The organism is Acinetobacter rongchengensis, assembly GCF_003611475.1.
Classification (GTDB): Bacteria; Pseudomonadota; Gammaproteobacteria; order Pseudomonadales; family Moraxellaceae; genus Acinetobacter; species Acinetobacter rongchengensis.
The window spans coordinates 1-52,131 of sequence record NZ_RAXT01000021.1; the positions used below are offsets into that span (position 1 = coordinate 1).

The window sequence follows — 52,131 nt, forward strand, 5'->3', positions numbered from 1 at the left end:
ATAAAAGATGAATCACCTAAAATGATGTATCCACCATGATCAGTTGTACAACCAACAGTTATTAATGCTTTCATTTTGTTTTTACTTTTTATTTAAGGGTCTTGTATTAAAGCATAAACAATAAGGATAGGTGAAATATTGTAATTTTATTATAATCACATAAAATTTATATTAATTTTAACTTAGGTATAATAGAGTGGGTGACTTGCTTTGATTATAAAATTTAAAGCTAAAGTAAAGAATATGATCTTAAATATTAAGAGTAAAACAGTAAACTTGAGTTGTTGGAAATAAAAATCAAGCATTAAATTGATAAAATTTAATGCTTGATTTATGATCTAAATACTCAAAAAATTAGGTTAAATGTTTTTGAATTACTATTTTATTTAAAATAAATATGTTTTTATATGTTACAAATACATGCTTTTGAATCGATATCTTAATTGCAAAGCTAATACAGTTTTTGAAATAAGCATCATTTGAAAACACGTATTTAAACTTCAATGTAAATGAAATAATAAGTTTGATTATTCAAAACTTGTTTTCAAGTTTTACAGTTAGTTATTTTCTTGTTGTAAATAATTCCCCGCCACCTTCACATAATGTCTCGCTGAATAGGGTAAAAACTCTTTTTCTTTATCCGTTAAAGGACGAACTTTTTGAACAGGGCTACCCACATATAAAAAACCACTTTCTAGACGCTTACGTGGTGGAACTAAAGAACCTGCACCAATCATCACATCATCTTCAATAATGGCATCGTCCAAGACAATACTATTGATTCCAACTAAAACACGATTACCAATTGTACAGCCATGTAAAGTCACGTGATGGCCAATTGTGACATCTTCACCAATCACTAAAGGTGAGCCATTGGGTTTAGCGTCGTTCTTATGACTGACATGTAACATACAATGGTCTTGAACATTAGAATTACGACCAATCTTAATGCTATTTACATCCCCACGAATCACAGCAAAAGGCCAAACAGAAACATTTTCAGCTAAAGATACTTCGCCAACGATCACTGACAACTCATCGACATAACAAGTAGAATCAACCTTTGGGTGATGTTCTAAATATGTACGTATATTCTTTTTCATTGGCGAAATCCTTGTTCTATCAATATCAATTTTGACACCTGCAAAGCATTATAAATAAAAAAGCATCCATATAGAGAATATGAATGCTTTGGTCTAAGACAAAACTCAGTGTTAAATCTTGGAATTAAAACAAGTTGCTAAAGAACATTTTAATATGATCGATTAAGCGAGAGAAGAAACCAGCTTCTTCAACTGCTTTTAACGCAACCAAAGGTTTTTCTGCAATCACTTTACCATCTAAAGTTGCAGTCAATTTACCAACCACTTGACCTTGTTTTAATGGTGCATTTAAGTTCGGCTGAACGTTGATTTGTGTTTTGATCGCATTGGCCTGACCTTTAGGCATAGTCACATTGAAGTTTTCTGCTAAACCAATTTGGACATCATTTTCTTGACCGAAGTAAACTTTTGATTTCGCAAGAGCTTTGTTGGCAGGCTGTACACTTACAGTTTCAAAGTTTGAATAACCCCAAGCAAGTAATGAACGAGTTTGGCTTGCACGCTCATTCATCGACGGTGCGCCAAAGATCACTGAAATCAAACGCATTGGTCCACGCTTAGAAGATGTTGTTAAACAATAACCTGCTTCTTCAGTATGACCAGTTTTTAAACCATCTACACTTGGATCTGTGTAAAGCAGGGCATTACGGTTGCCTTGCTTAATACCATTGAAGGTAAATTCTTTTTCAGAATAAATTGGATAATATTTTGAGCTGTCGTGAATAATGTGTTGCGCTAGAACAGCCATATCTTTAGCAGTTGAATAATGACCTTCAGCAGGCATACCTGTTGCGTTGATGAAATGAGTATTTACCATACCAACGCGTTTTGCTTCTTGGTTCATGGCATAGGCAAAAGAACCTTCATTACCCGAAATATGTTCAGCCATTGCTTTAGAAGCATCATTACCAGACTGAATAATAATACCGCGTAACATTTCTAAAACAGTTGCAGTACCGTTGAGTGGCACGTACATACACGATTCAGTACTACTACCACGACACCATGCTGACTCGTTCATACGAACTTTTTCATCTTCAGTCAGTTCGCCTTTAAGTAGCTTTTGCTCAATGATGTAACTGGTCATCATTTTAGTCATTGATGCGGGTGCTAATTTTTCATTTTCATTTTTTGATGCAAGAATCTGCCCAGTTTCGTAGTCCATTAAGACATACGATTTATTATTTAATTCTGGCGGTGTAGATAAGACGGTTGCTGCATAAGAAAATGAGGGTAAGAGTAATAATGCAGCAATGGCGCTTTTTCTGGTCATTCTAGGTCGTTCCAATCGTTATATGGGCACAAAAACAGCCTAGTATTCTAGGATAAAGCAAAGCCGACTTCTACACGAAAAGTCGGCTTATTTCCTACTTATTGTAACTATTTTACTTTAATAGTTGTAATCAACGACTTCTTGACACATTTCTTTATTTTCTTTGTCTCCAAAGCGTTTTGATTCAGTTTGGATCTGCTTTAAAGAACTTTTGAAATCTTTTTGTTTGCTAAGCTGTTTGATCGCTTCTTGAGGATTCGCCTCATTTGGTAGCACTTTTTTTAACTCGATAGCATAATTTTGATTAAATTTTTTACTGTCTTTGTCATCTATCAGAGATGGACACATTAAAGATAAATTGTAAACAGTTGCAATTTCATTAAGAGAAATCTGTTCTTGAGTTACATCAATATTTTCCTCACTTGCTGCTTTATTAGGGGCAGCAAAAGATTGTGTCATTAGGAAACTACTTGCTGAAATAAGACTTATTGAAAGCATTTTTAAAGTCATACGCATGATTAAACTCATTAACTTAAGAATGGGCATAGAGTAAACTTAAAAACAGTGAAAAATATAGAGATAATGTATCGATGTTGTAGATTTATATGAATTTATAATAAGAAAATACATGCAGAAACACAGAATGATATCCGCTTAATTCATGAGGTTCTGCATGATAGAAATGTTTTGCTAATGCTTAAGATTCAAGGGCTATGACGTCATTACAAACGGCTTTATGTTCTTCAGAATCTGCTTCTTTAACACTGATTTGGGCTTCTTTAAATGCTGTTTGGTATTCAGCATCTTGTTGTAATTGTTCAAATGTTGTTGGTTTAGAAAGTTCTTTTAACGAACTTTGTGTTAACCCATCAATTTTACTTTTTAAAATAGGATTATTTCCAATCAAAGCAGGGCATACTTCAGCCAATACTTGAGTTGCAGCAATATCTTCTTTAATGATGAGGTCTGCTTCTTGTTTGGTTAATGTTTCAGAAAATGCCGACTGAGTGCAAAATGTGATGAAAGCTATAGAAAATGTGCGAATAAGAGAACGTGTAATCATCTTTTTAAACTACAAATTGATTTAGAATTGAATGCATAACTATATATAATTGCTGAATAAATTTAAATCGATTTATTCAATAGAAATTGAATAAAAGACGACTGAAGAGTAGACCAAAGTGAATATTTTAATAGCAAACGATGATGGTGTATTTGCACCAGGTATTCAAGCACTTGCAAAAGCATTACGACCATTGGGCCGAGTAGTGATTGTCGCACCTGAAAGTGAACGAAGTGGTTTTTCAAGTGCGCTTACATTAGATCGTCCACTGAGACCAATCCAAATCGCTCCAGATATGTGGGCGGTTAATGGGACACCAGCAGACTGTGTTTATTTATCAATGAATGGTTTATTTGATTTTGAATTTGACTTGGTTGTGAGTGGTATCAATAGTGGCGCTAATTTGGGCGATGACGTATTGTACTCTGGAACGGTTGGTGCAGCCTTTGAAGGACGTTTAATGAAACAAGCTGCGATAGCCGTTTCTTTAGCAGGAAGCAATGTTCGTGCTTATGATAGCCCAAATGATTATGCGCAAGCTGCGCAGTGGGTCTATCAATTCATTGCCAATGGATTACCGCAACTTCCAGAACGACATATCTTTAATATTAATATTCCAGATGTTGCTAAAATAAAAGGGACACAAATCACTTACCAAGGAAGAAGAATTCAATCCAAACCGATCACCAGCCATGTAGATCCACGTGGGCGACAAGTCTACTGGATTGGTTTAGCAGGCGAGGCGGTAACAGACCCAGAGAAAAATCTAAACAATATTCAATCCGACTTTTTTGCAATTGCTAATGGTTTTGTCAGCATTACGCCAATTCAGATGGATGCAACCAATTATGATGTATTGGAAACGTTGCAAATGCAATTATCACATAGTCATTTTGATGTATGAATGTTATAAGTTTGTGAAAAAGCACTGTCAAACGGTGAAAGTTAATTGTTTTTTGCTAATCTTAGCAAAATATTTCAAAATTTAAGATGTAGAGAGGGAAATCAATGCTTTTGGCTACACAGCTCCAAATTCAAATGCCTAAGCTATGGATAAAGACGATTTTTTTAGCAGTCGCAGTCACTTCTACATTGCTTGTTACTGGTTGTGCATCTAAGCCACAAATTAATAATCCAACACGTTATGCGGTTGCACCTGATTATTATACTGTTCGCTCTGGTGATACCTTAAGTGGTATCTCAATGCGTTATGGTTTAAGTTATATCAGTGTTGCAGAAATGAATGATATTGTGCCACCTTATCGAATCTATGTTGGACAATCTATTCGATTGAAAAAATCGGGCAATAATGTCAATCGTCCTACCACACAAGCACTGAACACTGCACCTCAGATTCAACGTCAAACGATTAATTTACCAACCCAACAGCCTGTAGTGCCTCCAGTTAAACAAACAGCACCTACAACGACAGCTGCGCCTATCGTAACAACGCAGGTGCCTGCTACTCCTGTGAATAGCTCTAGTTTAAGATGGGTAAAACCATCAAATGGACCAGTGATTGCCAACTTTAATGTAACAAATAATATCAAAGGTTTAAGATTTGGCGGTAATCAAGGCGATCCAGTATTTGCAGCAGCCGATGGGCAAGTGGTATATGCTGCAGATGGTTTGAAAGAATATGGTAATCTTGTACTAATAAAACATATCGATGGTTACATAACTGCATACGCTCATAACAGTAAAATGTTAGTGAAAAGTGGTCAAAATGTTAATGCCGGGCAAAAAATTGCAGAAATGGGTTCTTCGGGCGCAAATAGTGTCATGTTAGAGTTCCAAGTACGATTAGATGGTAAACCTATCAATCCTGCAAATATTTTACCGCTAAGTTAATAATTTTGATGCAAAGTGTAATTTTCTTCGTATAATACAATGAGTTGTTTTGAATGGAAAAATGTGAAGCAACTCATAATTTCAGAGGGAAATTTATGTTAGATCAACTTCGAGCAATGGGTGTATTTGCTTGTGTTGTTGAAAAAAGCTCTTTTAGTGGTGCCGCGCGTGATCTCGGTATTACGACAAGTGCAGTTAGTCAGCAAATTCGATCTTTAGAACATGAAATGGAAGTGACTCTTCTACATCGTTCTACACGGAAACTGAGTTTAACTGAGGCTGGTCAAGCTTTTTTCCACAGCTGTCAAGAAATGCTTGCTGCGGCAGAGCGTGGAAAAATCCGTATTAATGAGTTGAGAGACGATTTAGTTGGTGATTTACGCATTGCGACTACCCCGGAAATAGGTGCAACACATGTTGTGCCCGCATTATCACACTGGATGTCTGCACATCGTGGTTTGATGGTTCATTTTGAAGCAGATAACCAATATATCGACTTGATTCAAGAGCGTATCGATATTGCTATTCGTATGTCTTCTAAAATGGAAGATTCGAATAACTTAAGCTGTACGCCTTTGGCACGAGTGGATCAGATCTTAGTTGCATCGCCAAGTTATTTAAATCAAACTTCACCTATTTCACGTCCTGAAAATTTACAGAATCATGATCTGATTCCAATAAATATTTTGAAAAATTATCAACATTTTTCATTTCAGCACGGTACAACAGGCGAAGTTGTTAATTTAGAGATGAAGCACCGTCTTCAAACAAATAATGTATTTATTGCAAAATCTCTGTGCCAAAATGGACATGGGATTGCACGCATTCTTTATTTAGATGTGCAAAAAGAATTGATGAATGGGACATTGGTAGAAGTATTGCCAGAGTGGAAGTTACCAACGTTCACTTTGAGTGCTGTAACTTTAAAACGTGAACAACAGCCGATGAAGATTCATCGTTGTTTAGATGCTTTAAAACAATACTTTGGTCAATTACCTGGCGGAAGAATCTTTCAAGAAGCTTCTTGAAAGTTCGAGTCTAAATAAAAAAGCCGCTTTATAGCGGCTTTTTTATGCATAAAAATTTTGAAGGACTTAGACCTAAATCTTTAAAAATGGTGAATGAAGCCGTTTAAGCTCCATTCACCATTTTTAGTCTTAAGCTAAAAACTTTTTAATCGCAGGAACAAGACGCTTTAATAGATCATCCGCTTGTTGGTGATTCATATTTAAAGCAGGAAGCAAACGCACAACATTACCAGAGGTAACATTGATAATAAGATGATGTTCATCACGTGCAATATTTACAAGTTCAGCACATGCCTTAGGTAATTCAATGCCAATCATCATACCGAAACCACGGACAATCACATCTTGATCTGCAAGTTGAGTGCGGAATTGTTCAACAAGATAAGTACCAATTTTAGCTGCATTCGCAACAATATTTTCTTTCTCAATCAGATCAATGACGGTGTAAACAATGCGTGAACCTAGGTGTGTTCCGCTGTAAGTTGAACCATGATTGCCTGGAGTGAGCACACCAACAGCGCGACCTTGTGTCATTACAGCGCCAATAGGGAAACCATTGCCCAAACCTTTAGCAGTGGTTAGAACATCGGGAACGATATTGGTATGTTGATAAGCAAAATATTTGCCCGTACGTCCATTACCTGTTTGTACTTCGTCAAGCATCATTAACCAATTGTGTTGATTGCAAATATGACGAATTTCTTCAAGGTAGCTAAAACCTTGTGGAGCTGTATTTACACCACCTTCTCCTTGAATTGGTTCAACTAGAATCGCCACAATATCAGGATGTTGGATCGCTGCTTCTTCAATCGCTTCGATGTCGCCAAATGGAACACGGATGAAACCTTCAACCAAAGGTGCAAAACCTTCTTGAACTTTTTTATTGCCTGTTGCAGACAATGTTGCAAGGGTACGACCATGAAAAGATTGATCAGCAACAATGATTTTAGGGGTACTAATGCCTTGTAAATGAGCAAATTTACGTGCAATTTTAATTGCACCTTCATTTGATTCCGCGCCACTATTTGAAAAGAAAATTTCTTCCATACCTGAAACTTCGGCAAGTTTCTGAGCTGCGGCAGTTTGCCAAGGCACTTCGTAAATATTACTGGTATGGATTAAAGTCGCTGCTTGCTCTGCAATCGCTTCTGCAATAACAGGATGCGCGTGACCTAAACCACACACAGCGATTCCTGTAAGTGCATCAAAATATTCAGTATTATCTTCTGTATAAAGATAAGAACCTCGTCCTCGAACAAAACTGATCGGTTGACGGCTAAATACAGACATCAAGTGAGATGGTTGATCAGGTTGTATTGGAGCGAGGGTGATGTTGTTCATGACTAACTCTTATCTGTTAGGAATAAAAAGAAAGAATCATCTAACCAAAGATTGACAAAGATTTAAAGCCTAAATACAAATAAAATTGGAAATAATCGTCAAGACATACTCTTTATTGTGGATTTAGGTATAATGCAGGCAGATGAGTTGAGGATTTATCAATGACTGAACAAGCGCGTGATACAGAAGCGTTAATTCGCGATCAAATTGCTAAACATGCAGTACTTCTTTATATGAAAGGTACTCCACAGTTTCCACAGTGTGGTTTCTCTGCTCGTGCAGTTGAAGCTCTTAGTCAAATTGGTCGTCCATTTGCTTATGTAAATATTTTGGAAAATCCTGATATTCGTGCAATCTTGCCACAAATTGCAAATTGGCCGACATTCCCACAATTGTGGATCAACGGTGAGTTGATTGGCGGTAGCGATATTATGCTCGAAATGTTCCAAAATGGTGAGTTAAAACCATTGGTTGAGCAGTATAGCCCTGCGTCTGAAGCTCAATAAGCTGAAGATATTAAAAAAGCACCGAAAGGTGCTTTTTTATTGTCAAAATTTATCTTACAGTTTTTGATTTTTTTGATGAAAAATCAATATTTTGCATCATCAAAATTTGATTTAACAGCATGAGTTTGAAAGGTTTTGTCATTACAAAGACATTGCACTTCAACGCTTAAAGTACAATGTCTTGTTGCCTCAGCATTTAAAATCAATCTATATTTATTCCGATTGATTTTGCTTATCAATGACTTCGACCGAACTCGCCTCAACAATAGCCGTTGCTTCGGTTTCAATCTTTTGGTCTTTTTTTGTCTTCTTCTTTTTTTTCTTTTTCTTTGGTTTTTCCTCGATTTCAATTCCGTCTTCAAGCGCTTGCCAGTATTCAAGTTGCGCCATGACAGCAGCATAGATTGAACCTTTGGTGTAACGTCCCTTTTTATCTAATGTTCCTACAGGACGGGCCATCAGTATTTCTAACGCTTGGTCGATGGTGTCGATTGCATGAATATGGAATTGACCAGCTTCAACGGCTTCAATCACATCCTGACGTAACATTAAATGTTGCATGTTTTGACGAGGAATAATGACGCCTTGTTTATGTGTTAAGCCTTGTAACTTACATGCATCAAAGAAACCTTCGATTTTGGCATTGACACCACCAATCGGTTGTACTTGCCCCAATTGGTTCATAGATCCTGTAATTGCCCAAGATTGATCAATCGGTAATTGGCAGATCGCTGAAATTAATGCAGATAATTCAGCAACTGTGGCGCTGTCGCCGTCCACTTGTCCATAACTTTGTTCAAAAGCAAGTGCAGCAGAGAAGTGTAAAATCTGTTCACGACCGAAATGTGCTTTTAAGAAGCTCGACATCAGTAACACGCCTTTGGCATGCAATGAGCCACCTAATTCGACGCTGCGTTCGATATCTAAAATATCCCCGCCACCTTGATACACAGAAGCAGTTAAACGAGAAGGTAAGCCAAACTCAACATCTGCGTAGTGAATGACGGATAGCGCGTTGATTTGTCCTAAACGATGGCCACGTGTTTCAATCAATTGTGTACCACGCGATAAATCTTGCCAATATAGCTCTCTTAAATAGCCTAAGCGATATTGACGGTGTTTGAGTGCAGTATTGATGTGATGAGATGTGACTAGCTTTTCACCTGATTGCACAGCATGATGATGCGATTCACGAATCAAATCACCTAAAGTTAAAGCGTGTAATGACAATGAACTTTGGTCTTCAGCTTGACGGCTTGAATCTGTGAGTAAAGCTGCAAGTGCAGAACGATCAAAAGGCAATAATTTATCTTGTTGAACATAATCAGCAATCAACTGCATATAGGCTTGTTCATTGTCATCATTACGTTGCAAAGTATCGGTAAAATCGGCACGGATTTTAAAAACACTGCCCAGTTCAGGCTCTAGTTCTAAAATTTCATAGTAAATTTCAGGTTCTGCAAGTAAAACGACTTTTAAATTCAGTGGGATAGGTGCGGGTTCAATGGAGATGCTTCCTGTTAAGGTCAGCATGTGTTCTAAAGATGAAAGCTTTAATTGTCCAGACTTTAAGGCACGTTTTAACCCTTGCCATGCATAAGGTTGTTCTAAAAGTTGTTCAGCTTCTAAAATTAAAAAACCACCATTGGCTTGATGCAAAGAACCTGGTCGAATTAAAGTAAAATCTGTGGTAATCGTGCCATTTTGGGTTAATTGTTCAACATGACCCAATAAGTTGTAATGTGTTGGGAAGTCTTCAAAAATAACAGGCGCACCTGAATTTGGTTTATTACTGACAACAACATTGGCTTGGTAGCGTGAAGGAACGCGGTTAAACAGCGCAGGAGAAAATTCTTCACCTTCTTGGTCTAAAATGGTTTCGACATTTTCAATAATATCGGCAGCATATAGTTTTAGGTATTGTTCAAGTCCTTGCACAGATTCAAACTTATTGAGAATGACTTCCATGCGAGGAATTACGACTTGTTTGGCAATATCACGATTGAGCTCAGAAACCTTATCTCGTGCTTCATCTTCAAGATCGCCCAGTTGCAGACCCAAACGTTCTAATTTTTTATCCATATAACGGATATTAGAATGAATTTCAGCACGCTGTTTGCTGTTTAACGCATTTATGTCTTCTTGTGACATTTCCAAAATTTCATCATTTTTGACATGAATCGGGACAAAAATATGCTCATCATGTCGATTAATCAGTTTTAGATCTAAATCTTCACCTTCTTTGGTCAATTCAACCAAGGCCAATTGTTGTTCATTGCCAGTCACTTGGCGGATTCGTTCGATATGATTGTGATAGGTTTCTGCACTAAAACGGCGTTCAAGCTGTTTGAGAATGGTTTGCCAAGTTTGATGGATTAAACTTTGAAATTTACTGCCTTGGCTTGCAGGGAAGCGTAGTGCAATCGGTTGTCTTGCATTCTTAAAATTATAAACATAAACCCAATCATCAGGCGTTTGCATACTTTTTGCGTGTTGCTGAAGTAAACGCTTAATCATGGTGCGTTTACCCAAACCCGCTGTTCCAACGGCAAAAATATTATAGCCAGAATAAGGTAAGGCGATACCTGCTTCTACGGAAGCTTTGGCACGATCTTGACCCAAAAAGTTATTTAAGGGTTTGATTCTTCGTGTAGACGAAGGAATCGTTGTAAAATTAGGAATATGCGTAAGTTGCTCAGCTTTAAGCGCAGTTAAAGCCAATGTATTTTGAATTTCTGTTTGATCAAAAGCAGTTGCTAAGTTGTTTTCAATTTTTTGTAATGCGGTTGTGGTTGTCATATTAGAAACAGTGGTTGAACTTAATTGATCGTGTCTTTGCGTCACAGGTTGAATCCAAAACAAATGAAGGTTTAAAAGCTAAAGGTATACAGGATTGGGGGGAAAGATCAAGCGCCAAAAGTGGAAATATCTGTAAATGCGTACAACTGTTGCATAAAAATGATTGAAACTCTGAGCATTAAGCGGTTGAATAGCACTATTTCATTTTTCAGAAAATAATAACGCAATGACAACACCGTCTACAGGTTGGAAATCTGCCTTTACCGCATTTCTTGACCGCCGTGCAGCGATTATGCTGTTTTTGGGTTTTTCAGCAGGTATCCCAATCCTTCTGATCTTCTCTAGCTTATCTTTATGGTTAGGTGAAGCTGGAATCGAAAAAAGTGCAGTGACTTTTTTTAGTTGGGCTGCTTTAGGGTATTCCTTTAAATTTGTGTGGGCACCGCTTATTGATGAATTGCCTGTGCCATTTTTAAGCAAATGTTTAGGCCGAAGACGTGCTTGGTTGCTGGTTGCTCAGATACTGATTATTTGCGCAATTTGTATCATGGCGTTTTCAGATCCTGCGCTTGGGCAGAGCTATATTTATCAAATGGCGGTTGGTGCCGTGTTGCTCGGCTTTTCTGCTGCTACACAAGACATTGTCATCGATGCCTATCGTATCGAACTTGCTGAAACTGAAATGCAAACCGTGCTTGCGTCGACTTATAATGCGGGATATCGCATAGGGATGATTGTTGCAGGTGCAGGTGCGCTGTTTCTTGCTGCATCATTAGGTACCGCCAAAGGTAACTATATTTACGAAGCTTGGAAGTATACCTATTTAACCATGGCTGCTGTGATGGTGGTTGGTATTATTACGACCTTAATCATCCGTGAACCGATGGTTAATCGTATAGATAAACATTATAAAAACATTGATTATTATCGCTTAGTGCTGGTTTTTATTGTCGCTGTTGCAAGTTTTGTTTGTTTTTATATTTATTCAGATGATGTTGTCCAGTATTTACAGGCACAGTGGGAAATCAAAGACAGTTTCTTGAAATTCTTAATGGAAGCTGTGCGATTCTTAGGTTCGGGTGCAGGGGCTATTTTTGTCGCGACATTACTCATCCGTATGGGTGTTGTAAATAAGCAAATGGCTTATGAAACTTGGGTCAATCCAATTGCAGATTTCTTTAAACGCTATGGGGTTAAACTGGCTTTAGTCTTATTATTGTTAATTGGTTTTTATCGAATTTCTGACATTATTGCAGGGGTAATCTCTAATGTGTTTTATCAAGATTTAAACTTTAGTAAAGAACAAATCGCAGAAGCTGTGAAAATTTATGGTGTAATTTTCAGCTTGGTTGGTGGTTTCTTGGGTGGTTTACTGGCACAGCGTATGAACATCATGAAATTGATGTTTATTGGTGCGATTTTAGCAAGCTCGACCAATTTAATTTTTATTGGTTTGGTGAAATCCGGTGCGCCTATGCAACCTGTTATGTTACAAGTGGGTGAAAAACAATACCAAGCTCAACCTGATGAAGTGGGCTATTGGAAAGTCCTCGTTCCAAATCAAGAGCTAATTAAGGCAAAGCAGATTCAAGTCAATGTTGCACTTGCAGATCAATCTGAAAAAGCTGAATATTTTGTTCCATATTTAACAGACAATGGTACAGCACAAATCCAAATCTTACCTGTGACCAGTGATAATCAATTATCGGCGGATGAGTTAAAGCAAAACGTTGTAATTAAAGGACAACTTGTAGGTGTGCAAGCCACTGAATTGAATGCAGAGCAACCGATCACTTTAAAGTTGGAAGGAAAAGAATATTCTGCAAAATTAGATAAAGAGGGCATGTTTACGGGGACAATTGATGGTAAAGATTTACAAAGTTCTGCTTCAAAAAATATTATTGCGATTGCTAACTTTAATCAGGCTCATACGGCTTTAAATACACAGCAAAATTATCAAATGAGCGATAACAAGACGGCTTTAGATGTTGATATTCAACCGATTTCAGCGATAAATGCCCAGTCTACAGAAAACATTGAAATTAAAGGTAAGGTAATCGAGCAATACAGCTCAGCTTGGCTTTATTTTGCAATTATTGTCGATAATCTTGCTTCAGGCTTAGCAGGTGCAGCATTTATTGCATTTCTTTCTAGCTTGACCAGTGTTTCATTTACAGCTGTTCAATATGCTATTTTTAGCTCACTGATGACCTTAACACCTAAAATTCTTGGGGGGTATTCTGGAACGATTGTGACCAATATTGGTTATCCGAAATTCTTTTTAATGACCACTTTAATTGGTATTCCGATCCTCATTCTTGTGGTCTGGGTGGCTAAATTGTTGAGAGAACATTCAAATCGTCAAATTTAAAAAAATGAACAATTAAACGGTGAGCGTGAAGACCTCGCGTTCTTCGTTTGCTCAAACCTATTTCATTTGACCAGTGAAATAGGTTTTTTAATTTAGAGTGTGATTTATGTTTGAAAATAAGTATTTAAAGTGATCAATTTAGTTTTAATATCCATATATTGATTTACAATTTTTGTTAATTTGTGAAGATTGGATTTTCTATTGGGGAATAGGATGAATAAGCAACTTTTTGCTTTAAATTTAGCCATAGTATTGGCATTGTCGGGGTGTGGCGGTGGTGGGGGTTCTGAACAAGGAATAAATAATTCAGGTAGTGCTAATGAAACTACGCCAAAACCACCAACTGAAAATAATAATGAACAATTTGTTTTATTAAAACAACTACGTACTGTTGATGCTGCATCAGAGTTAAATCCACACACTTTTGGTTTAGATGAGTGGAACCCTCGAGCGATTGCCAGAGATGGTGATGTATTGTATATCGCCAATAGCAATGAAAAATCTCAAATTTTACGCTATGACTTAAAAACTAAAACAGTACTTACAGCAATCGACCCTGAGAAAATCACGGGTATTTTAAAAGTATGGAATACTTTAAATGATATCAGTATTTATAAAGGGCGTTTATATGTCTCTTCATTTCCATCGAGCCGTGTCGATGTTTTAGATATCAGTACAGGAACACCTCAATTTATCATGGCTTTAGGCACAGGACAGTGGTGGGGGGATACTGTAAATAGCGCAATAGTGCATACACATGCTGTAACTGCTAATGACAATTACGTTTTTTCAGCAGATATGGAAAACCGTATTAATGTTTGGTCACAAAGTCAGGTTGTTGCTGGAAATAGTTTAAAAGCTCGAAAATTCGCGCGTTTGGCATTGCCAAAATGTGAGCGAAGCTGTGTGGTGCGTTTAGAAGCTGTTGGCAATTTACTTTATGCCAATTTAAGCAACGGAAATAGCTTTGTTTATGATGTGAGTGATTTGCAACAAGGCGCAGTTGATGTGGCTGCAACACGTCAGCAGGCCAATATTGCTTCTGTCAGCCATCTTGCTGATGATGGTTTGTTATATGCATTACGTAGCACAGGAACCGTAGAAACTTATCCAGCTAATCAATTAGCAACGATCAGTGAGGTATTACCCAATGCTGTAGATCGTTTCGGATCCTATCGTATACACGGTCAAGATCAAACTCAAAGTTTGGCAAAAACAACGGATCTTGCAGTATATGAAAATAATCTGATAAGTCTGGTCAATAACAAAGTGATTATGATGCCTCTACGTGCTTTGCAGCAACGGAAAACTACGAATGTGGTGAATCCATTGCAATTACAGCAAGCAGAAAAAGTCAGTAGTTATAAGATGTTGCAGGATGGTGAAAGTTGGGAGACGCTTACGAATCCGAATCTACGTCATGTGATTATGAATGAGATTCTCTCTGCAACCTTGAACAGCGATACGATTCAATTACAAAGTTATAGTGCTATCCCAGTTTCAGATTTAGAAATTCAAGCAAGAGTGAAAGGGACAGAGCAATGGGTGGTCTTGGCTAAAGTGGATCAACTCGATGCATTTTCAAATGTGTCATTAAAATTGAAAATTAATGATGATTCACGATTTAATTTGGTCGATGGTTCTGGTTCGATTCAATTGTCAGGTTTGACTCAGTTCAACCAACTTCCAAGTGATTTGTTTGATTTAAAAATCGCTTCTAAAACCGATACGCATGTTCAAAAATTGTCGAAAATCAAAGCCAAATGGAATATTTACTTTGGTACGTATAATCCTGAAGCAGACTCAAAGTGGTTGAGAATTACACCATTATATGCGCGTGAATGGGTCATTATGATGACTAATTTTGCCTACACATTAAGTAGTCCAGAATTCGAACATCTTTGGTTTAATCATCAAAAAGTTATGGGATATGAATTCTTTGGTAATGCTGGCATGGTTGATGGAGAAAATGGTTACTTTAAAGCAACGGATTATACGCGTGTTTATCAAGAAATCTTTGATCGCGGTGGTATCTCGCTAGGGATTACCAATATGGGTGGTGGACTTGGTGGAGGGGCAGTGTTAGGTGTTGATCCTTGGATTTATTATGGTCATTACCGTTGGTCAGGTTTAGGTATTGTTGCACATGAGTTTGGACACCATTGGGGCAATCATAGTAGCGCATGGGCAAATGGTAATTATGGTTTCCAGCCGATGATTGGTGATCTTCATTTTTACTTGCAACATCAAAATGATTTGCCGTATTTAGATCCGAATGCAAATAAACTTCATTTGGCAAATCCAACTGATTTATACGGCAGTATTTCAGCAAATATTGTTAATAAAGCACCAAACAGTTCGCCGTGGAATAAGATTGATCAGTATTTTGCAGATTACCCATTGAAAAAATAAAGATCAAACGAAGTAAAAGCAACCAAGTCATGGCTGCTTTTACTTTGAGTAAATTGAAATCTTGAATGGTATTGCCTATATTGACAGGCTATATTTTATAAAATAGGAAAATCAATCATGCGCATGCTGCATACCATGTTACGTGTCGGCAATTTAGAACAATCTTTAGCGTTCTATACTGAAGTACTCGGTATGACTTTACTTCGCAAACGTGATTATGAAGAAGGTCGTTTTACTTTGGCTTTTGTTGGTTATGGTGATGAAGAACATAATACCGTACTTGAACTTACCCATAATTGGGACACATCAAGTTATGAGTTAGGAAATGCTTATGGTCATATCGCGATTGCTGTAGATGATGCTTATCAAGCCTGTGAAGAGATTAAAGCACGTGGTGGCAATGTGGTTCGTGAAGCTGGGCCGATGAAGGGTGGTGTGACGGTAATTGCTTTTGTTGAAGACCCAGATGGTTATAAAATTGAGCTGATTCAACAAGATCAAGATGCTCGTAATAATTAATTCAATAACATGATCTGTAAATTGTAATCAAACACTTAAGTGAAAGCTTAAGTGTTTAAACGAAATACTGAACATTTTGTATAAGCGCTAGCTTAATTTATTCAGCTCAGTAAGATGAATATTTTACCTATGGGTAAAGTTTTTGATTACTGGGCTTTTTTATAAGCTGTTAATTTCATTTAAAAGATAGGATGCTTAAGTGAAAATGTTAAAAATATTGGCTTTGGATCGGTTCACTTGTCTTTTGGTGCTCATGGTCATTTTAGCTACATTTGTACCTGTGCATGGGCAAGCTGCGTTGGTTTTTGGCAAAGTGACGACGATTGCTATCGCCATTTTATTTTTCTTACATGGCGCAAAACTTTCTCGTGAGGCTGTTGTCGAAGGTATTTTACATTGGAAACTTCACGCGCTGGTCTTTACATTTACATTTGCATTATTTCCCATCATTGGATTGTTGGCTAAACCTATTTTGATTCCATTATTGGGACAGCAGTTGTACTGGGGATTCTTGTTCATGTGTTTTTTACCCTCAACAGTACAATCTTCCATCGCTTTCACTTCAATGGCTAAGGGAAATGTAGCTGCAGCTGTATGCAGTGCTTCATTTTCAAATTTAATTGGCATGTTTATTACCCCAATTTTAGTGAGTTTGTTTATTTTTGGGCAGTCTAAACATGATTATGATCCAACTTCATCCATTATTGAAATTACTTTACTGTTGTTAGTGCCATTTATCGCAGGACAATTATTGCGACCATATGTTTTTCCAATCATGCAGAAAAAGCCAAGTATTGTAAAAACTTTTGATCAAGGTTCTATTTTGATGGTGGTCTATGGTGCTTTTAGTGGGGCAGTCGTTGCGGGGCTTTGGCAACAGGTGAGCTGGACGACACTGATTTATTTGATTTTAGCATGTTCAGTTTTTTTAACGATCATCATGTTATTGGCATTCTTTATTCCTAAGTGGCTTGGTTTTAATCAGCAAGATCAGATTGCTATTTTTTTCTGTAGTTCTAAAAAAACGCTTGCCAGTGGCGTACCTATGGCGCAAATTCTGTTTATTGGTCAACCACTTGGTATGATTGTTTTGCCGATTATGATTTTTCACCAAATCCAGTTGATGGTCTGCGGTGTGATCGCCAATTATTGGTCGAAGCAAAAAAGTACTGAAATGCAAATTAATCAAGATTCTGTGTTGGATTAGTCGCATTTGGCTAAAAACTTCAGTATAATACGCTCCACTTGTTGTGCTTAGCTCTGACACTTATAGTCTCGGTGGGCCAAAAGAAATGGTCTGTTATGGTGTTAACCTGTTGATTTTTTTAATCAACTTTCCTCAATTTATTGAGAGTGGTTAATTGCGATGACAGCAAAACCTTTCTTAACTTAGGAGAATCGACCATGCGCGCCGATATTCACCCAAAATACGAAAAATTAGTTGCTACTTGTTCATGTGGTAACGTTATCGAAACTCGTTCTGCTTTAGGTAAAGAAACAATTTACCTTGACGTATGTTCAGCTTGCCACCCATTCTATACTGGTAAACAGAAGAATGTTGATACTGGCGGTCGTATCGATAAATTCAAACAACGTTTTGCTGGTATGTCACGTTCTGTTAAACGTTAATATCGCGAAACGAAAAAACGGGCTTAAGCCCGTTTTTTTGTGCCTAAACTTTATGTTTAGAATGGATATAGTGAAGTGACCTATTTTTTAAAAAGTTTAAACGGGCTACTGAACTTTAATAAACAAAGTTCAGTAGCATAGAATAAATAATTTAAGTGCTATTACGATTAATGATCCTGAACATCCGTCAAATGGTCTAATTTCTTCTGGAAGTACTCGCCTTGTAAAAAGCGAACTTCAACATTCCATGCATTTGCAAATGAATTCATATCATTTAAATTTTTCAAAACCATGTCGATTGGTTTAATCTCATGGTATTTCTCTAATAAATGTTGGAAGTCAGATAATGCCTTATCATTATTCAATTTTTCAGTAAACTTCTCATCAAGCGTGAGTAAGCCAACATCAATTTGTTTTAAGATGGCTTCACTGGAAATGGTTGAACCAAAACGACGAATTGAAATTTCAGCACCATTTTCTCTTAAAACTGCAAATTGCTTCTGAGATTCAATGATATTTTTGGCGATGTCTTCTTCATCAAATTGCAAAATCAATGGATGTGAGAGGCGACTCCCCACGATTGTCAGTAATTTTGAAATGAGTTCAGGGAACTGCTTGTCATTAAATAAAACATGACGATTTAAATTTACAATCAATTTAGCTTCAGGGTATTGCGTAATAAAGTTGTGTAATTGTTTACATGCTTCCACCAAGATCCAACGGTCTAATTTAATTGAAAGCTCAATATCATCATCAAGTTCTATTAAATTACTGACTTTTTTCCACTGGTTGTTAAAGATAAAGCCACAAGTCACTTCGTAAATATTTAAAACGCTGTCTTGTTTGTCGTAGAGCTGTTGGTATTTAAGTTGAATTTCACCTTTTTCAAGCGAGCGCACAATTTGGGTCAGAATAGCTGATTCTTGGAAAGTCGGATTTGCAGCAGGTTCGATCACGGGTTTAGCTGGTGCGACTTCAAATTGAATTGGTTCGATTGCTTCAAGTTCTAGTTTAGGTTTCTCAACGGTTAACTCAATTTTTGTTTCTTGCAATGTTGCAGACAATTGTAAGTCTGATACTGAATCTTTTTTCACTAAACGGTGATCATAAGCTTGTTCTAAAATATGACTGAAGTTTTGTTCAGTAAAGTGATTTGGATCTATGTGGGTATAACCAATTTTTAGATTAAGTGGATAGGTTTTAGAATTAATGACAAGTAATTGCGGTTTCTCTAAAGCCTGTAAACCATGAATACGTGATTCTAAAATAGTTTCAGATTCAGCTTGTAAGAGAATACCATATAGAATGTTATCGATTTGATAGACTGTATCATTGGTTTGTTCTTTAACAAATTGCTGAAAATGTTCCAAGTATTGAAGAGCTGTATTCCAAGTAGAATTAAAGACTTCTTTAGGGCAGTCTGAAAGACTAAATAAAACCAATGCATTGGCTTTAGCAGGTTGATTAATGAGTGAATATTGGATTTGTTGAAAACTATTTGCAACAAAAGAAATTCTTTTTTTAGATAGGTCTGATGACGTTGTTGAATGGGTTGAATAGCTATTGGTTTCGATCGTAATTTGAATCGCATCTTCTACATCGGAAGGTAGAAATTCAATCTTCAAAGGATTCTCAGATTTTGCTTTGCTATTCAACGTATCAATTTCAAAACGAGCAAGATCGAACTGACCTTGTGAAATTTTCTTAAAACGTTGTTTGAAATCATTGATATTTTTGGGTTGTAAAATATCGAGTAGTGGTAAACCAATAATATCTGCAACATCATTTAAACCGAAGAGTTTTAGATATTCTTCATTGGCTTCGGTGTGAATACCTTCTTGGATGAGTGCTACAGCTTTATGTTGCTCGTCTACTAAAGCTTGGGCTTGATGTTTAGCATTTTCAAGATCGTCCAATAAATGCTTTTGAGCTTGTAGTGTGCGGCTATAGGATAATGCGCGAACCAAGCTTACATAAAAACGTTCAGTATTTTCTAAATTGATGACGTCATAGATCCCTTTTTGAATGTAGGATAAATATTGGTCATTTTGATAATCTTCAGGTTTTAAGAGTAAAACAGGAATATCAGCGTCAGCAGATGCTTGAATCAGTGTAATGGTTTGTTCGATTTTGATATCGTAAGCACGTCCAAAAATAACCAAATCCCATGATGTATTCAGTTGTTTCTCAAAACTCTTTAATTCATCCAGTAGGATGGCATGAACCAAATGTTTTTTGCTTTGAAATAAGTCAACAATTTCATTATAACGAATTTGGTTGTCATCAATAATGAGTAATCGAGTTTCAGAGAGTTTTAACTTCTTCGATAATAACAAATTTCTCACTTCAAGGCTTCCCATACATCTTGATTATTCAAATTGGTAGATTGTTGCTCAATAAACTGATCAACAACAATGCTTTCTTCATCATTAATCAGTTCAAACTCATACTGGGCAAAACTTTGGGTAATTAACACCGTTTTAGTTAAATACACTTTAATTTCCTCAGTACCTAAACGCAAATAGATGGCCTGATGCTCTTTAAAGAAAGGTAGATTAGGCACAATAATGGAGATATTTGATTCATTAAGATTTGGAACTTTGACCATCAAACAAGGATGATAGTTAAAAGCAGAGCGATCTGCAGGAACTTTAACTGCACATGGATAAATATCCTGTGCCAAAACTTCTAATCCCACTTCAAAAGTCTTATTTGTGGATTGTTTAATCCAGCGAATAATAGCCCCTCTCCATTTATTTTGAAGATTTTCATTCAACAAAATAAATTCGCCAGTTTTTAAATTGCGAGGGGTCTCATTGGCCCAACGAACTCGATAACCATTGATACTGATATCAAGAACTTGAGCTTGGTAGATTTGCTTAGATTCACGATCTAAATTTTTAATCTGGGTTGTATTCGATGCAGAATTCGAACCTGTAGCAATAGCTGAATGTTTGTTTGACTCAGATTGAAACGCAAAATTATTGTGAATATTTAAAGTTTCATAGAAGTTTTTGGCTTTAGATAGATAAAAATGCGCAGACTGTAAACTGAAACAAATCTCCAATTGTGCCGTATATTCATAACGCTCTTGCTGACGTTCAGAATTGGTGCCAAGTACATTTTGTACATGAAACTTCAAAGCAGCAGACAGATAAATTTTCTCATTCTTAGACATGTATTCAGCGTCTTTATGAATGGTTAAATTGATATGTTCAAGCAGATTTTGTGTTGAAACGTATAAACTGGTACGAAAGTTAGGATGTTGTTTACGATTATAAATAGGGGGAATATCTTTTGATCCATCAACCACATAACGTGCCAGTGCTGTTTCTCTAGGTAAAATTTGAACTAATTTTACCCAGTCAAAAGTACATTGATACAATGCTTGGGTTTCTGACGGACGTATTTGATGTGTATTGAAAATATCTAACAATAATACTTGCGCATAGGCTTGTTGAATATTCTGAATAGTAAAATGCGTACCTTGTAATTGGTTTACATTGATATTAAATTCTTGGTTTTTAACGGATAATTCATAAAGGTAATGCGTTGTTAGCCATTGTTTAGACAGTGGTCCACTATAAAGCATTTGTTGTTGTACAAGTAATAAACCTAACTGTTCCAAAGCGTAAAATGTTGCAAGGATTCTGGCAGTTTTCAGATTACGTTTTTGCTTAAATTTAAAAAAAGAAAGTTTATTTTGAGAAAGTGCTTGATCACTTCTTTGCACAATATTGATATAAATATTGGTGAAATAAGTTCGAATTCTTGTGATTAAATCAATGATGTGTTCAATACGGTCAGATTGGGAAAGACCTTGATTTAAAATATTTTTTTCTAAGCTCGAAAGTAAACTTTCGGTAATAGGGTGTAATACTTGAATTAAGTCAAAACGTAGCGTTTCACTGCAATTGAGCTCACTAATTTCATGAATTGCTTTTAAAACAGATTCGGCTGTATCGCCCAACTGCATAATTGACAATGTTGTGGTCCAAGCGGTTACAGATTCAACAGTTTTGTCTGCAAAACTTAAATTTTCACGCTGTAATGACGTGGAACTATGAAAAATTTCAGAAATCTCTTTATTTATCATGTTTGTGTTCAACTCTTAGAAGGTTGTAACTCCAAAAAGCGGTGTCTTATTGTTTTCTCCCGCAATCTCTCGAACTAGTTTTGGCACTAGATAACCCGGTAAACTGGCTAATACTTCTGTATAAATCTCATTAATTTTTTCCGTCCCTAAATCAAAATGATGTGCACCTTTTACTTTATCTAATACATGTAAATAGTAAGGTAAAATTTGTGCCTCAAAAAGTCGATGACTTAATTCAACTAAAATTTGTGCCGAATCATTTACACCTTTAAGTAAAACTGCTTGATTCAACACAAGAATATTATGTTTTGCCAATTGAGAGAGTTTTGAACAAGTCAAATCATCCAATTCAGCTGGATGATTTGAGTGTACCACTAGAATGACACGTAGCCTACTGTTTTTCAATAAAGAAACAAGTTCTTCGTCAATTCTTTCGGGAATAACGATAGGAACTCGTGAATGAATTCTCAAGATTTTGATTTGATTGAGCGTTGTTAGTCGTTCTATCCAAAGGGCTAATTTTCTATTAGATAAAGTTAAGGGATCTCCACCACTCAAGATAACTTCATTAATTTCAGGATGTGCCTCTAAATAATCTTTAATCTTTAGCCAATCTTCACTTTTAGGTAAGTTTTCCTGATAAGGGAAATGTCTCCGAAAACAATATCGGCAATGAACTGCACACGCTCCAGTTAAAGTTAGCAAAAAACGTGACTTATATTTATGTAACACGCCGGGTAATTGATTGGCCTGTTCTTCACCAAGCGGGTCAGTTATAAAGCCCTGATGTTCTTCTAATTCAAGATGATGTGGAAGGATTTGTAATAATAGTGGATCAAAAGCATTGCCAACTTGCATTTTTCTGACAAAAGCACGCGGTACACGTAACTTGAACTGTTCAGAAGCAAGTAATGCGCCTGACAGTAAATCATCTACTGAAAGTTCTAAGATGTTCAGTAACTCAGCAGGAGAGGTGATTAAATCACTCATCTGTGATTGCCAGTTTTGCTCTTGATATAAATAAGTCATGAAAAATAGAAAAAAGTCGTCGAGTTAAATACAGTTTGCATGGCAATCATGTATTTTGAGAGATTTGAAAATGGACTAGGCCAAACAAGTATTTTAGAGCCAAGTTTAGCCGTTAATTTTAACACTTTGTCTGTCTAGAAGCATACTTTAAAGCCTAAAATTGGGTTGTATTTAGCGAATATCTGAACATTACTGAAAATTTTTACATTGCTTCAAAGTGTCTAGGTCATTTAGAATAGAGTCGAATGAAAATATGGCATTGCGAATTGAGAAAGATTCGCAATAGTATTTTATACATGCTATATGATTTTAAGCATGAATAGATTAAAGATTTAAGTTTGGAGTGTGCCTTTCATGGCCTATTATTCTACAAATGATTTTAAAGCAGGCCTTAAGGTTATGCTTGATGGTAACCCATGTTCAATCATGGAAAATGAATATGTAAAACCAGGTAAAGGTCAAGCATTTAACCGTGTAAAACTACGTAACCTTAAATCTGGAAAAGTATTAGAAAAAACTTTCAAATCAGGTGACTCTCTAGAAGCTGCTGATATTGTAGAAGTTGAAATGGATTACTTATACAACGACGGTGAGCTATGGAACTTCATGGATCCTGTATCTTTCGAGCAAATTGCAGCAGATAAAGTTGCAATGGGTGATGCTGCGAAATGGTTAAAAGACGATTCAAACGAAAAATGTACAATCATGTTGTTCAATGGCGTTCCATTAACAGTGAGCCCACCTAATTTCGTGGTTTTAAAAATCGTTGAAACTGATCCAGGTGTGCGTGGTGATACTTCTGGCGGTGGCGGTAAACCAGCCAAGCTAGAAACTGGCGCAGTTGTACGTGTTCCATTATTTGTACAGCAAGAAGAAAGCGTTCGTGTAGACACTCGTACAGGTGATTACCTAGAGCGTGCATAATCTCCACAGGTTATGTTTTATGTGGGAAAACATATTCAGCGTTTGATCACTGATGTTTTCCCATATTATTGTTGGTGCTGAGTGCTTAGAAGTAGTTTAGCAATCAACCTCAAACTCTCGCCCCTTATATATGATTCAGAATAATCACAAATAAAAATTCTTAACTACTAAATCCTGACAATCTTTCAATCCCAACAATCTTAAAAGTCATCTGTTGAAATTCATTCTCCTGTATTTTTACTCTTTCATGCTTTATTTGCTGTTATTTCTTCGAATATGACTGAAACCAGACATGTTGAATGTTGACTTGTCATAGGGTGAAGCGAGATTTGATATGAGGAATGAGGAGTTCATAAGTTCAAACTGTTGAACATATTCTTGTTGGAATATGACTTAAGTGTATTAAAAAACTTTATGCAGCTTTGGTCATTTAAGGATTTCAAAACTAAAGAAGCTTTTTTGAAACAAAAGAGTAGAAAACTATTCAAGTATTGATTGAAAAATAAACGATGAAAAACTGATAAAAATGAAGGTGAATTACGACCAAAGTATTAGATCGGGATTAAAAAATAAATAGTAGAGTCAAAAGGTCGGAATACAATTTAATTATAAAAATAACAGTGTAAATATTTAAGTCATGCAATTGTCATGCTAAATGTACATATTCAAATCAATTTTTATTCCAAAGTCTTAGATGAAAACAACAATATGAGGAGTAGAGTTGCCAAGGAAAGAGTCACATGGAAATGAGTTTAGGTAAATAAGAACAAAGGAACTGCTTTTGTTATCAAGATGAGAGGTATTTATGGAAAGTATTGAAACGAAATTATCACCCCTCTCAAAGCTTATATGGGTGATTGTGGCTATCATCGGCGCAGTATCATTTGGGATACTGGCTGTAAGCAGGGGGGAGCATGTGAATGCTGTGTGGTTAGTCCTTGCAGCAGTTTGTGTATATAGCATTGCTTATCGCTTCTATAGTTTATTTATTGCCAACAAAGTATTTGAATTAAACGCAAGACGATTAACCCCAGCACATCGTTTAAACGACGGATTGGACTATGTGCCGACCAATAAATATGTGCTTTTTGGACACCATTTTGCTGCAATTGCAGGTGCTGGACCATTGGTCGGGCCTATTCTTGCTGCACAGATGGGTTATTTACCTGGTACGATTTGGTTACTTGTCGGGGTGGTACTCGCGGGAGCCGTTCAAGACTTTCTCGTATTATTCATATCCACACGACGTGATGGACGTTCATTGGGCGAAATGGCCAAGCAAGAGCTAGGTTCATTTGCAGGTGTTGTGGTCATGCTAGGTGCTTTGGGGGTAATGATTATTATCCTTGCAGTATTGGCATTGGTTGTCGTGAAAGCATTAGCACATAGCCCATGGGGAGTATTCTCTATTGCAGCGACGATACCGATCGCGTTGTTCATGGGTATCTACATGCGTTACTTGCGTCCAGGGAAAATTGCTGAAGTTTCGATCATTGGTTTTGTATTGATGATGGCGGCAATTGTCTATGGGGGTAATGTTGCTGCTGATCCATATTGGGGGCCATTTTTCACATTAACAGGTACGCAACTGACTTGGGCTTTGATCATCTATGGTTTTGTCGCATCAGTTTTACCTGTTTGGTTGTTATTAGCACCACGTGATTATTTATCTACTTTCTTGAAAATTGGGGTAATCGCAGGGCTTGCAGTCGGTATTATGGTTGCAATGCCAATGTTGAAAATGCCGTCAGTGACACATTTTGTTGATGGTACGGGTCCTGTTTTTGCTGGTTCAATGTTCCCATTCCTCTTCATTACCATTGCTTGTGGTGCGATTTCTGGTTTCCACGCCTTAGTATCTTCTGGTACAACACCTAAATTGGTCGATAACGAAGTGAATATTCGTGTCATCGGTTATGGTGGCATGTTAATGGAATCATTTGTTGCCATTATGGCAATGATTTGTGCGACTGTACTTGAGCCAGGTGTGTACTTTGCCATTAACTCGCCAGCTGCGGTGCTTGGTACAACTGTAGAAAGTGCGGCTGAAGCTGTGCGTACATTGGGCTTTGTCGTAACCCCTGAAACATTGGCTTTATTGGCAAAAGACGTCGGTGAAACGACGATTCTTTCACGTACTGGTGGTGCACCTACGTTTGCTATTGGTATGGCACATATCATCACGGAAATTTTCAATAACCGTTCAATGATGGCGTTCTGGTATCACTTCGCAATTCTTTTCGAAGCTTTATTTATTTTAACTGCAGTTGATGCAGGGACACGTGCTTGTCGTTTTATGGTTCAAGATACTGTAGGTATCGTTGTTCCAGCACTTAAAAATTCGCACAATTTTGTCGGTAATATGATTGGTACCGCAGTTGCTGTCGCAGGATGGGGCTTCTTCGTTTATCAAGGTGTTGTGGATCCTCTCGGTGGTATTAACAGTCTATGGCCATTGTTTGGTATTGGTAACCAAATGCTTGCTGCTATGGCGTTGATCTTAGGTACAGTAATTTTATTCAAGATGAAAAAAGAGAAATATGTTTGGGTGACGATTGTCCCAACTATTTTCTTAATCATCACCTGTATGACTGCGGGTTGGCAAAAAATCTTCCATGAAAATCCAAAAATTGGTTTCTTGGCTCAAGCAGATAAGTTCTCTGCTGCTATTGCTAAAGGTGAGATTTTAAAACCAGCTAAAACACTTGAAGAAATGCAAACAATTGTATTATCAAATCAAATTAATGCTGCGCTTTGTGCATTCTTTATGATTGTGGCAATTGTGATGGTTTTCGCTGCGATTGGTGTCATTCGTCGTGCATTGGCGAGCCCAGTTCCAACGGTAAATGAAGCACCAGCAGTATATGCAGATCCTGAAGAAGTTTCTGTTTCTAAGTCACATTAATATTTTGCGAATTTATTTTTGCAAGAAATAAACGCTATTATGTAGCAGTTGCACAAAGATATAATAATCAATTACATAATAAAAAAAGAAGCTAGGTTTTCCCTAGCTCCTTTTAAAAACAACTAGATTATTAGCGATTACCTTTACTTCTATTATGAGTAATACAAAGCATTTCACAGTTTTGGATATTAGTTGCACCGCCTTTACTCCAAGCCTGTACATGGTCTGCATCCATTTCTTTAAGTGAGTAAATCTTGGTCTTATTCGCATTATTGCCATTGACACATAATGGACAATTTGAAACACCTTTCTCGGAAGCATCTTTAGTTTGTGATGCGTAGGCTTTACGTTTAATTGCATCATCAAAAACACGAACATCCAATAAACGACTATCAGTTTTACCGCCTAATATGTACTCAAAAATACCTTTTCTGTTTTTAACATAAGGGTCAGCGTAGAGCGTTTTAACATCATCAGAAATCTTAGATGGATTATAAGCATTGGTCTTATAACTTTCATACAAGTTACCCCAATCCAAACCTTTCATTTCTTTTTCAATATTAAGAAAAATGGTACTCGCCCAATCTATAACAGTGTTGAAATAAGTAGTTAGCTCGTTTATATGATTGTCGTGGCGGTGCTGCCCCATGTAATCACTAACATTGCCTTTACTCACCCAATTTAGGGCTGTAGCTAAGAAATCCTGACGAATAGCACTACCACTAACAAAGCTACTCCATTTTTGAATTAAAGCGTTTTGAGAGTTGCTAAACTGTGCTTTAGCAAGCGTTACAAATGAGCCTGAATAAACTGCATTTAGTAATTCTTGTTCATTAAGTGGCACACCTGAAATATTAATAGTTTTAAACCATTCCTTTATTTCGCTTTCAGTACCATTGCATTCGTAAACTAAGATCGTTGTATCTAGTATTTTCTGCTTTTGGTCTTTAGGTAAACTATGGAAATATTGTGGGGTTTTGCTACCTTCAAAAAATATAGCGAACTTTCCTGTTAAAAACCGTCCAATACTTGTGATTCTTTGCTGACCATCTAACACCTCAAAAGTATCATCACCTGTCTGATTAAAGTAAATTAATCCTAATGGATAGCCCTTTAAAATGGATTGAATAACAGCTACGTCTTTTTTACCATCTGCGTATATATAATTCCGTTGATATTCAGGCTGAATAGTCAATTTACCCGACAAGCCAAATAAACCTTTTCCCTCAAGTTCGTTATAAATAAAGCCTTCGCATAGGTCTTTGATCGTGATTTTGGTATTTAAATTTGTTTGCATTTATTTCCCCTGACTTGCTTCTGTTGTTATCACATTCAGCATCATTTGCATGATTGCGATACAATCTAGTCCATTCCTTACTTTAATTTTCTTAAATTCAGCATTTTGATTGATGTTAAAGTTTGATGAAGTCATTGAACCTAGATATGCAATGCTTTCATCCAACATCATTGCGTTTGTCGCACCGCCAATGAAAAAAATCACAAGCTCTCTTTTTAAGTTTAAGTCATTATCAAAGTAACATTCCTTTAGTGTTTTAGTTGTAGTTTTACCATAATGAATTTTTCCATTTTCTTTCACGTAATAATCAGACTTATAATCTAAGGCAAACAAGAATCTAAGGTAAAAATCTTTTTCAATTTCTCCTTTTTTAATATCATTCTTGTACCCACCAAGTATGTCAAAATCTTGGGAAACAACTTTTTCAATTGATTTAAATGGAAAAGATGACCGTATCTCTACTGTCTTAGTAAGAGATTTATAATCATCCGAACCATGCTGTAGCCATTTCTTATGAATTTTCAAATCTATTTGATCAATAGAGTTATTACCACTATCCAATTCAATTACAACATTGGGATTTTTGTTGTAGTGAGTAAGCATAGAAAAACATAGTTGTTCTATTATCAATCCACAAAATGATTTTAATTTAATCTCAATTTCATCCCTAGCAACTCCTGATGAACTAGCTGAATTAAATTGTATAGAACTCAACCTAGATTTAGCAGTCTGAATAATATTTTTGCTACGTTCATTGTTAGGACTTAAAGTGATTTTTTGTATTCTAAATGGAATATTTGAAAATGAGTGACAAAGAAAATTATTATCGGATGTTTTCAGAAGTGTATTATTCACACAATCAACATAGTAAATATCCATGCTTAAATTCTCTTATGACAAATTAAAACTCTTGAATACAAGCGTTTTCCATTGAGATATGCACGATCTAATTTTCCACGCCATTCTGCTAAAGCAATATTTTCTAATAGATCATCTTTTACATAAAAATCCATGCCTAAAATTTCAAATTGTTCAGGGTTGTATTTATCTAAAAAACTAATTGGTACGCCCATAACACCATCATAATCACTAGGAATAGCATTGGTAAAAGGCACTTCAATAGCATTGTAATTATCGTATAACTGATAAGCATTTTTACCTTCAATTTTAGAGTTAAATCTCTTATTGTCTGCGGTTGTCATTAGTTGTAATGGTTCGTGTCTACGTCCATGTTCAATGTTGGTAAACCATCTAACACCTTTTACTCGAATATATTTATTACCCTCGCTATCAACCCTAAACCCTGCTGCATTTAAAGGGTAGCTATCAGGAACTCTAAATTCACGATCACCACTACTGATTGTCGCACCAAGCCATACGATATTCTTTTGAATCAAAGGGAATATATCTTTATAAGTAAGGGAGTTCATATTCCCAACAATCGCAAATTTTTTCTCACCTTCCATAATCCATGCAATAAAATCACGGAATAGGGAAAATGGGGGGTTGGTTACAATTATATCGGCTTGATCACGCAACGCTTTGACTTCATCACTTCTGAAATCACCATCACCTTTGAGGTACTGCCAATGAATATCGTTAATATCAACCACGCCATCTTTAGTTATATCGCTTTCTAGTTCAAAAAACTTGCCACAAGCAGTAGATTTATCACTATCAAATTGAGGGCTTTTTTCTTCAAATAATGAAGGTTGATAAGATTGATCACCTTGTTTGTTCTTAGGGGCATAACTTGTGCTTATAAGTTTTTTCAAGCCTAACCGACTAAAATTTTGAGCAAAATATAATGTGAAATTACTCCATTCAGGGTCATCACAGGGCAATAAAACTACTTTATCTCTAAATACATTTGAATCAAATTCTAAGTAAGCATTCATTTCTTTTTCAATATCAACATATTGAGTATAAAATTCATCATTTTTAGCTGATCTTGCTTTTGAGAGATTCGTATTTTTCAAAACGCTGTTCATATTGAAATCCAAATTTATATTAAATTAACCGAATGTCTTTACAATCAATCGCTTTGAGTATTTGAAGCATGAATATTGCCCCAAATGTACCACGATTGATCTTATTGCTAATGTTTTGCGGTGTTTCAGATATACCCATTGATTCTAATTTCTTTGCTAGATCAATCAGGCTTATATTTTTTCGGGCAATTTCTGCCTTAATTAAGCCTTTGGCATAGTCTTTCCATTCATCATCACTCACGGTTTGACCTCTTAAAAATAAACGACATAGTATGTCGCTAAAATATTTTAAATCATTATATTTGATGATTTAAAATATTACAATATATTTAGTATATCGTGTTTGTGATGGGTGATTTTATGCAAAAAGAATCTAAGCAACATTTCTTATTATCAGCAAAGGCTCGTACCTTATCTGTATATGAAATTACGCAAATCACCCATGAGCAAGCATTTTTATTATTCAAGGAAATGCGATGGGGAAATGGAAATCCGATTTGCCCTCAATGTGCTATGCAAGACAATCATTATTTCATTCGGGGACGTAAGCAATGGCGATGTAAATGTTGTGGTCATACGTTTAGTGTCACATCAGGTACAATTTTCGCATTTCATAAACTACCACTTAAAATTTATCTTGCTGCTATCGCCATATATTCTAATGCTGTTAAAGGATTATCTGCCTTACAGCTTGGTCGGGATTTAGGTGTTCAATATAAAACTGCTTTTGTATTGGCACATAAAATCCGTGAAAGCCTCATTGAGCAACGTGACGATGAAGTATTATCAGGTGAGGTTCATGTAGATGGTGCGTATGTAAATGGTTATGTACGCCCTAAAAACCACAAGGATGATCGTGTGGATCGGCGCAAGGCTGAATATCAAAATCCGAATAAACGGTGTGTTGTGGTACTACGCCAAAAAGCAATCAACAGTGACCAACATTACCAACAAGGTGCTGATAGAACCAAAACCTATGTGGTGCATGGTGAAAATCAAAAGGACATTAATCATCTTGCAAATCAGCATATCAAGCACGGTTCAACCATTCATGCAGATGAAAGTACAGCCTATGACACCTTGAATGCTCGGTTCACAACTAAACGTGTCAATCACCAAGTTGAATATCGCTCAAAAGATGGTGTGACCAACAATCTTGCCGAAAGCTATTTCAGCCGATTTAGACGTATGCAATTAGGTCAGATGCACAAGTTTGGTGTGATGTACCTCGCTAACTATGCCAATGAAGCTGCTTATCGTGAAGATACTCGTAGATGGTCGAATGGTGAAATCTTTACGGATATTCTAACCAAATGCACCCAAACCCGAACTCATAAGGATTGGTGTGGATATTGGCAAGGTAATAAACGTAAATCAGAGCGTTTAGTCTGTTAATCTACAATTTGCCATAGATACGGACGATGATTGCCAATAGCAACGATGATGCCTTTAATTCTTAGTCGATTCAGAACTTTGATTAAGCTAGGGCTGACATCATCCCTCAAAGATTCATCCATACCTTTAACTTCTAATATTTGAACCATAATTTCCTTGTAGTTCATAGGGCTTTGAGCTTCACGCAAACAAGTCAAAACTAAAGTTTGTAATTCACCTCGTCCAAAATAGGGATTTCTTTGGTTTGTACGCTTAGATTTAATGCTTCTTAGGTCAAATTCAGGTGAAAATAGCTTAATGGTGTGATCTACATGCAGTAGTATTTCAGAGATACGTTGAATGTCTTTTTGATGTGATTCAATCTGACCAAGAAGTTCCGCACGTTTCTTCGTTAAAACAGAGATTAAGTGGGATTCAGCCATTGTTATATTCCTATATTTTAAAGGAATTATTTTAAATGGCGTGAAATTGAATTGATTGTGCAGTTGCTACATAATAGCGGAAATAAAGTGAGGTGAGTAAGATGAATCTTAGATTCGCCAAAGGTGGAAAAACGGTGATTTATAAAATCATCAAGATGACCATTATGTCGCAAAAAGACTTAATTTTTTCACCAAAGAATTGGTCAAGAATTGCAACTTTGTGGCAGCGTTTACAGCAAAGCTTCCGTTTGATGGTCGGTGTTCCTGATTATGAAAATTATGTGGAGCATATGAAAAAGCACCATCCAGATATGGAGCTGATGGATGAAAAGACATTTCACCGTTATTGCGTAGATGCACGTTATCCAACGGCAGGCGGCAATATGAAAAAATGTCCATGTTAATGTCAACGATCAGTTAAAAAAACGACACTTCGGTGTCGTTTTTTATTAGGGAAATTTGAAAATAAACACCATACTTAAATCCAACTATATTTTGCATAGTTAAAATAATTTTATTAAATAAATAGAATGTATTGTGTGATTTTCTATTCAATAATGAAAATAATCAGTTTCACTGTTTATCATTGTTAAATGTCGTGTATCCGACAGCTCTATATTAGCATTTATCTTAGAATGCTCTAGTCATTGAAAAGGGAAATTTCATGAAAATATATATTTACGGTGCAGGTAGTATTGGCTGTTACTTCGGTGGGAAGTTGGCTGCTTCAGGTGTTGATGTCACATTTATAACTCGCTCACATCGCTATCAACAACTTTCGCAATTTGGTTTAGAACTCACGGATTATGCAGGTCACTATCTCAAAATAGCTGCAGACCAATTAAACTTAACAACTGATCCTGCACAGGTTGTTCATGCTGATCTTATTTTCATTTGTGTCAAATCAGCGGCAACCGAACAAGTGGCACATGAACTAAAGCAATACTTAGGACAAAAAGCACCCCTGATCATTAGTTTTCAAAATGGCTTAAGTAATGTTCCAATTTTAAAAAATATTTTACAAGCGCAGACCATTTTAGAGGGGATGGTGCCTTTTAATGTTGCTGCTTTAGGGCATGGACATTACCATCAAGGAACATCTGGCGCTGTAAGTATTAAGCAATATGCCAATCAAACTATTTTGGAAGGGATTTTTAAAAAAGCCAATTTAGAAATCGTATTTGAACAAGACATGTTGGCTATTCAATGGGCGAAGCTTTTACTGAATCTAAATAATTCAATTAATGCTTTATCCAAGTTACCCCTAAAACAACAATTATCGATTCGCCAATATCGTCAATGTTTGGCAATGGCGCAGCAAGAAACCTTAGATTTGCTTGATTTTGCACAAATTAGAACAGCAAAATTAACCGCAATTCCTACGCATTGGATTCCGAAGCTACTGAGTTTACCCAATCCACTGTTTAAATTATTAAGCCGTAAAATGTTGGAAATCGATCCTTTGGCACGATCATCGATGCAAGATGATTTAATGATGGGACGTGCTACAGAAGTTGATTGGATTAATGGCGAGGTTATAAAATTAGCTGAACATTGTGGAAGACGTGCCCCGATTAATAAAAAGCTTATACAGCTGATTAAACAGGCTGAAAAGATGCCCACAGCATTTTCAATCCGTGCTGATGCCTTAAAGGATCAATTGGAATCTGTAGCTAAAACGTGACTTTAGCAAAAGCTGTTATAGCGCAGTGAAAGGCTTTAATATTTATAATGATCATCTTTGAGTATTCTTTAAAAGCGTGTATGTTAATGCTATACATACAATTTTTATTGGGGAATAAAAGGTGATTTGGGGAACAACACAGCAAACAGCATCTCTCGAAAATGAATCGGTTTCTCAGCAAGAACTTACGCATTATTACCCTAAAATTGATGCATTTCTTAAGCAAATTAATCAAATCATCCTTGATAAAGAACAACAAACCAAACTTGCATTATGTAGTCTTTTGGCTGGTGGTCACTTATTATTTGAAGATTTACCAGGGCTAGGTAAAACTACATTGGCCAGTAGTTTATCTCGTTTAGCAGGTCTATATTTCCAACGTATTCAATTTACCAATGATATGCTTGCAAGTGATGTGATTGGGATCAATATGTTCAATCAAAAAGAACATCAATTTGAGTTTAAACAAGGGCCTATTTTCTCTCAAATTTTACTTGCAGATGAAATTAACCGTTGCAGTCCAAAGACGCAAAGTGCTTTGCTTGAAGCGATGGAAGAGGGTAATGTCACTGTAGATGGCACTCGTTATGAATTGCCTAAACCATTTTGGGTGATTGCCACACAAAATCCACTGTTTCAAAGTGGAACTTATAGTTTACCTGAGTCACAACTCGATCGTTTCATTATGCGCTTGTCCTTGGGATATCCTTCAAGATCTGCTGAAAAATTACTTTTACAACAAAATTCACGGCATGAGTTGATTACCCAGCTACAATCGATATTTGAACAACAAGAGATACTGCAATTACAACGTAATGTGAATCAAATTACAGTAAATGATCTCATTTATGATTATTTGCTTGATTTAACTGAAGAAACTCGAAAGGGGCGACATGGATTGTCGACACGAGGATTACTTGCACTTAAAAAAGCGGCACAAGCCTATGCTTTGATTGAAAAGCGTCATTTTGTAATTGCAGATGATGTACAAGCGGTATTTGTTGCCGTTGTTTCCCATCGTATTGGATTAGGTGAATCTGAAACTTTAGCCTTGATGCAAAAAGTTCCTGTAAAAGGTTAATAGGAATCGATCATGTTCAGAGAACGATTTGTACGTTGGCTACATCTGAGATTTCGCTATACAGGAGTGCGCACACTTAAACAAAATGAAGTGTTGGTTTTTATTTATCAGCAAGGTTATTTATATCTTGTCTTGATTTTGATCACGTTTATTGCAGGTATTAATTATGCCAATAACCTAATTTTGGGGTTTTGCTTTCTGATTAGTGCAATTTTATGTATCAGCTTCTATCTAAGTTTTAAGCAGTTACATGGCATAACCATGCAAGTCGTTGTAGATGAGGTGGGTAAAGTTGGAGAGGCTTTTAACGTTAAAATCATTTTGCAACAAGATCGAATCACACCTAAATATTTAAATTTTAAAACCAATGATCAAATACATCCCTTTTTATTTGAAGAAAAGCAGCAAAGTTTTGAACTTGTGTTTATTCCAGAACAACGTGGAAAATTTGAAATCCCACCGATTCAAATATATTCAACTTATCCTTTGGGGCTTGTCAGAGCTTGGACGTATATTTATCTCACTGACATCTATTGGATTGCCCCACAAGCCAAAGTATTTACGCAGCATTTACAAAGTTACTCAAATACAGGTGAACCTGACTTAGATGAATTTAAGGAGCTTAGAACATTTAAACTGGGTGATTCATTGCAAAGTATTTCATGGAAACAGGCTGCTCGTGGGCAAGGTTTATTTGTTAAACAGTTTGAAGACTTAGTTGATACCCATGTTATGCAAATTGAATACAGTAAAATGCCAAGTGCAGACCATGAAGAAAAGCTATGCTTCATGATGGAATTGGTTGATCAATGTGAACATTCTCAAACACCTTATAGCGTTATATTGCCGCATGCACAGACTGAAAATGGCGTAGGTGAGCAACATTATATTCATATCAAAACATTATTGGCTCAGGCTTAATTGGAGTGCTGATGATGAATAAATCAATTCAAATTTCAATCTTGTTGGTACTGAGTTTGATCTTGGTCGCTCAAGCTGCATACATACCTATTGCATTATCTCTTTTATTTTTAATCAATATTGTCGGGTTAGGCATATTTTACAGAAAGCAGAATAAACACGAAATTTCAGATTTTCCCAAATACCCAAAATTAATTTTTGCGTTAATCGCATTGGTGATTATTTATTTTACGTCTAAGACTTTTTTAGGTGTAGAAGCAGGCACAGCCGTTTTATCCACATTTTTATTTGCCAAAGCGCTAGAAACCAAGACTAAACGTGATTTTATTATTTTATTTAACTTTGCTTTATTTGTGAGTGCAAGTCTATTCCTACATTCACAAGCCTTTTGGATGGCCTTGTTGGTCCTGTGTTGTTTAGTGAGTTGTTTAATCGGTTTATATCGTGTGCAAATAGCAGATTTTCAAACTAAACAACCTGTTTTACAATCACTGAAAAATGATTCATTCCATATTTTGAAATTTATAGGCTTGGCTTTACCATTTTTTATCTTACTCTTTCTGTTTTTTCCACGATTACCGCCACTTTGGCAAATTCCAATCCCAAATAACAAAGCCGTTACAGGTCTAAGTGATACGATGTCTCCCGGTGATATTGCTGAATTATCGCAATCCAGTGCCTTGGCATTCCGTGTGATTGCAGATATGAAGCAGTTACCGAATCGTAATGAATTATACTGGAGAGCATTGGTTTTGGATCGTTATGATGGTACGACTTGGACTAGCGATTTTATCAATAAACGGGATAAGTCTTATTCAACGATCACAGGGCATCGTGAGGGATTTCGTTATCAATATTTAGCCAGTGATCCAAGCCAACAATGGATCACTGGACTGGAAAAATCAGTGCCAATTGAACAACGATTTACTTTACATGAAGATTGGTCAATTACTCCAAGACGTTTAGTGCAACGTACACAACCAATTCAATTGCAATGGATTGGCAATCAAATTGTTGAAACACAACAGGAAGGACTCACACAAAAGATACTTCGAAATAGTTTGGATTATCCTTTAAAAAGTGATCCACAAGCGCAAAAATTTGCATCATTGATGTATCAACGCAGTCAGAATAATCCTGAGTTATATATTCGTAATATTTTAAATTGGTACAAAAAAGAGAATTTTGTTTATACATTAGCACCGGGAAAACTGGGCGATAACCGTGTAGATGAATTTTTATTCCAAACAAAACAAGGCTTCTGTGAACATTATGCCTCCAGCTTTGTTTTGTTAATGCGTTATGTGGGAATTCCTGCCAGAGTCGTCACAGGGTATCAAGGCGGGGAATTAGCGCCTGATGGTCTAAGTTGGGAGGTTCGTCAACTCGATGCGCATGCTTGGGCAGAGGTTTACCAACGAGGTCATTGGCAACGTATTGATCCAACAGCAATTATTGCACCAATGCGTATAGATCAAGGGATGCAGAATATTATGAATGATAATAACGCAATCTTTGGTGATGCGAGCTATTCAAATTTACGTTTACAACATTCTTCAGTTTTAAGAACGTTACGTGTTTGGAGCGACTACGCCAGTTTTCAATGGCAAAGTAAAGTGGTGGGTTATGACGCTGATAAACAAAATGGTTGGTTAAAAAAGCTTGGTCTTACATCTACTTATAGTTATTCGCTTATTTTAATCTTTGGGATTTTAGGATTACTTTTGATGTATTGGGGAGTCTTTAAGTTTCTATTGATTCGACAAATGTCTAAAATTGAGTATATATTGTTCCAGTTTAATAAAAAACTAGATTTAGTTGATCAAAAAATTGAATCTGAAACATTTCAACAGTGGATGCAGCGCTTGGCAGAGCAAACTCAGCAAAGAGACATTTTTGAGGAGGCCAACCGATACTTTCAAAATCTTGTTTATTTAGCTGATGAAAATCAACAAGATATTCTAAAATTTAAAAAATTGCTCAAAGAGTGTGCGAATGTGCTGAAGCAACGTAAATAAGGCTTGTCAGAATCTAAAAAAATGCATATTATCGCACTCACTTAGGCGTATAGCTCAGTTGGTTAGAGCGCTACGTTGACATCGTAGAGGTCTCCAGTTCGAGTCTGGATATGCCTACCAAATATAGCTGTTAATTCAGCAACTTAAAGCCCACTTCAAAAGTGGGCTTTTTGTTTTCGGGCAACTACGTTCGATTTTAATATGAATAAGTGCAATAAATCGCCGTATTTAGAATTTAAAAAATCACCTAAAACTGACTCTTTGTGGCTTAGGTTCAGGGAATTTATGAAGTTTATGATAAAAGCTTGATCCCTTTGAAGGCAAAAAAAGGGCAAAAATTAGCATCAGAATTAAAATTTTATAACCGAGAAATTAATAAAAGAAGGATAGGAATAGAGCATGTATTTGGAAAATTAAAAAGTTTTAGGATTTTATGTGAAAGATACAGAAATAGAGGTAAACGCCTAGGGTTAAGGTTTAATTTAATTGCTGGAATTTACAACTTTCAGTTGGCTAAATAATGATTTATGAAAGAGACCTATTATAAAAAAACTATTAAATATCATGTATGTATATTGGTTGTTAAGTTTTAAGTATGACAATTATAATTAACTTAAAGTTTATATCTTAAGAAGATTAAATAACGATTTTTAACTTCTCATCGGGAATAAAAGAACCATTATAAAATTTCAAAGATGCAATTTATTTCATTTTTGAAAAGATTGATTTTACTTAAGTTGTTGTAATTTAATAATAAAATATTTGGCATATTAATTGCTCTAATAACAAAATGAAAAGGAGCAATCGATGAATACTGAGCAAATTCAAAATTTACAGCAATTACTATGCGATAAACTAGGCTTGGTCGCTACTCATCAAATCAAAATTAAAAAAATGAGTGGTGGTGCAATTCAGGAAAATTGGTTACTGCAAGACCAAACATTTTCTTTGGTATTGCGTAAAAATGCTGAATCAGGCGTAGCTGTAAGTTCTGATCGTAAACAGGAATATTTACTTTTAGAGCGCTTATATCAATGTGGCATCAAAGTTCCACAAGTGCTTTATTTTGAAAAAGCTTCCAGTTTATTAAACAGTGATTTTTTCATCATGAAAAAAATTGAAGGGGTCACTGAAGGACATAAGTTGGTTCGCATTTCAGATCAAGAAAAACGCAAAAAAATCATTCAAGATATAGGGCATCAATTGGCATTGATACATGCCATTCAAAGCGATCAAGCCTTAGAGACTTTATTTGAGAAACCTAATACAGAGCATTATCTCAAAAGAAAGCTTGATGCTTTTATTGAACAGTTAGATTGTTTACAACGATCTCGTCCAGTTTTGGAATATGCAATTCAGTGGATGAAAAAAAACCAACCAAAAGTCGATGACCTTGTATTGGTGCACGGTGATTTTCGCACAGGTAACATTATGATCGAAGATGATTATGTGTCAGGGATTTTGGATTGGGAATTTACCGAGTGGGGTGATCGCCGTGAAGATATTGCTTGGTTTACAGCCAAATGTTGGCGTTTTGGTCAGGATCAAAATGTCGCAGGCGGGATTGGGTCATATAAAGATTTTATGACCGCATATGCTGAAAAATCTGAGATTTATATCCCTGAATTTGAAATGAAATTTTGGCATGTGTTAGCACATGTGCGCTGGACAATTATTGCTATGCAGCAATCGAATCGAAATGATGATATGCAAAAGCCTTCATTGGAGCTTGCCCTAACTGAATTTATGGTACCTCGTCTAGAAAAAAATATTTTAGATCTTTTAGGAGAAAAGGAATGAAGGAACAGAAAATTATTGATCTGATTAATGCAAGCCAAGCCGTGATCAAATCTGAATTATTGCCCCAAATAAATCAAAACAAATATGAATTATTGATGCTATTAAAAAGTTTTGAAATCCTGCGCGCCTATATTTTAAACAAGGAGGGATTTTCTCAACACAGCACAGGCATTCTGCAAGACTACTTTCATTTTCCGATCAAAGATGCTCAGGAAGCATTGGTTCAGTTGTGTTCAGATTTACGTGAAAATGTTCAAATTGACAATGTACTTGAATTATTAGAGGCCATGAATACTGAGGACATGAAGTTGGTTGAATCCAAGGCATCATATCATGGATAACTATTGGCTACGCTTATATCTAGTACGTCATGGTCATGTTGCTTATTTTGATGAACAGAATCAACCGATTAATCCAAAATTTGCTTTATTGTCTGCACGAGGTATTGCACAAATACAACATTTGGCTGAGCAGTTAAAACAAGTTGAGTTTGGAAGAGTTTATTCATCAACTATGCCACGCTCTATACAAACAGCTGAAATTTTAACGGCATCACGTTTAAAAAGTAGAACGGTTGCATATGATGAAATCCGAGAAATTCGATCAGGCCGATTAAGAGAAATTCAGCCTGATCATGCTGAACTGGAAATTAAATATGCTTATTGCCATAAGACAATGCAACACAGCAAGTTTATGCAAGGTGAAGTATGGTCTGATTTTGAACACCGTGTATTGTCATGGTTAGAAGGTATGATTCTGGCGACAAGCCAAGCCCAAAATATTCTGATTTCATCTCATGATGCTGTAAACCGTGTAATGATCAACTGGGTCTATGGCCGACAAGGTCAAGATCTGTATGGGCAAGAACAAGATTATGGTTGTCTGAATATTCTAGATGTGGAAATACATAAAAGCCGTATTTTAAATAAACGGATTAAATTACAAAATTTTACGCCTTATGACCCAAACAAATCGAATTTATTGAATAGCGCAATGGATGATGTCTATGACATTTATACCAAAGCTAACGGATTTATGGAGCTAAAAAAATGATCACATTATCTTCTGAACTTTTGTCTTTGCAGCAAAAAGTAAGAGATTTTATTCAGCAAGAGGTTATTCCTTTAGAAAAAGATCCACGTCAAGACAGTCATGGACCGAGCGAAGAATTACGTCAAGAATTGTTGAGTCGTGCACGTAAATGGGGATTACTGACCCCGCATGCAAGTCAAGAAATGGGGGGATTAGCATGGTCACATTTGGAAAAAGCCATTGCATTTGAAGAAGCGGGTTATTCGGCTTTAGGACCAATTGCATTAAATATCCATGCTCCAGATGAAGGTAATATTCATCTTTTAGATATTGTTGCTAATGATGAGCAAAAACAACGCTGGTTGAAAAGAATTGTTTCAGGTGAGATTAGATCATGTTTTGCGATGACTGAACCCACACCAGGTGCAGGCTCTGATCCTTCAATGTTGCAGACTACGGCTGTGCTTGATGGAAATGATTATATTATTAATGGTCATAAATGGTTAATTACTGGTGCTGATGGTGCGGCTGTAGCGATTATTATGGCAAAAATGGAAGATGGTACAGCATCTATGTTTTTGACAGATACTGATGTAGATGGCTTTATTTTAGAACGAAATATGAATGCAATGGATTCTTGTTTCACAGGTGGTCATGGGGTACTTCGTTTTGAAAATTTACGAATACCTAAAGAAAATGTGCTTGGTGAAATTGGTAAAGGATTCCAATATGCACAAGTTCGTTTGGCACCAGCAAGACTTACACACTGTATGCGTTGGTTAGGGCAGGCAAGACGTGCGCATGATGTCGCAACTGAATATGCACGAAATCGACAATCATTTGGTAAGCGTTTAGGTGACCATCAAGGTGTTGGATTTATGCTTGCAGATAATGAAATGGATTTATTAACAACACGTTTGGCTGTTCATTATTGTGCTCAAGTTTTAGATGCGGAGCAAAAAGCCAATTATGAATCCAGTTTAGTGAAGGTGATTAGTTCAGAGGGAATCTGGCGTGTGATTGACCGCAGTGTACAGATCTTAGGTGGACAGGCGATGACAGATGAATCAATTGTCTGCAAGATTTTTAAAGATGCTCGTGGTTTTAGAATTTATGATGGCGCGAATGAGGTACATCGAATGAGCATTGCACGTAAATTGTTAGGAAAACAAATTTAAATTAAGGATTGAGACATGAATATTTTTGATGTGCAAAATAAAAATATTTTAATTACAGGAGCTTCAAGTGGCTTAGGTCAGCATATTGCCGAACTATTCGCTCAAGTAGGTGCGAATGTGATTATTTGTGCAAGGCGCATGGAGCGATTAACTGCATTGGCAACAGATTTAAAAGCGCGTTTTAATGTCAAGGTTCATCCTTATACTTTAGATGTGAATGATCGTGCCGCAGTCAAGGAAATGATTAAAGATCTAGAAAGTAAACAAGTCGAGATTGATGTTCTGATTAATAATGCGGGTGTGAGTGACACGAAGCGATTTTTAGATTATACCGACGAAGACTGGGATAAAATTGTAAATACCAATCTAAAAGCACCATGGCAATGCTCGCAAGAAGTTGTACAACACATGATTCGTTCAGAAAAAAAGGGATCGATTCTTCATGTTACATCAATTTTATCTGAATCTGTAAATCTAGGTGTGAGTCCTTATTGCGCATCTAAAGCAGGACTTCGCCATTTAACAGAAACCATGGCAGTAGAATTGGCCCGATACGGCATTCGGGTAAATGCTATTGCTCCTGGTTATATGATTACTGAAATTAATCAAGATTATTTGACCAGTGAATCTGGACAGCAACTATTGAAAAAAATCCCATCACGAAAGTTTGTTGAATTTTCGGATTTAAATGGGTCATTATTACTCTTGGCTTCACAAGCCAGTCAGGGGATGACAGGTGTAGAAATTAAGGTAGATGGTGGTCACAGCTGTTCGCCAATCTAAGCGTATGTGTAGAGCGGAAATAATGGAGTAAGGCATGTTAAATCGAAAACCAATTAATATTTTGGTCACGTATATTAAACAACCCAATGTTAATGGTTTTCGTTTACTGGTTGAGCAAGCGATTGCTGAAATACAATCAGATCAAATCGATTTAGTTGAATGCCATATTTCAGATGTGGAAGATGTTGCAAAGGCATTGTCAAAAAATGGTTGTCAAATTCTGCTGTGTACCGGAGCAACAGCTAGTTTCTTACAAAAAAAATTAAATATCGATGTTCAAACCCTGAGAACAGGAACATTTGATGTAATCCATGCGATTTCTAATTTGAAACAATATAAACGTATTGCATTGATGGGGAGTACATCAACAGTCAATTTGGAAAATTATGCTGATATTTTTGCATTGGACATTAAACAATTTAATTATGATTCATATTTAGATGCTAAAAAAACAGTTCATTTAATTAAAAAACAAGGTTTTGATGCAATTATTGGTTCACCTATTGCAGTTGAATTAGCATTGAATGAACATTTGGTCGGACATTTGGCAATCAGTGTGCCTTCACTGAAAGACTTATTGCAAAATGCATTAAGGACCTTAGAGAAAATTAGACGCGAACAAAATACAATATTACGTTTAACTGAAATTTTTAATCATTTAAATGAAGGGATTTGCTTTATTAGTAAGCAAAAAAATATTTCGTTTATTAATCAGTCGATGAGTGCTTTAATTGAAAAAGAGCCCACAGATGTACTCAATAAAGCTGCAAATGAAATTTTTGAAGGTCTTGATTTTGATATTGATGATGAAAATGCACATCAATTGATTCAGTTTAAAAAACATAAACTTGCTGTGTATATTTCCAAATTGAAAAATGATCATATTAATGGTTATATTTTAAGTGTTCAGGAGTTGAATGCACTTGAACATTCAAATAGTCAATTTAGAAAAGTATCCTCTAAAAATTTTAGTACACGTTATACTTTTGAACAAATACTGAGTCAGGATATAAACTTTAAAAAAACGATTGATCTTGCAAAAGCCTATGCAAAAACTGAAAGTACCATCTTAATTACAGGTGAAAGTGGTACGGGTAAAGAAGTACTTGCACAAAGTATCCATCATCATAGTCGTCGCACTAAAGCGCCATTTGTTGCTATCAACTGTGCATCATTTCCAGAAAGCTTGCTCGAAAGTGAACTTTTTGGTTATGAGGAAGGTGCTTTTACAGGCGCTAAAAAAAACGGTCGTATCGGTTTAATTGAAGCTGCACATAATGGAACGCTTTTTCTCGATGAAATTGGTGATATGCCTTTGCATTTGCAGACCAGATTTTTAAGAGTATTACAGGAACGGCAAATTAACCGTCTAGGTTCAGTTGTGAGTCATTCTTTAGATATTCGGGTGATTGCAGCAACACATGCCGATTTAGAGGAGTTAGTAAAAGCAGGTCGCTTTAGAGCAGATTTGTATTACCGATTAAATATTTTAAGAATATTTGTACCTGCTCTAAGACAAAGAAAAGATGATATTTTATATCTATCAAATACTTTCTTGGCCCGTCAAAACAAATCGATTGATGATTTACCCGATATTTTGGTGAAAGCTATAAAAAAGTACATATGGCCTGGGAATATTCGTGAGCTTGAAAATATGCTTGAACGAATTTTAGTACTATTACAGCTTGATCGTACTTTAATACAACCTGAATTTTTAAGTCAGCAACTTCCAGAATTATTCCAGCTTCAAGAACGTCAAACTGAACAATCGCCATTAAAGGATGTGAAACTCAATCAGGAACTCAGTTTGATTGAAGAAACTCTTGTAGATGTCGGTGGTGATTTAGATCTTGCAGCCAAAAAGCTAGGTGTGAGCCGAACAACCCTTTGGCGACGTATGAAGTTAATGCGTTCATCATTTCAGAAATGAAATGATTTCAAAATAGAAAAATATGAAAAATTAATAAACAATTGATTTTTATAAATAAAAATATTGGCATCATAGTTGCATTTACTCACTGAGCATCTTGTTAAGCTGCTAAATTTCGTGAGGATATAATAATGATGAATGGACTAATGATGCATTGTAATTTAAATATTACTTCAATTATGCAACATGCTTTGATGGTATCAGCACATCAAGAAATAGTAACTTTGAAATCAGATGGAGTAACTAAGCATCGCTATACCTATAAAGATGCTTTCGCCCGTGTTGCGCAGTTTGCAAATGTGATGGCGCAATTGAATGTTTCTGATCATGCAAAAGTTGCAACAATGGCATGGAATACCTATCAACATTTTGAATTACATTATGCAATTCCTTGTACAGGGCGAATTTATCATACAGTAAATCCTAAATTAGCAGCCGAACAAATTGCACATATTATTTGTAATGCGCAAGATGAAATGTTGCTGCTTGAGCCTGATTGTATAGAAGTTATTGAATCTATTTATGAAGAAATCAAACACGTTGTTCGGTATTTTGTGGTCTTGGGAGATGTGAATCCTGATTTATCTGCAAAGTTTAATTTCATGTTTTATGAAGATTTAATCCAAAATCAACCGCAGCAATATGATTGGCCAGAAATTCATGAAGATCGTGCGAGTGGGCTGTGTTACACCTCTGGAACCACAGGAAATCCTAAAGGGGTACTTTATTCTCATCGCAGTACCGTGTTGCATGCATTAGTTTTAAGTATGTCTGATGTTGTGGGTTTAAGTCATCAGAGTTGTATGATGCCATTGGTTCCGCTTTATCATATCAGTGCATGGGGAATGCCGTTTAACGCAGTACTGTGTGGTGCAAAACTTGTTTGGCCGAACGCATTTGCAGGGAAAATTGATAAAATTTTTGAGCTTGTACAAAGTGAGAAAGTCGATATTTCAATTGCTGTGCCAACAGTTTGGACAGCTTATAAGAACTATTTACATGAACATCATATTAGCCACACTTTTTTGAAAAGAGCCATTTCAGGCGGTTCTGCTGCACCTTATGCATTGATTGAAGCAATGCAAAACTATGGTGTTGCATTGGAAAATGGATGGGGTATGACAGAAACAAGCGCTTTAGCTACTTGTAACCGCTTAAATCAAATTAAAGAGAAGCCTGAAACGCAGTCAATTAAATGTGGTAAGCCTATTTTTGGTTTTCAAATGAGATTGAAAGGCCCTAATGGTGAGCTACTTCCACATGATGGTAAACATGAGGGGGTACTTGAAGTAAAAGGTCATTCGATCACTTATCAATACATCAATGCCAAAGATAATATTGGTAAAGCTCATACGGAACAACAAAATCAATGGTTTGATACTGGTGATATTGCTTGTATTGATGAATATGGATATATGCACATCACAGATCGTGCCAAAGACATGATTAAGTCAGGAGGTGAATGGATTAGTAGTGTTGAAGTTGAAAATGCAGCCATGGGATATGACAAAGTTGTAGAGGCTGCTGTGATTGCTGCGAATCATCCTAAATGGGGGGAACGGCCACTGTTAATTTTAGTGCCTAAATCTTCTAAGGAGACCATTAAGCATGAAGAAATTGTAATTTATTTATCTTCTAAATTGCATAAATGGGCAATTCCTTCAGCAACCATTTTAGTCGATGAAATTCCGCATACAGCGACAGGGAAAATCAGCAAAAAAACGTTACGAGAGCAATATCAAGACTATTTTATGCATAGTTAATAAGCTATTGAATTTAGGGGTTATTATTTGTTTATTTATGTTTTGATGCTTTGGTCTGCTGCATAAGTCATTAAATAAAGATGATCCCTAAAAATAAAAGGAATTTTTATGTACGATCAAAACGAAACAAAAATTATTAAGGATGCAAAATTTATTCAAATGGTTAAATTGCGCAATCGCTTTGCGGTTGGTTTAAGTTTAATTGTTTTGGTGGTTTATTTTGTTTTTATTGGGATAGCAACTTTTCAACCGCAGTTTTTGGCACGTTCTTTCGAGCATAGCGTGATTACCATAGGAATACCTGTAGCAGCATTTATCATTTTATTTAGCTGGCTAACAACAGGTATTTATATCTGGATGGCAAATCAATATTTTGATCGGAAAAAAGAACAACTCAAAAAGGAATATCAATATGAATAAATGGATTTATTTAGTGTTATTGTCGGTTTTAAGTTCTTCAGCGTGGGCAGCGCCTCAAGTTGAATCAAGAAACTGGACTGCGATCATCATGTTTGGTTGTGTCGTCGGACTGTCTTTATTTATTACATGGAAGGCAGCACAAAAAACAGTATCCAAGGAAGACTTTTATACTGCAGGAAATTCAATCTCAGCCAAACAAAATGGATTGGCCATCGCTGGTGACTATATGTCTGCCTCTACCTTGCTAGGAGTATCTAGTATGGTGTTTTTTAAAGGTTATGATGGTTTTATCTATGTGACGGGCTTTTTTGTTTGTTGGCCAATTTTGACTTTTCTCATGGCTGAAAGATTAAGAAATTTAGGTAAATATACCTTTGCAGATATTGTTTCTTATCGTTTAGATCCAAAACGGACACGTATTTTAGCAACCTGTGGTTCGCTGATAGTTGTGTGTTGTTATCTCATCTTGCAGATGGTCGGCGCAGGTCAACTGATTAAATTACTGTTTGGTTTAGATTATAAAATCGCGGTGATGTTGGTCGGTTGTTTGATGCTTATATACGTTATTTTTGGTGGAATGATCGCAACAACATGGATCCAAATTGTAAAAGCCATTTTATTACTCTTCGGTGGCACAGTACTGGTATTTTTAGCATTTAAAGCATTTGGATTTAGTCTAAATAATATGGCTGTTGCAGCGATTGATGCGCATAAACTCGGAGAAAAAGTCCTCGAACCTGGTTCAATGCTATCTAACCCAATTAATACTTTGTCGATGTCAATTGGTCTTATTTTTGGTTTAGCAGGATTGCCGCACATTTTGATGCGTTTCTTCACAGTTCCAAATGCAGCTGAAGCTAGACGATCTGTATTTTATGCTTCTGGTTATATTGGTTATTTTTTCATAGTTGTGTGTATTTTAGGACTAGCATCCATCGCAATAGTTGGGACACAACCGCAGTATTTTGTGAATGGCCAATTAGGTGGCGACTTGGTGGGAGGAACCAATATGGTGGCTATGCATTTAGCAGCAGCCTTGGGGGGAAATCTCATGTTAGGCTTTCTGTCTGCTGTGGCTTTTGCTACAATTTTAGCTGTAGTTGCAGGTTTAACACTTGCAGGGGCATCCGCAATTTCTCATGATATTTTTCAGAAAGTGATTAAAAAGGGGAAAGCTTCAGAGAAGCAAGAGATGATTGTATCTCGCTTATCCGTGGTTGCTTTAGGGATTGTTGCTATTGCATGCGGTATTCTTTTTGAAAAAATGAATATTGCATTTTTAATGGGGTTAACTTTCGGAATTGCCGCATCTGCAAATTTTCCAGTCTTAATTTTATCTATGTATTGGAAAGGTTTAACCACTCAAGGTGCAGTCATCGGTGGTTTTACAGGGATGATCAGTGCCATTGTATTGGTCATTTTATCTCCAACGGTTTGGGTTGGAGTACTGGAGCATGAACAAGCGATTTTCCCTTATGACAATCCTGCATTATTTTCAATGCCATTGGCATTTATTACCAGTTTCGTGTTTTCTGTGATTGATCATAGTGAACGTGCTAAGCTTGATCGAGCAGGTTATGAGCAACAAATCGTTCGTTCTGAACTAGGTGTGCAAACGAAAGATCTAGAAAATGTACCTTTACATTAAGTGATTTGCTGAATTTAGGCTTTTTTATCTGTATGTTTACAATAAGAAAGCCTAATGGAGCATGCTGAGAGCATTATTATTAATCAAACCACTTTAAAATATGACTCAATACAATTGAAGGAATAATGCTATTAGATCAAAATTAAAACTAGATTTTCAATTTAATAATTTTAAATAACAAAAACTTAGATAATCAAAGCTAATCATCTGCATGCCAATCCTCTATTTTAATACAATTTGACTAAGTCATTGACTCAGGTTTTATTATTGAAAGCTTTTGGATCTCAAAAATATAGTATTCGATGGGATGATTTTAAAATCTATATTTGAATAGCTATGTAGTTATAAATTTATAATTTAATTCAATAAATTTTTATTTTTCTAATTAATTTTGATAATTCATTCAAAATTGTATTGACATTAAAGTTGACTTTAAACCTATAGTATTTCACATAATCTAAAGAGATATGAAGATAATGAATATATTTAATCCATTAACACTCCCAAATGGTTCAACTATTCCAAACCGAATTGCAAAAGCTGCAATGGAAGAAAACATGGCTGATCTAAATCAAGCACCATCTGAGGCACTCATGCGTTTGTATCAGGCTTGGGCAGAAGGCGGAGCAGGTCTGATTATTACAGGGAATGTCATGGTTGATCGCCGTGCTATGACAGGGCCGGGTGGTGTGGTACTAGAAGATGAAAAGTATTTAGAAATTTTTAAACGCTGGGCAAAAATTGGTCGTGCAAAAGGGGCTCAGTTCTGGTTGCAAATCAACCATCCTGGTCGTCAAATGCAATCTAATTTAGGTCAACAAACATGGGCTCCATCAGCCGTTGCTCTAGATTTAGGAAAAATGTCAGATCGCTTTAATACACCGATTGAAATGACACAGGCGATGATTGATGAAGTGATTCAGCGTTTTGCCAATACTGCACGTTTAGGTGAAAAAGCAGGATTTACTGGTGTTGAAATTCATGCTGCACATGGTTATTTATTGAGCCAATTCCTTTCACCTTTGAGTAATAAACGTCAAGATCAGTGGGGCGGTTCATTAGAAAATCGTGCACGTATTTTGATTGAAATCGTTAAAGCTGTACGTGCAGTTGTTTCGTCAGATTTTGCTGTTGCAGTCAAACTCAATTCAGCAGATTTCCAACGCGGTGGTTTTAGTGCAGAAGACGCTCAGCAAGTGGTACAAATGCTGAATGAATATGCTGTCGATTTGGTTGAACTTTCAGGAGGGAGTTATGAAGCTCCTGCGATGCAAGGTCAAGCTAGAGATGGACGTACCTTAGCTCGTGAGGCTTATTTTCTCGAATTTGCACAAGAAATTCGTAAAGTTGCCAAAATGCCAGTCATGGTGACAGGTGGGATTCGTCGTCATCAAGTTGCAGAGCAAGTGGTTGAAAGTGGTGTAGACATGGTCGGAATCGCAACGGCTTTGGCTCTTGATCCTAACTTGCCTAATCAATGGAAAAATGGACAAAATATTGTGCCAGAACTGAAACCAATCACTTGGGACAATAAAACATTGGCATCGCTTGCTAATATGGCAACAGTGAAATTCCAATTAAGAAAACTTAGCCTTGGAAAAGTACCCAACCCGAAAGTTTCACCTTTATGGGCTTTGGTTTTACAGCAAGCTGCGATGGCACGCCGTACTCGGCAATATAAAAAACGTATGCGTGACTATTCATTTGCATCTTAAGCAACGAGGTTTGTCATGACCAATGATCTAAATCTTCCAAATTGGATAATTTATAGTGCAAATGGTTACACGGGCGAATTGATTGCTCATGAAGCTGTACGTCAAGGACTAAAATCAACTGTTGAAAGAAGCATTATCAGATGCAATCCATTTAGTATTAGGTTTTGACTCAAAAACAGGGCTTTCTCCAGATACCGCCAAGACCAGTGCAGAAGGTATGGCTGAAGGTGGTAAAATCCGTAAAGATGATAAAATCGTTACGGTTCCACTGGCTTATCATGTTCGTAATATTGATTTTGGTGATGGTGAAAAAACTGCGATGAGTGTGCCTTGGGGAGATGTAGCAACTGGATTTTACACGACAGCTATTCCAAATATTGAAGTTTTTGTCCCAGCACCTGCAAAATTGATTTTCGCTGTAAAAATGCTGAATGCTTTACGACCAGTATTCAAAATTCAAGCCATTCAAAAAAGTAATTAAATCGATACTTGGCAAATCTGTGGTTGGACCTGATGCAGAACTGCGTGCCCAATTGCCGACCTACGTTTGGGGCGAAGCTAAAAATGCACATGGACAGACTAAAACCGCACGTATACAAACTGACAATGCATATAGTTTGACTGTAAATGGTTCTATTACAGTAGTGCGTTATTTACTTGAGAATCAGGTTAAAGCAGGGAGTTATACACCTGCTAAATTAATGGGTTATCATTTAGTCACTCAGATTTCAGGTTCAGGATCATTGATCATTTCTTAAATAATCCTTCTTAAATAGTTTGATTTAACATAGTCAGAATAAAACCCATTACAGAATGATTTTGTAATTGGTTTTCTTGTAATGGGTTAAAGTAATAATTCTAATTTTGATTTAAATGTACAAGCTTAGTATGCAAATAAAAATAAATGATAAATTAATCGGTCATTTTATAATTTTCTTACGATTATTATATAAATAAAAAGATCAATGCTTAAATAGAAAATACCCTTTTAGAATATAAAAGGGTATTTTGAAGAGAGCTTATTGTTTAGCAGGTGTGCTTTGTTTTGCATTGTCAAATGCATGGAATGGTATTGGCATATTAAGTGCTAATTGAGCATCTTTTACAACGTCAAAACGAAGTACTTTGTTTGCACCTAAGTCATCAAGTAAATTACTAATAGGTCCACCATTTTTAACAACTTGAACGTTTTTAGGAAATAATTTCTGCCCGAAAGTAAGGGTATTAGATTCGACAGAAGTACTGTGCCATTGACCATCTACAAGTTGATACATTGTTTTCGTTTCAATGCGTGATTGTGGTTTTACAGTTTTGATTTTTGGTACAGGAGCAATCAAACTAAGATCAGATGTACCATTTGTATTAAAAATCTGAGCGTGTACCTGTTTATCGCCAATGGTCATATCGATTGGAGTCAACCATTTAGGTAGTTGATAACCATATACACCACGTACACGTGCAATTTCGGTGTCTACAGGTAAGGCAAGTACATGACCGTAATATTTATGGTTACGCATAGAACTTAATAATTCTGTTGTGTTGAAGTAGTGAGCATTAGGTTGACGAACAACCACAGCCACAGAAACCTCGTCATATGGATCTACATCATTGACGGTGTATGAGAAAAAAGTTAATGAGACTAGCCCATAGCCAGGCAATGGCTGTAATGGTTCAAGCGGAGCTGGAAGTTTTGCCTTTACTTTAGAAATTGGAGCAAGCATTAAAAGCTGTACATTACTGGTACGATAATAAAAATTAGGTGACCAAACTTTGCCGACTCGAGTATCGACCAGTTTTTTGGGAATTTTACGGAAATAATCAATATTACCTGCAGCAGGGTCTTTAGCAACCTCATCCAAATTAGGGTTCATACGAAAGCGATCATAATAACCGCCCTTAGGAACATTCACCTTATATGGACCAAACTCAATAGTTGTTGTTTTGCTATTATCTACTAAAGCAATATTATTTTGGTCTGGATTCGTTTCAGCTGCTTGAACTGATAAGCTTAATAATAAACTTGAAGATAATATGGTGATTGATTGGCTTAATTTAAGTGTGTTGAACATTTTAATGATCCTCCTATAAGTCTTAGTTAAATGCTAAGATTGAAGTTTGGTTTAATGTCAAGTATTTTCTGATTTAAAAAATAAAATTTGTAGATATTAAAGTTTAATATCGATTATTTTTTAATAAGGATTAAT

43 protein-coding genes, 1 tRNA gene and 1 pseudogene are annotated in these 52,131 nt (G+C 36.2%); 30 read left to right on the top strand and 15 right to left on the bottom strand.

Going from position 1 to position 52,131, the window contains the following annotated elements:
- Positions 1-557: 557 nt before the first annotated feature.
- From D7V20_RS10890 to D7V20_RS10905, 4 genes are all read right to left on the bottom strand, one after another.
- Positions 558-1,103: a gamma carbonic anhydrase family protein gene (locus D7V20_RS10890; RefSeq protein WP_120384317.1), complete on the bottom strand. Its 546-nt coding sequence runs from the start codon at positions 1,101-1,103 to the stop codon at positions 558-560.
- A 124-nt stretch (positions 1,104-1,227) separates the two neighbouring features.
- Positions 1,228-2,376, bottom strand: a complete 1,149-nt coding sequence (dacC, locus tag D7V20_RS10895; RefSeq protein ID WP_120384318.1) for a D-alanyl-D-alanine carboxypeptidase PBP5/6 — start codon at positions 2,374-2,376, stop codon at positions 1,228-1,230.
- A gap of 117 nt (positions 2,377-2,493) precedes the next feature.
- Positions 2,494-2,892, bottom strand: coding sequence for an MCR_0457 family protein (locus D7V20_RS10900; RefSeq protein WP_120384319.1), 399 nt, complete (start codon positions 2,890-2,892; stop codon positions 2,494-2,496).
- Between the two features lie 181 nt (positions 2,893-3,073).
- The gene (locus tag D7V20_RS10905) at positions 3,074-3,439 is read right to left on the bottom strand and encodes an MCR_0457 family protein (RefSeq protein WP_120384320.1); all 366 of its coding nucleotides are present in this window, start codon (positions 3,437-3,439) and stop codon (positions 3,074-3,076) included.
- A gap of 118 nt (positions 3,440-3,557) precedes the next feature.
- Between D7V20_RS10905 and surE the strand changes: the two genes are divergently transcribed.
- From surE to D7V20_RS10920, 3 genes are all read left to right on the top strand, one after another.
- A complete protein-coding gene (surE, locus tag D7V20_RS10910) occupies positions 3,558-4,343 on the top strand; it encodes a 5'/3'-nucleotidase SurE (RefSeq protein WP_120384321.1) in 786 nt (261 codons plus the stop codon).
- 104 nt (positions 4,344-4,447) lie between these two features.
- Positions 4,448-5,290: a peptidoglycan DD-metalloendopeptidase family protein gene (locus D7V20_RS10915; RefSeq protein WP_120384322.1), complete on the top strand. Its 843-nt coding sequence runs from the start codon at positions 4,448-4,450 to the stop codon at positions 5,288-5,290.
- Positions 5,291-5,385: 95 nt separating this feature from the next.
- Positions 5,386-6,318, top strand: a complete 933-nt coding sequence (locus tag D7V20_RS10920; protein ID WP_120384356.1) for a LysR family transcriptional regulator — start codon at positions 5,386-5,388, stop codon at positions 6,316-6,318.
- Between the two features lie 129 nt (positions 6,319-6,447).
- Here the strand turns inward: D7V20_RS10920 and D7V20_RS10925 are convergent, their stop codons facing one another.
- Entirely contained in the window at positions 6,448-7,659 is a 1,212-nt protein-coding gene (locus D7V20_RS10925; protein WP_120384323.1) for an aspartate aminotransferase family protein, read from the bottom strand.
- A gap of 161 nt (positions 7,660-7,820) precedes the next feature.
- Here D7V20_RS10925 and grxD point away from each other — a divergent pair, with 161 nt between their 5' ends.
- Entirely contained in the window at positions 7,821-8,165 is a 345-nt protein-coding gene (grxD, locus tag D7V20_RS10930; protein ID WP_120384324.1) for a Grx4 family monothiol glutaredoxin, read from the top strand.
- A gap of 213 nt (positions 8,166-8,378) precedes the next feature.
- Here grxD and D7V20_RS10935 read toward each other — a convergent pair whose 3' ends face one another.
- Complete coding sequence (locus D7V20_RS10935) at positions 8,379-10,964, bottom strand: AAA family ATPase (RefSeq protein ID WP_407923948.1); 2,586 nt, start codon at positions 10,962-10,964, stop codon at positions 8,379-8,381.
- A gap of 226 nt (positions 10,965-11,190) precedes the next feature.
- On the opposite strand from D7V20_RS10935, the gene D7V20_RS10940 reads away from it, so the two are divergent.
- The 5 genes from D7V20_RS10940 to rpmE all read left to right on the top strand — a co-directional run bounded on the left by D7V20_RS10940 (position 11,191) and on the right by rpmE (position 17,895).
- On the top strand, positions 11,191-13,335 hold the full coding sequence (locus D7V20_RS10940) for an AmpG family muropeptide MFS transporter (RefSeq protein ID WP_120384326.1): 2,145 nt from the start codon (positions 11,191-11,193) through the stop codon (positions 13,333-13,335).
- Positions 13,336-13,548: 213 nt separating this feature from the next.
- Positions 13,549-15,747 (top strand): YncE family protein, encoded by a 2,199-nt coding sequence (locus D7V20_RS10945; RefSeq protein WP_120384327.1) that lies wholly within the window; start codon positions 13,549-13,551, stop codon positions 15,745-15,747.
- Positions 15,748-15,864: 117 nt separating this feature from the next.
- Positions 15,865-16,266, top strand: coding sequence for a lactoylglutathione lyase (gloA, locus tag D7V20_RS10950; RefSeq protein ID WP_120384328.1), 402 nt, complete (start codon positions 15,865-15,867; stop codon positions 16,264-16,266).
- Positions 16,267-16,465: 199 nt separating this feature from the next.
- Positions 16,466-17,473 carry a bile acid:sodium symporter family protein gene (locus D7V20_RS10955; RefSeq protein ID WP_171407801.1) on the top strand — a complete coding sequence of 336 codons (1,008 nt, stop codon included), beginning with the start codon at positions 16,466-16,468 and terminating at the stop codon, positions 17,471-17,473.
- 197 nt (positions 17,474-17,670) lie between these two features.
- Positions 17,671-17,895, top strand: coding sequence for a 50S ribosomal protein L31 (gene rpmE, locus D7V20_RS10960; RefSeq protein WP_004831212.1), 225 nt, complete (start codon positions 17,671-17,673; stop codon positions 17,893-17,895).
- Positions 17,896-18,062: 167 nt separating this feature from the next.
- On the opposite strand, the gene D7V20_RS10965 is transcribed toward rpmE, so the two are convergent.
- From D7V20_RS10965 to epmB, 3 genes are read right to left on the bottom strand one after another with little or no spacing between them, the layout of a single operon-like run.
- Positions 18,063-20,255, bottom strand: a complete 2,193-nt coding sequence (locus tag D7V20_RS10965; protein ID WP_120384330.1) for an EAL domain-containing protein — start codon at positions 20,253-20,255, stop codon at positions 18,063-18,065.
- On the bottom strand, positions 20,237-21,991 hold the full coding sequence (locus D7V20_RS10970; protein ID WP_120384331.1) for a GTPase: 1,755 nt from the start codon (positions 21,989-21,991) through the stop codon (positions 20,237-20,239). The genes D7V20_RS10965 and D7V20_RS10970 overlap by 19 nt, the downstream gene beginning before the upstream one ends.
- A gap of 15 nt (positions 21,992-22,006) precedes the next feature.
- Positions 22,007-23,020, bottom strand: coding sequence for an EF-P beta-lysylation protein EpmB (epmB, locus tag D7V20_RS10975; RefSeq protein ID WP_120384332.1), 1,014 nt, complete (start codon positions 23,018-23,020; stop codon positions 22,007-22,009).
- 354 nt (positions 23,021-23,374) lie between these two features.
- On the opposite strand from epmB, the gene efp reads away from it, so the two are divergent.
- Positions 23,375-23,944 (top strand): elongation factor P, encoded by a 570-nt coding sequence (gene efp, locus D7V20_RS10980; RefSeq protein WP_120384333.1) that lies wholly within the window; start codon positions 23,375-23,377, stop codon positions 23,942-23,944.
- Between the two features lie 805 nt (positions 23,945-24,749).
- A complete protein-coding gene (locus D7V20_RS10985) occupies positions 24,750-26,849 on the top strand; it encodes a carbon starvation CstA family protein (RefSeq protein WP_120384334.1) in 2,100 nt (699 codons plus the stop codon).
- A gap of 130 nt (positions 26,850-26,979) precedes the next feature.
- Here D7V20_RS10985 and D7V20_RS10990 read toward each other — a convergent pair whose 3' ends face one another.
- The 4 genes from D7V20_RS10990 to D7V20_RS11005 are packed head-to-tail and all read right to left on the bottom strand — an operon-like array spanning position 26,980 to position 30,378.
- Positions 26,980-28,146 (bottom strand): GmrSD restriction endonuclease domain-containing protein, encoded by a 1,167-nt coding sequence (locus D7V20_RS10990; protein ID WP_120384335.1) that lies wholly within the window; start codon positions 28,144-28,146, stop codon positions 26,980-26,982.
- Positions 28,147-29,025, bottom strand: coding sequence for a hypothetical protein (locus D7V20_RS10995; protein ID WP_120384336.1), 879 nt, complete (start codon positions 29,023-29,025; stop codon positions 28,147-28,149).
- Between the two features lie 2 nt (positions 29,026-29,027).
- Positions 29,028-30,137 carry an adenine-specific methyltransferase EcoRI family protein gene (locus D7V20_RS11000; RefSeq protein ID WP_120384337.1) on the bottom strand — a complete coding sequence of 370 codons (1,110 nt, stop codon included), beginning with the start codon at positions 30,135-30,137 and terminating at the stop codon, positions 29,028-29,030.
- Positions 30,138-30,156: 19 nt separating this feature from the next.
- A complete protein-coding gene (locus tag D7V20_RS11005; RefSeq protein ID WP_120384338.1) occupies positions 30,157-30,378 on the bottom strand; it encodes a DUF6471 domain-containing protein in 222 nt (73 codons plus the stop codon).
- A gap of 119 nt (positions 30,379-30,497) precedes the next feature.
- On the opposite strand from D7V20_RS11005, the gene D7V20_RS11010 reads away from it, so the two are divergent.
- On the top strand, positions 30,498-31,532 hold the full coding sequence (locus D7V20_RS11010) for an IS1595 family transposase (protein ID WP_235831628.1): 1,035 nt from the start codon (positions 30,498-30,500) through the stop codon (positions 31,530-31,532).
- Here the strand turns inward: D7V20_RS11010 and D7V20_RS11015 are convergent.
- A complete protein-coding gene (locus D7V20_RS11015; RefSeq protein ID WP_120384339.1) occupies positions 31,529-31,954 on the bottom strand; it encodes a hypothetical protein in 426 nt (141 codons plus the stop codon). The two genes, D7V20_RS11010 and D7V20_RS11015, sit on opposite strands and share 4 nt — an antisense overlap.
- A gap of 101 nt (positions 31,955-32,055) precedes the next feature.
- Between D7V20_RS11015 and D7V20_RS11020 the strand changes: the two genes are divergently transcribed.
- The 18 genes and pseudogenes from D7V20_RS11020 to D7V20_RS11105 form a co-directional block, all read left to right on the top strand.
- The gene (locus D7V20_RS11020; protein ID WP_120384340.1) at positions 32,056-32,358 is read left to right on the top strand and encodes a YbdD/YjiX family protein; all 303 of its coding nucleotides are present in this window, start codon (positions 32,056-32,058) and stop codon (positions 32,356-32,358) included.
- Positions 32,359-32,618: 260 nt separating this feature from the next.
- On the top strand, positions 32,619-33,638 hold the full coding sequence (locus D7V20_RS11025) for a 2-dehydropantoate 2-reductase (RefSeq protein WP_120384341.1): 1,020 nt from the start codon (positions 32,619-32,621) through the stop codon (positions 33,636-33,638).
- Positions 33,639-33,759: 121 nt separating this feature from the next.
- The gene (locus D7V20_RS11030; protein ID WP_120384342.1) at positions 33,760-34,719 is read left to right on the top strand and encodes an AAA family ATPase; all 960 of its coding nucleotides are present in this window, start codon (positions 33,760-33,762) and stop codon (positions 34,717-34,719) included.
- Between the two features lie 12 nt (positions 34,720-34,731).
- Positions 34,732-35,640 (top strand): DUF58 domain-containing protein, encoded by a 909-nt coding sequence (locus D7V20_RS11035; protein ID WP_120384343.1) that lies wholly within the window; start codon positions 34,732-34,734, stop codon positions 35,638-35,640.
- A gap of 14 nt (positions 35,641-35,654) precedes the next feature.
- The gene (locus D7V20_RS11040; RefSeq protein ID WP_120384344.1) at positions 35,655-37,658 is read left to right on the top strand and encodes a transglutaminase family protein; all 2,004 of its coding nucleotides are present in this window, start codon (positions 35,655-35,657) and stop codon (positions 37,656-37,658) included.
- Positions 37,659-37,701: 43 nt separating this feature from the next.
- Positions 37,702-37,778: transfer RNA gene (locus D7V20_RS11045), tRNA-Val, on the top strand.
- A gap of 161 nt (positions 37,779-37,939) precedes the next feature.
- On the top strand, positions 37,940-38,179 hold the full coding sequence (locus D7V20_RS11050; RefSeq protein ID WP_120384345.1) for a transposase family protein: 240 nt from the start codon (positions 37,940-37,942) through the stop codon (positions 38,177-38,179).
- 286 nt (positions 38,180-38,465) lie between these two features.
- Positions 38,466-39,458, top strand: coding sequence for a phosphotransferase family protein (locus D7V20_RS11055; protein ID WP_235831629.1), 993 nt, complete (start codon positions 38,466-38,468; stop codon positions 39,456-39,458).
- Complete coding sequence (locus D7V20_RS11060) at positions 39,455-39,799, top strand: hypothetical protein (RefSeq protein WP_120384346.1); 345 nt, start codon at positions 39,455-39,457, stop codon at positions 39,797-39,799. The genes D7V20_RS11055 and D7V20_RS11060 overlap by 4 nt, the downstream gene beginning before the upstream one ends.
- Complete coding sequence (locus tag D7V20_RS11065; protein WP_120384347.1) at positions 39,792-40,511, top strand: histidine phosphatase family protein; 720 nt, start codon at positions 39,792-39,794, stop codon at positions 40,509-40,511. The genes D7V20_RS11060 and D7V20_RS11065 overlap by 8 nt, the downstream gene beginning before the upstream one ends.
- Positions 40,508-41,668, top strand: coding sequence for an acyl-CoA dehydrogenase family protein (locus D7V20_RS11070; protein ID WP_120384348.1), 1,161 nt, complete (start codon positions 40,508-40,510; stop codon positions 41,666-41,668). The genes D7V20_RS11065 and D7V20_RS11070 overlap by 4 nt, the downstream gene beginning before the upstream one ends.
- A gap of 15 nt (positions 41,669-41,683) precedes the next feature.
- A complete protein-coding gene (locus tag D7V20_RS11075; protein WP_120384349.1) occupies positions 41,684-42,451 on the top strand; it encodes an SDR family NAD(P)-dependent oxidoreductase in 768 nt (255 codons plus the stop codon).
- A gap of 34 nt (positions 42,452-42,485) precedes the next feature.
- Positions 42,486-44,381: a sigma 54-interacting transcriptional regulator gene (locus D7V20_RS11080; protein ID WP_120384350.1), complete on the top strand. Its 1,896-nt coding sequence runs from the start codon at positions 42,486-42,488 to the stop codon at positions 44,379-44,381.
- Positions 44,382-44,512: 131 nt separating this feature from the next.
- On the top strand, positions 44,513-46,144 hold the full coding sequence (locus D7V20_RS11085; RefSeq protein ID WP_120384351.1) for a long-chain-fatty-acid--CoA ligase: 1,632 nt from the start codon (positions 44,513-44,515) through the stop codon (positions 46,142-46,144).
- Between the two features lie 108 nt (positions 46,145-46,252).
- Entirely contained in the window at positions 46,253-46,564 is a 312-nt protein-coding gene (locus D7V20_RS11090) for a DUF485 domain-containing protein (protein ID WP_120384352.1), read from the top strand.
- The gene (gene actP, locus D7V20_RS11095; protein WP_120384353.1) at positions 46,557-48,212 is read left to right on the top strand and encodes a cation/acetate symporter ActP; all 1,656 of its coding nucleotides are present in this window, start codon (positions 46,557-46,559) and stop codon (positions 48,210-48,212) included. Before D7V20_RS11090 ends, actP begins: the two co-directional genes overlap by 8 nt.
- A 476-nt stretch (positions 48,213-48,688) precedes the next feature.
- Positions 48,689-49,927, top strand: a complete 1,239-nt coding sequence (locus D7V20_RS11100) for an NADH:flavin oxidoreductase/NADH oxidase family protein (RefSeq protein ID WP_120384354.1) — start codon at positions 48,689-48,691, stop codon at positions 49,925-49,927.
- A 121-nt stretch (positions 49,928-50,048) separates the two neighbouring features.
- A pseudogene (locus D7V20_RS11105) lies at positions 50,049-50,685 on the top strand (hypothetical protein); the annotation flags it as partial.
- A 261-nt stretch (positions 50,686-50,946) separates the two neighbouring features.
- Here D7V20_RS11105 and D7V20_RS11110 read toward each other — a convergent pair.
- On the bottom strand, positions 50,947-51,996 hold the full coding sequence (locus tag D7V20_RS11110; protein WP_120384355.1) for an acetoacetate decarboxylase family protein: 1,050 nt from the start codon (positions 51,994-51,996) through the stop codon (positions 50,947-50,949).
- Between the last annotated feature and the right edge of the window lie 135 nt (positions 51,997-52,131).

What these genes read in the sequence shown, in the direction of transcription:
- D7V20_RS10890 (WP_120384317.1), bottom strand. Translation starts at nt 1,103, where the DNA reads ATGAAAAAGAATATACGTACATATTTAGAACATCACCCAAAGGTTGAT.
- dacC (WP_120384318.1), bottom strand. Translation starts at nt 2,376, where the DNA reads ATGACCAGAAAAAGCGCCATTGCTGCATTATTACTCTTACCCTCATTT.
- D7V20_RS10900 (WP_120384319.1), bottom strand. Translation starts at nt 2,892, where the DNA reads ATGCGTATGACTTTAAAAATGCTTTCAATAAGTCTTATTTCAGCAAGT.
- D7V20_RS10905 (WP_120384320.1), bottom strand. Translation starts at nt 3,439, where the DNA reads ATGATTACACGTTCTCTTATTCGCACATTTTCTATAGCTTTCATCACA.
- D7V20_RS10915 (WP_120384322.1), top strand. Translation starts at nt 4,448, where the DNA reads ATGCTTTTGGCTACACAGCTCCAAATTCAAATGCCTAAGCTATGGATA.
- D7V20_RS10920 (WP_120384356.1), top strand. Translation starts at nt 5,386, where the DNA reads ATGTTAGATCAACTTCGAGCAATGGGTGTATTTGCTTGTGTTGTTGAA.
- D7V20_RS10925 (WP_120384323.1), bottom strand. Translation starts at nt 7,659, where the DNA reads ATGAACAACATCACCCTCGCTCCAATACAACCTGATCAACCATCTCAC.
- grxD (WP_120384324.1), top strand. Translation starts at nt 7,821, where the DNA reads ATGACTGAACAAGCGCGTGATACAGAAGCGTTAATTCGCGATCAAATT.
- D7V20_RS10935 (WP_407923948.1), bottom strand. Translation starts at nt 10,964, where the DNA reads ATGACAACCACAACCGCATTACAAAAAATTGAAAACAACTTAGCAACT.
- D7V20_RS10940 (WP_120384326.1), top strand. Translation starts at nt 11,191, where the DNA reads ATGACAACACCGTCTACAGGTTGGAAATCTGCCTTTACCGCATTTCTT.
- D7V20_RS10945 (WP_120384327.1), top strand. Translation starts at nt 13,549, where the DNA reads ATGAATAAGCAACTTTTTGCTTTAAATTTAGCCATAGTATTGGCATTG.
- gloA (WP_120384328.1), top strand. Translation starts at nt 15,865, where the DNA reads ATGCGCATGCTGCATACCATGTTACGTGTCGGCAATTTAGAACAATCT.
- rpmE (WP_004831212.1), top strand. Translation starts at nt 17,671, where the DNA reads ATGCGCGCCGATATTCACCCAAAATACGAAAAATTAGTTGCTACTTGT.
- D7V20_RS10965 (WP_120384330.1), bottom strand. Translation starts at nt 20,255, where the DNA reads ATGGGAAGCCTTGAAGTGAGAAATTTGTTATTATCGAAGAAGTTAAAA.
- D7V20_RS10970 (WP_120384331.1), bottom strand. Translation starts at nt 21,991, where the DNA reads ATGATAAATAAAGAGATTTCTGAAATTTTTCATAGTTCCACGTCATTA.
- epmB (WP_120384332.1), bottom strand. Translation starts at nt 23,020, where the DNA reads ATGACTTATTTATATCAAGAGCAAAACTGGCAATCACAGATGAGTGAT.
- efp (WP_120384333.1), top strand. Translation starts at nt 23,375, where the DNA reads ATGGCCTATTATTCTACAAATGATTTTAAAGCAGGCCTTAAGGTTATG.
- D7V20_RS10985 (WP_120384334.1), top strand. Translation starts at nt 24,750, where the DNA reads ATGGAAAGTATTGAAACGAAATTATCACCCCTCTCAAAGCTTATATGG.
- D7V20_RS10990 (WP_120384335.1), bottom strand. Translation starts at nt 28,146, where the DNA reads ATGCAAACAAATTTAAATACCAAAATCACGATCAAAGACCTATGCGAA.
- D7V20_RS10995 (WP_120384336.1), bottom strand. Translation starts at nt 29,025, where the DNA reads ATGGATATTTACTATGTTGATTGTGTGAATAATACACTTCTGAAAACA.
- D7V20_RS11000 (WP_120384337.1), bottom strand. Translation starts at nt 30,137, where the DNA reads ATGAACAGCGTTTTGAAAAATACGAATCTCTCAAAAGCAAGATCAGCT.
- D7V20_RS11010 (WP_235831628.1), top strand. Translation starts at nt 30,498, where the DNA reads ATGCAAAAAGAATCTAAGCAACATTTCTTATTATCAGCAAAGGCTCGT.
- D7V20_RS11015 (WP_120384339.1), bottom strand. Translation starts at nt 31,954, where the DNA reads ATGGCTGAATCCCACTTAATCTCTGTTTTAACGAAGAAACGTGCGGAA.
- D7V20_RS11020 (WP_120384340.1), top strand. Translation starts at nt 32,056, where the DNA reads ATGAATCTTAGATTCGCCAAAGGTGGAAAAACGGTGATTTATAAAATC.
- D7V20_RS11025 (WP_120384341.1), top strand. Translation starts at nt 32,619, where the DNA reads ATGAAAATATATATTTACGGTGCAGGTAGTATTGGCTGTTACTTCGGT.
- D7V20_RS11035 (WP_120384343.1), top strand. Translation starts at nt 34,732, where the DNA reads ATGTTCAGAGAACGATTTGTACGTTGGCTACATCTGAGATTTCGCTAT.
- D7V20_RS11040 (WP_120384344.1), top strand. Translation starts at nt 35,655, where the DNA reads ATGAATAAATCAATTCAAATTTCAATCTTGTTGGTACTGAGTTTGATC.
- D7V20_RS11055 (WP_235831629.1), top strand. Translation starts at nt 38,466, where the DNA reads ATGAATACTGAGCAAATTCAAAATTTACAGCAATTACTATGCGATAAA.
- D7V20_RS11060 (WP_120384346.1), top strand. Translation starts at nt 39,455, where the DNA reads ATGAAGGAACAGAAAATTATTGATCTGATTAATGCAAGCCAAGCCGTG.
- D7V20_RS11065 (WP_120384347.1), top strand. Translation starts at nt 39,792, where the DNA reads ATGGATAACTATTGGCTACGCTTATATCTAGTACGTCATGGTCATGTT.
- D7V20_RS11070 (WP_120384348.1), top strand. Translation starts at nt 40,508, where the DNA reads ATGATCACATTATCTTCTGAACTTTTGTCTTTGCAGCAAAAAGTAAGA.
- D7V20_RS11075 (WP_120384349.1), top strand. Translation starts at nt 41,684, where the DNA reads ATGAATATTTTTGATGTGCAAAATAAAAATATTTTAATTACAGGAGCT.
- D7V20_RS11080 (WP_120384350.1), top strand. Translation starts at nt 42,486, where the DNA reads ATGTTAAATCGAAAACCAATTAATATTTTGGTCACGTATATTAAACAA.
- D7V20_RS11085 (WP_120384351.1), top strand. Translation starts at nt 44,513, where the DNA reads ATGATGAATGGACTAATGATGCATTGTAATTTAAATATTACTTCAATT.
- D7V20_RS11090 (WP_120384352.1), top strand. Translation starts at nt 46,253, where the DNA reads ATGTACGATCAAAACGAAACAAAAATTATTAAGGATGCAAAATTTATT.
- actP (WP_120384353.1), top strand. Translation starts at nt 46,557, where the DNA reads ATGAATAAATGGATTTATTTAGTGTTATTGTCGGTTTTAAGTTCTTCA.
- D7V20_RS11100 (WP_120384354.1), top strand. Translation starts at nt 48,689, where the DNA reads ATGAATATATTTAATCCATTAACACTCCCAAATGGTTCAACTATTCCA.
- D7V20_RS11110 (WP_120384355.1), bottom strand. Translation starts at nt 51,996, where the DNA reads ATGTTCAACACACTTAAATTAAGCCAATCAATCACCATATTATCTTCA.